The organism is Candidatus Binataceae bacterium (assembly GCA_035508495.1).
Classification (GTDB): domain Bacteria; phylum Desulfobacterota; class Binatia; order Binatales; family Binataceae; genus JASHPB01.
In genome coordinates this window covers 1-57,304 of sequence record DATJMX010000084.1, presented here as the reverse complement: position 1 = coordinate 57,304, position 57,304 = coordinate 1, and the positions used below count along the sequence as shown (strand labels likewise).

The following is a 57,304-nucleotide window of genomic DNA, read 5'->3' as shown; positions in this document are numbered from 1 at the left end:
CCGCCCTCGCGGCACTGCTCGGCGGCGATACGACCGGGCAATTCGCCTCCGCGATCGGCTTCGGTTCGGGTTCAAATGCGCCGACGGTTAGTGATACCGGGCTGACCGCGCCCGCATACTACAAAGCGATCGACAGCCATAGCGAAGACGGCAACGGCAGCGTGACCTTCGATTGGAGCCTCACGACGTCGGACACCGGAGCCGACGGAATCACTATCCAGGAGTTGGCCCTGTTCGCCAATCACGCGAGCGTCGGACTACCGGGAACGACGGCGCCGGCGCCAATCCTGGCGCGCAAGACGATCAGCCCGATAGTCTTCGGCACCGGGATGAGCCTCAGCGGTTCGTGGACGTTGACTTTCTAGCGAGGTGAAGGATGGCGACCCTTATCGATGCGGCAGAGTTCACCTCGAACGAAGTATATGAGATCCAGGCGACTGACATAGTCGAGGGTGCGGCCTCAGGCGCGAGCTTCGGCGGAATTGGTATTTCCAATCAGCCGCACCAGCAACTCGCAAATCGCACCGCGCTACTGAAGCAACGTCAGGATGTGAATATCGGCAATATCGCGGCGCTGCTCGCCTTCATGTCCGGTTTCACGGGTTCGATGGGAACAGAGGGATATCTCAAGGTTCCCTTCAGTGATATTAATCGCGGCGCGATTAGTGCCATCGTCCAATGGGGGGTCGTATCGCCGTCCGGCGGCCTCGGGCAGGACCAGCCCTATACCGTCACTTGGCCGACCGCGTTTCCCAACGCCTGCGTATGGGCTGGGGCAACGCTGACAAACTTTTTTCAAAATTCTCATACGGGAAAATTGATTATCGAAGTGGTCGGATTCTCCGCGACTTCGGGGACATTTTTCTCCGACCTGATTGGTGGTGCATTGACCAACCAGTCGCCCAACGATGCGTTCTATTGGATTTCGATCGGGTTCTGAGTTTTCGTCGTGGTACGAGCGTAGGTGTGCGCGATCGCAAGGGAGAGCAGATGAAAAAGTCTCGATGGCGTTGGTGTACGGTTGCGGCGATCGTAAAGATGGCTGCGCTGTTCGTGCTTGCGCCGGCATTCGCTCAAGGTCCGCCAAATCTGCCGCCGTCCGGCGCATACCTGCCGATTCCCAACTTCACTGGTGTAGGTGCGGGTGCGCAGTTTCGCGCGGCGATAAACGATCGATTCGCAGGTACGCAGCAGATCGCACCGGCGGTGGTATCGCCGGCGTTCGCCAATCTGCCGACGGAGCAGGACGGATTGCTCGTTTACTGCGCCGACTGCGAGCGCGCGACGCCGTGTGTGAGCGGCGGTTCCGGAGCCTGGGCGCTTGGTACGCGTGGGCAATGGTCGTGCTCGACACCACCGCTCGAGACCGCACTCAACGCCAACGGAAACAAAGTGAGTTCACTCGCTTCGGCGACCACTTCGGGCGATGCGATCGCGTTCGGCCAAACTGGCGCACAGCTGAATACACTGTTGGGCGCGCGAGGCGATGGCACCGATTCCATTTCAAACTTTAACGTCAACGGCGTATTCAATGTCCGGGCCTTCGGCGCCAAGGGCGACAATACTACTGACGACACCACCGCCATCCAGAATACCTACAATGCGGCCTGTACCGCAGCCACGAGCAACCCGACGCAGGCGCCGACAGTCTATTTGCCCGCGGGGCGCTACCTGACCAGTTTTCCGATCATCATGAATTGTAGTTCGCCGATTCATCTCCGCGGCGACGGCGAGCAAGCATCGGTCATCACGGCAGGCCAGGGTCTGTTTCCGATCCTCTACCTGGAGAGCCCGCAGAACGCGGGATCGATCGGAACATTTACCGCGACCTCACTCGCGACCGGAGCTGGCAACTCGTTGAATTTTCCCACCGGTGCAAACTGGTACTTACGGTTGAACGACGTAACTGAAGGCAACAGTCCGGGTTCGCCATTCGAAACGGCGGCGGCGATCAATGGTATGAACGCCTTCAGCGTGGAAATGTTCTTCAAGTACACGGGCACCTCCAATGGTGCTTATTATCTGATTTCAAGCCGAGGTAGCGATCTCGATCAGCCTGTGTTCGGGGCGATGGACCTGTTTCTTACGCAAAGCGGTTCAGGCAATACCCTGAGCGGATGCCTGACGACTTCGGGTTCAGGCCGCATCTGCATCAGCAACGCAGGCAGCGTGAGCGCCAACGCCGTGCACGAAGTTGAGTTCAATTACAACGGATCGGGAATCCGTCTGTTCCTCGATGGGACTCAGATTGGTAGCACGGTTGCAGCATCCGGAACGTTTGTGCAGCAGGCAGCGGAGGAGTTCGCACTTGGTGCGCTGTCCAACTTCCAGGGTAATATCAATCCGGGCGGGCTGGTATGGGCGGGACAGCTGGATTCGATCCGGATTTCAAACGTTGCGCGCCACACCTCGGCCTTCAGTGCGCCAACATCGAAGTTCAGTTCTGATACTAACACCGCGTTTCTGACGAACATCGATAACACGGTTGATACCCTCGTGCAGGTAGATTCGCTCTTTGGCACAGGGGCAAAGCCGTGGATGCCGATTCGCAACTGGGCGCTTGTAGGTAATTCGACGCAGAACCGCATAAGTGATTTGCGATTGCTCAACGGTACTTTCGGAGTGCTCGGCGTCGGTACCTTGTATCCCAACCTCGATCATCTGATTGTAGGCGGCACCGTCGCTTCGGTTGATTTCTATAACAACTGTTATGGCGGGCATTTCGAGCACCTCTTCCTCAATCCAGCGTCGGGCTCGCAGGCGGGGCTTCAATTGCAGGATAACTCAGGGCTGGTGCAGGCATCCTGGTTGACGATCTTTCCCGGAGCGTACGGAATGATGCTCCAGGACTCCGGCGGGACCTATTCACAGTTGTTCATTACACCTGGAGCGCAGACGATCAACGACGTAAACGCCGGTAGTTCGGTAGTATATCACGACTACGTATTCCAGGAGCCCGAAATAGACTTTGAAAACGGCGGCTCTCAGATACCGCTGCGCTTGTACGGCGACGGCACGTATGAAGTCGTCGGCGGCGATCTGCAACTCGGAAATCAGAACGCCGCGCAGCTATTTCCGGGAAACAATCCGCTCACTCTGACGCTGGTCGGAACTCACGTTGAAACCGGAACCTCGCCAGCGGCGTTGCTCGACTTCGTTGCGGGCGGGCAAGCGGTGGAATCGCCTGTGACCTGGATCAGCCCGGTCATCAATGGCAAGTCGCTTATACAATCGGGCGTAACGCTCGCGACGGACCCGACTCAAGTGCAGGCGATCGCCGATACGAGCAGTATCCAGCAGATGGCCGGCGCGCGCAACGACGGCGGCAACGCGATAAGCAATTACTCAGTAAATGGAGTCCAGAACGTTCGTGCCTACGGTGCTTCATGCTCGATCGCGACGGCCTCGGCAACTACTCAGGCCGGGAACACTTCCATAACGGTTAGCGCCGTGGGCGACTTTGCAGTCGGCCAGCACGTCAAACTCGATCACGCAGGCGTAGCCAGCGCGCTTACGGCGCCAACGATCGCGAGCGTGCAACTCTCGAGTTACGCTAACAATCCACACCCGACGGCTGACACGCAGATTGAGGGTAGTCCCGCGCTCAATTGCAACACCGATTCGTCTCATTCGCCGTTTCACAACGCTACCTGCACAACTAGCTATTGCTATAGTATCGTCAATGTCGCATCGAACGGTTCGTGGTCGGCGCCGAGTGCGGCGTCGTGTGTGAGCGGCGGTCCGGCGGTGGTGTCGTCGAATAATAACATCCAGGTTGGCTGGACTACCGATCCCAACGCTTTGGGCAGCTTGATCTTTCGATGCACGGGCACGTCATGCACTCCCTCGACGCTCTACGCCGTCTTACCCAACCTGCCAGTGGGGCAGGCTTCAGCGGGAACCTTCACATACGTCGATATGGGGAATTCGTTCGGACAGGACGAGGATTTCGGCAATTCGCGGCAGTCGGGTTCCGTCCCCGCGGATTTACTTACGACGATCACTGCGATTAGCGGAACGACAATCACACTCGCAAATGCGCCGTCACAAGCCGGAACGTTCACATTGCGGCATGACGACGCTCCGGCTTTCCAGGCAGCAATCAATGCGTCATGCATTGCGAATGGCCATACCGAGAATTGCGGTACGGTCTTCGTGCCAGCATGCGGAAATCCGTATCCGCTAGGCCAGACGGTGAGCTTCTACGGCCTTTTGGGCGCCGGCCTACGAGGCGCGGGCGATACGGGACAAGGCGCGTGGGCAACACAGATACAGTGGGACGGACCGACGGGAGGAATACTATTCAACCTCAACAAGTCAGGATGGGGCAGCATCGAAGATCTGGGTATACCCGGAGTTGCGGGCAACACCCCGGGCATCGTTTTCAACAACGATAACTACAATGGTACCGGCCCCGGTGCGACTCTGGCAACAACGGGCACCACGCCGACGCGATGGACGTTCAGGCATAACGAGTGCGGTTCGGCTGGAGTATGCTTCACGGTCGGCACGGGCGCGATTGTCGCCAACGTCGAGAACATGACGTACGACGGCGATTGGGTCGACGCGCCAGCAAGCAAAGGCGGATGGTCCGGATGGTACGGGGCCAATGCCGAGTCCTACAATGAGGTGATCGATGGCGGCCAGGCCGGAGAACGCGATTTCGGGATGAACTTCCCTCACGTCGGTTCCTTCGGGGTCCGCGACATCAATTTGACTAACAATATAATCGATTTGTTCTCACAATCGATCAGTGAGTACGGCACGCTCGATCGCGGTGTATCTGAAAGCGCTCAATACTTTGTTTACTCGACCGGAAGCGTTGGTCAACTCTCTGTAAAAGGATTCAGGCTGGGCGACGTTGCCGGTCCGAATGGCTACCTCATGTTTATTCCGCACGGTAACTTAGCTTTTGAAGATAGTTTCGTCGATACGAACTTTTCGAATTCAGAGAATATTGCAATAGATCCGAGCGGAAGCGACGGTGCGGCAGTATTCATCAATAACTTGTTTGGCAACGCGCTCAAAAACGACGGCGTTGGCGGAAACTATCCGCAAACGCCATTCAACTCGCCGCTAACCGACACCAACGGCGGCCAGCGAATTCCGCAGTATATCGAAATCGGTGATCACGTGAGCGACAGTTCGGCGAGCGTCTTCAACGCGGTGCCATTTGTGATCACCGGCCGCACGGGAGGCAGTCTCCCGGTGGTGCTTACTAACGGCAACATCGTCTCGATGGCCGATCCGACGGGCACGAATGCCGCGCCGACGCTGAGCAGCTGCGGATCGAGTCCGGCGATTGGATCAACCTCGACCAACACGGCGTTTACAATTACGGTCGGCAGCGGGACCGTTACGAGCTGCGGTGTTTCGTTTGCGAGTGCGCAACCGTTTGTGAATCCGCCGGTGTGCACGATCCAGGACGTGACGCAGGGAATCACGCTCAAACAATCGTCACTCACCAATGCCGGGGTTACGTTAGGGGTGCCCAGCGGGGTTTCGAGCGTCGGTGGCGACACTATCAACGCGACGTGTGTCGGCAAGTGATAGCGGTCTGGCAATATTCCCGATTTTGATAAAACAGCGCTCATCGTCATGATGGTCGCGGCATGAGACTGACTCCGACTCGAAGATTTGCCATCGCAATCGGCGGCATAATGCTGTTGGTCGCGATCGGCACTACCGGTTACATATTGATCGCCGACATGTCGTTCATCGATGCGCTCTACATGTCGGTAATCACGATATCGACGGTGGGATTCGAGGAAGTCAAGCCGCTCGGCCCCGGCGGGCGAATCTTCACGATGTTTCTGATCGTCACCGGCGTTGGCACGGCGCTATATTTGTTCACTGTCGCGGCTGAGCTTGTGGTTGAGGGGCAGCTCCGCGAGTTCCTGGGGACGACATCGATGCAGCGAAAGATACATCAGCTCCGCGATCACATTATCGTATGTGGCTACGGACGGTTCGGCCGCGCCGTGACAGATGAGTTGAAGCGCGACGATCTGGCGGTGGTGGTTATCGATCCGAATCCGGGGCTCGAACCCGAGCTAATCCGCGCCGGAGCGCTGTTCATCGTGGCGTCCGCTCTTGAGGATGCAATCCTCGAAGAGGCCGGCGTCCGAAACGCTCGCGCGATCGTCGTCGCGACCGGCTCCGATGCGGACAATGTGTACATCACGCTGTCCGCTCGCGAGAAGAACCCCATTATCAAGATCCACGCGCGTGGAGAGACCGAGGCGGGGATGCGGCGCCTCAAGCTCGCGGGCGCCGACTCGGTGATTTCCTCGTATCAGCACGGTGGGATGCGTGTGGCAGCCATGATCACGCGGCCTGCAGTGGTCGATTTTCTCGAGCTCACCTTGCCAGGACGCGGGGTCCAGATCGATCTGGAGGAAATCCAGGTTGTCGAGGGCAGTCCTGCGGTCGGCAAAACGATCGAGTCGGTGGAGCGGGGCACGGCGCGGCTGCGCGTCGTCGCGCTTCAGCGCGGCGACGAACCGATAACGATGGTACCTGGAGCGTCCGAGATCATTCGCGCCGGCGACCGGCTCGTGGTTATTGGTGATCGGACGAGCCTTGGCCGAGTAGCAGACATCCTCAATCGGTGAGGGGAAGGCATCATCGACGCGCGAGCGCGTCGATGATGCCTTCCATCGCGATGCCGCGCGAGCCTTTGACGAGCAGTACATCGCCGGGGCGTATCGCCGCCGCGACGAGCGCGGTGGCGGCCGCGATGTCCGGCGCGCAAGCGAGGTGGACGGCGCCTGCGGCGCCGCCCACCTCGCTTGCGCTTGCGGCGGCGCTCATTGCGGGCCCCACCGCGATCAGCGCCGCCGGTCGCGATGCGACCGCGGCACTGATCGCGTCTTTGTGTGCCTGCTCTGACAGCGCACCCAGCTCGAGCATGTCGCCCAGCGCGAGCACGAGCCGCGCGCCAAGGCCTTCGGCCACTTCGCCCGCGGCCGCCAGCGCCGCGATCAGAGCGCGCGGGCTTGAGTTGTAGCTGTCGTCGAGTACGACGAGATCGCCGATACGCCGCGTACTGAGGCGTCCTGGAACGGGCGCCGCCGCCGCCAGGGCCGTAGCTATTGCTGAAAGCTGCGTGCCACTGAGCGGTGCGGCGCTCAGCGCCGCACCGGCCGCGATAGCGGCAGCGCAGTTGAGCGCGGCGGCTTCGCCCAGCAGTTGTATGGTGGATTCGACAATCGCCGGCGTCTCGCCCTCAGCGAGTGCCCGAGCAAGCGCATACTTCACGCGCGACCGGCCCGGAGCTTCGATGACGCGATCGACAAGTCGCACGGCGGCTTTTGTGGATTTACCGAACGTGAGTTCGCGCATATGCCGCGGGATGCGGGCGAGGACGAGCGGTTCCGCGTCCGACGTGATCGCGATCGCTTTTGCCGTGGAGAAGAGCGCCGCCTCTTCGTCGGCCACGTCGTCGAGCGTGCCGAGGCCTTCGGTGTGCTCGAGGTCCACGTTCAGGACCATCGCCACGTCGGGTTCGACGATACGCGCCAGGTGCGCAATCTCGCCGGGCTGATTAGTGCCGCATTCGATTACCGCCGCGCGATGCTCTCGCGTGAGCGTGAAGATCGTCATTGGCACGCCGATGCGGTTGTTGAAGTTTGCCGTAGTCGCGAGCGTCGGTCCGAAGAGCGCACGCGCGACGATTGCGGTCAGTTCCTTGGTCGTGGTCTTGCCGACGGCGCCGCCGATCGCGATCGTCGGCAGGCGGCGAGCCGCCCGTTCGCGTGCGAGATGGAAACGCGCTAGCGCTCCGATCGCGAGCAGTGTGTCTGACACTTCGATCGCTGGGAAGCCGCCGAGTGCTCTGCCGTTCTCAACAATCGCCGCGGCCGCGCCGCGCTCATGCGCCTGTGACAGATAGTTATGACCGTCATTGGAAGGGCTGCGCAATGACACGAACAGCGCTCCCGGTTGCATCGTACGAGTATCGATACTGACGCTGCGAGTTGTGAGCGCCGCATCCCCGACGAGCCGTCCTCCCGTCGCGCGCGCGATCTCTTCCAGCGTAAAGCTCGCACTGTTCCGCGGAATCTCCGCTGCCATCGCATGTCATTGTGCCTAAAACTGCGCATCGCTCATACCGCTTCGCTTGACAGAAAGCGCGAGCCTTATCAGGCTTCACTTTCCAACGAGCGAACTGGAGGAGAGCTGATGGCTGATGGTAAGCCGCTAGTCGGGATCCTGATGGGCAGTAAAAGCGACTGGGAGTACATGTCGGCGGCGGCCGAGGTCCTGGAAGAACTTAAAGTTCCACATGAAGCTCGGGTGCTGTCCGCGCATCGCACACCGGACCAGACACTTGAATACTCGGCCACCGCGCACGAGCGCGGGCTCCGGGTAATAATCGCAGGTGCCGGAGGTGCGGCGCACCTTGCCGGGGTGCTCGCGGCCAAAACGATCCTGCCGGTTATCGGCGTGCCGATGCCGACGACTTCCCTGCAAGGTATGGACTCGCTGCTTTCTATCGTCCAGATGCCCAAGGGGATTCCCGTGGCGACGATGGCGATCGGCAAGCCCGGCGCCGGCAACGCCGGCCTCTACGCAGCGCAGATTCTCGCGCTTCACGATCTGACGCTGGCCGACCGCCTCAAACAGTGGCGTGCGGCGCGTGCGCAGGAATTGCTCAAGCAGACGCTGCCCTGAAATGCGCAAGGCCGAGATTGATACTCCGGCGCTGATTCTCGACCTCGACGTAGTCGAGGCGAATATCCGCGCGATGGCGGACTACTTCGCCGTGCGGCCGCAAAAGTTAAGGCCTCACTTTAAGACCCCGAAGACGCCCGAAGTGGCGCGGCGCCAGCTCGCCGCAGGGGCAATCGGGATCACCGCCTCGAAGATCGGCGAGGTCGAAGTGCTTGCCCGCGCGAGGCTCGGGCCGGTTCTACTCGCGAACCAGATTGCGGGAGCACAGAAGATCGATCGGCTGTTTGCCGCGGCGAGCAAGATCGACGTCATCGCGACGGTCGAAAGCGAGTTCAACATCAACGAGCTCGAAGCGGGTGCGGCACGAGCAGGGCGCGGACTTGAAGTAATAATTGAAGTTGATACGGGGATGCATCGCTGCGGCGCCGAGTCGCCGCAGGAGACCGTCGAGCTCGTGCGCCGGCTCAGGCGCGGTCCGCTCAAGTACCGTGGCATCATGGGCTACGAAGGCCACGCCGTGCTGCTGCCCGATCGCGAGAAGCGAATCGCGACGGCGACGGCGGCGCTCACGCGACTCAGCGACCACGTCGAGGCTCTGCGTCGAGCGGGCTTGCCGCCCGAAATCGTGAGCGCCGGCGGAACCGGCACCTACGACATCGCGGGCAACTGGCCTGACGTGACCGAGGTTCAGGCGGGCTCCTACGTCTTCATGGATGGCGCCTACCGAATTGTGCGGCCCGACCTGGGGCAACCCGCCCTGACGCTGCTGACGACGGTCATTTCCAGGCGCGGCGATCGAGCGATTACCGACGCGGGGCTGAAGGCTCTCACCAACGAGTTCGGACCCCCGACAGGAAAAGATTTGCCCGTGAAGGTGGCGCGGCTTTCGGAGGAGCATGGCCATCTGGCGGCCGGCGACCTCGAGATCGCGCCCGGCTCGAAAATCGATTTGGTGCCGAGTCATGGCGACACTACGATTAATCTCCACAGCGAGTACTATGTCGTGCGCGGCGACGAGGTCGTCGCGATTTGGCCGATCGAGGGTGCAAGAGCATTTCGATGAGCGTTGAGCGTCATCCGCGCAGGCTTGCGAAATACTGGGCCACAGCGGCAGCCACGGTATCCATGCTGGCGGCGATCGGCATCGCGTTCGCCGCCACGGTGAAGACGGCCGGCAAGTTGAAGCTGCCGCCTCATACCGACGTGATCGTGATTTGCAACGATCCCACCGTGCTCACCGTCCTCAACCAGGACTTCGCGGCTGAGCGCCGCACGCTTGGCAACGTGACTGACACGGTAACACTGACGGTGACGGTGAACCAGAAAGTCATGGCGCCGGGAGTTTCACTGTCGGAGGTATTTCCCGGCGATCCGGCGATGGTGCGGCTGCTCGAAGAGGCGGGCGGGAATGCGCCGCCGCTCGGCGACACCGGCGATCAGCAGCTCGATCCGTACGCGGAGGCGGCGCGGCGCCAGGCGCAAGGTACCGACGACGACCTCACATCGGCCTTCCGCAATGAGCAGGCTTTCAAGGAATCGATGCGCGGTAACGGTTCGTCGCCGTACGACTCGATTCCCAAGAACCAGATCTATGACACCGTGATTTTCGCGCGCGCCAACCTGGGATCATTGTCCGGAGAACTCAAAGTGCTCGCGCTGATTCATGGCGGCGACGATGCCGAGCAAGCCAAGAGGATCGTCGGCGAAGAGATTGCCAACAACCTCTTGCACTGAGTTAGTTTTCTTCCTGATTCCCGGTCTCGTTGCGTGGTTGTGGCGCGACGCTGGTCCCACGTGCTGAGGGCAGCACAGCGCTGGCGGCGGCCATCGGCGCGGTTTGCGCGGCTGGCGATGCGATCTGCGCGGGGCTCGAGACTGGAGCTTCGGCCGGCGCAACCGACGTCTCGATCGTCGCGCCCGGCATCGGTGCGGACGAAGCGGCCGACGAGGGATGAAGCGCCTGCTTGATCAGCTCGAAATGGCGCAACGCGAGTTCCGCGACCGCCCCGAGCGCCGCGATGACGAGCAGCCCGATGACGAGCGTGCGCCAGGAGCCACGTCTTTTCTGGACCATCGTGATGGGCTCGGACATCCGCGTGACATTGGTCTCGGAGCGCTGCACGTCACGCACAAAACGCGACGCAACTTCCTCGGCGTCGAGGTCAAGAAAGGTCGCGTAGCGCCTCAGGAATGGCAGCACATAAAGTTGATCGGAAATCGCTCCGTAGTTGTCGCTCTCGATCATCCGCACATAATGGATCGGCAGATGGGTCTCGCGCACGACGTCGTCCTGCGAAAACCCTTTGCGCTCGCGCGCTTCGGCGATCGACTGTCCGAGCGTCAAGTCGTTCGGCGATGCTTGATTCGGCGGGGAGGCGGGCTGGTTTTTCTTGTCTGCCACTGTCGGGTTCTATGCTCGCGCGCAAGTGTTCCAGATTTTCATGCCTGCGTCAGCAGGGCCTCAACGCACCCTGTACAGCTTGGGCGCGCGGAGCAGTTGAGTTTGCTGCATGTTCTTGCGCGCGGCTGCGACGTAGCCCGGATCGGGTTTGCCCTCGAGCGACGCGGCCTTGTCGCCGTAGTTAATCGCGTCCTGCCAGTTGCTCTGCTGGAACGAGAGCATGCCGAGGTAGTCGTAGGCCCGCGAATACATCGGGTCGTAGCTGATCGCGCGATGGAAATCGTCGGAGGCCGCGATCATCTCGCCGCCCTGGTAATACTGGACCCCGCGCTGCGTGAAGATTTGCGCAGCGAGATTCTGCAGCTTGAGATTGTTGGGATCGTGACTGAGCGCTGCGGTCACGTCAGCCGCAGCCGCGTCGAGCTGCCCCGTAGCCAGCTCCTGCTGGGCGTGGTCCTGATAAACCGGCGCGCAGCCGCCAAGCGCAAGCGCAAATATCGCGGCCAGAGCCGCACACAAAGCCTTCCGCATCACACCCCTGCCAGCGTGAAACCTATCGCCACAACGCATCGGTTCCAAGCCCGGCGTCGCTGCGGATGAACATTCTTATCCGCCATCCTGTGCACAATTCGGCGCGGCGCTGTCGGCGTGGCCGTTGAGGAGCGCGATTTTCTTGCCTTCGCATCCGAGCACCGTGGGCGGCGGGGCAAGCGACGCAGTGAGCGCGGCGAGATCCTTGCGATTGACGATCAGCACCATGCACGTCCCGGATCCCCAGGTATGCTTCAGGCTCGACTCCGAACCGATAAAGAAACGCCTGTCGAGCGTCTCCGGTTCGCCGGTCTCCGCGAGCTCGCCCCAATACTCGACGCGCGTTTCGATCGTCCCGGTATAGAAGGGCAGCGACTGAACGTAATGGCGATACGAACCGAGGACACACCCACCCTGCACGTAAGGCTTCACGATCGAAGCGAGATCGCGATAGGTCGTGAGTGGAGCCACGTCGCGGCGCGCGCGCTCGCCGAGGCCCAGCGTCGCGATCATCGCGAGCGCCATGGCGGCGGCGCCGTAGCCGACGCGGCCTTGGTCGTGCGCCGTTCCGTACATCATGATCGCGCCGACCACGATAAACAGCGCGACGATGACAGCGTCCTGTGCGAGGGCAGGATGGGCGCGATTCACGAAACCGTAGACCACTGCGGCGCCCGCGATCGCGCCGATCGCATTGACCGCCAGAAACCACAACAGCAGGCGCGAGCGCGACTCGGCGCTCATCGCTCGAAGGCGATAGAGTCCATTGCCGGCGGCAATCGCAAGCGGCGGGATCGCAGGCAGAATATACGAGCCCAGCTTCGAGCGCGGAATCGAGAAGAAAACAAAAATCAGTACGAACCAGATCGCGAGCAACCGAGCCTCGGAGCGGCGGCTTTCACCTACGGGCGTGCTCCCGGAATACAGCGCAAGGAACCCATCGGGCGCGAAGAAAATCCACGGCCACGCCCCACCGATAAGGATCGGAATAAAGAACCACAGGCCCCATCCGTGCTCGCTCGAACTGACGTAGCGCTGAAGATGCTCGTGCACGAAGAAGAAGTGCAGGAAGCCCGGGTTGCGCATCTCGGTGAGCACGAACCATGGCGCGACGATCGCGACGTACACGATCGCGCACGTGATCAGCGGCATCTTCCGGATTTCGCGGCCGCGCTTTTCGATGACGATCCAGACGAGAGCGATCAGACCACCCAGTAAAAGCGCGACCGGGCCTTTGGCCAGCGTTCCCAGCGCGAGCATCGCGGACGTGAAGAGCATCCACAGTCGCGCAGTGCGTGAATCAAAGGCGGGGGCGCGAGCGGCGGCATAGAAGGCGCCGATTGCGGCAGTAAGAAAGAACGCGAGCGCCGGGTCGAGTGTCGCGAAGCGCGCGAAGCCGAAGAACAGCGGGCTCAGCGCCAGCGTCATCGCAGCGAGAATCGCGGTGTCAGCCCCGAGCATCGCCTCGGCGAGCGCGGCCGTCACCACTACCTGCCCGACGCTGAACAGGGCGGCGGGCAGGCGCACCGCGAACTCATTGGCGCCGAAAATTTTGATCGATTCCGCCTCGGCCCAGTAGACCAGCGGAGGTTTCTCGAAATAGCGCTGCTGGTCGTCGCGCGGCGTTACGTAGTCGCCGGTCGCGACCATCTCGCGCGCGATCTCCGCGTAACGCCCCTCGTCAGGCTCCCAAAGCGCAGGCCGTCCAAGCCCGGGAAGATAAAGAATCGCTGCTCCGAGCGCGATCAGAATGAAGCGCAGCCAGCGGTTGCCCCGAGCCATGACGCAGCAGTCTCCCGGTAGCGACGAAAGAGATCAACGCCCGAACGATTCAAGCGCCGGCATTTCTGGTCCCCCTTCCCGTGCGGGAAGCGGTTTAGGTCGTTGTCCGGATCTCTTGAATTCGCCGAGCATTGCCGGCGAAAAACCTACCTAACACACCTTCCCTTCCGATGCGGGGAGGGCAGGTTGTCGCCGCGGAATTTGTTGCGGAGTTTTACGGGACCTTCGTTCGAGTTTTTTGTCTGCAAGACGGTCGGGTGGTCATCTTTAATTGCTCGGCCTTGTTTGTAACAATCACCTGACGGTTCGGTACCTTCGCTAGCCTTTGCGCCCGGGCCTCTACATCAGAAAATGACTCCATCCGGAAAAATCGCGCCGCTTCGCGGTATCTCCGCGCAATCGCGAGCGCCCGAGCGGCTCGTCTCGATTGTCATCCCCGTTTATAACGAATCGGCGAATCTCAACGCGCTGTGGACGCGGCTGCGGCCGGTGCTCGCCGGCCTGGACCGAAGCTGGGAGGCGGTTTTCGTTGACGACGGCTCGCGCGATGACTCGCTGAAGATCCTCTGCTCGATAGCCGCCGACGAAGACGGCCGTGTGCGCGTGGTCGAGCTCGCGCGCAACTTCGGGCAGCATTCGGCGATCCTCGCGGGCTTCCGCCAGTCGCGAGGCGAGGTTGTCGTCACGCTCGACGCCGACCTGCAGAATCCTCCCGAGGAAATTCCGCGGCTGCTCGCCGCGATCGACGAGGGCAACGATGTCGTCGGCGGATGGCGCGAGGAGCGGCAGGACGACGCGTTCCGGCGTTACGCATCGCGCCTTCACAATCGGTTGACGTCGCTGATCGTCGGCGTGCCGATGCACGACTACGGATGTATGCTGCGCGCCTACCGGCGCCACGTCGTCGACACAGTAGCGGACTGCGACGAGAAGGCGGCTTTCGTTCCAGCGCTCGCCAACACTTTCGCCAAGCGCGTTGCCGAGATCCCGGTCGCCCACGACGAACGCGCGAGCGGCGAATCCAAGTACAACCTGTTCAGCCTCGCGAAACTGAGCCTCAACCTGATCACCGGCTTTTCGCTGATCCCGATCCAGGCCGTGAGCCTTGCCGGAATCGCAATCTTCATCCTCGACGCGATCCTCGCCGTGCTGCTGATGGCGCATCGGCTGATCTACGGACCGCAGGAAGAAGGCGCGGTCTGGATGCTTTTCACGATCCTGTTCTTCTTCATCGGGTTTATCGTGCTGGCGCTGGGCCTGATCGGCGAGTACGTCGGGCGCATCTATATCGAAGTGCGGCGCCGCCCGACTTACATCGTGCGCGCGGTTCACAGCGCGGCCACGGAGAGCGGCGAACCGTATCGCCAATAGCGTGGAGTTGCAGAACTCGAGTATCGCGGCGCAGGTGAGCTCCGCGCCTTGCGTGCTGTTCGCCTATCACGAGATGGGCTACGCCTGCATCGAGGCGCTGCTCGCGATGGGCGCGCCGATCGCGGCCGTGTTCACGCACCTCGATGATCCGCACGAAGAAATCTGGTGGCGGAGCGTCGCCGATCTGGCGCTGCGGCATGGCGTGCCGGTCCACGTGCCCGATCGTGTCGATGACACCTGGCGCGAGCGCATTGCGGCGATGAATCCGGCGGTCATCTATTCCTTCTACTACCGCTACCTGATTCCGGAGAGCATCCTCGAACTCGCGCACCGCGGCGCTTATAACATGCACGGCTCGTTGCTGCCGAAGTATCGCGGGCGAGCGCCGGTGAACTGGATGCTCGTGAATGGCGAGCGCGAGGCGGGTGTCACCTTGCATCACATGGTCGCGCGCGCCGATGCGGGCGATATTGTTGGACAGCGCGGCATTGCGATCGATGATGATGACACGGCGCTCACGCTCTATCGGAAGCTCGTGCCGCTCGGCGTTAGATTGATCAACGAATTTCATCCGCAAATTGTTGTGGGCGGCGCGCCGCGAAGGCCGATGAATATCGCCGAAGGCAGCTACTTCGGACGGCGGCGGCCCGCGGACGGGCGCATCGACTGGAATTGGCCGGCGCGGCGAATCTTCAACCTCGTGCGCGCGGTCACGCATCCTTATCCGGGCGCGTTTACGACGGTGGACGGCCGTAAACTGATAGTGTGGCGCGCGGCGATCGCGGCGGAGTCCGGAACGCGCGGAGTTGCGGGCGCGATAATCGCCGAACGTGGCGACGGCTCGCTCGAAGTCGCGGCGGGCGAGGGCAGTATCACAATCGTGCGCGCGCAGTTCGAAGGCGCGGTTGAAGGTCCAGCACGCGCCGTGCTCGGCGACAAGGGCCGCATCGGCGGCCGAATTTGAATTGAACATTGGTCTCAGGAGGCATCATGCGAATTCTGATCACAGGCGGCGCGGGATTTCTTGGCTCGCATCTCGCCGACGCTTTTATCGCACGCGGCGACGAGGTCTTCGTGCTCGATACCGGCTCGATCGCCAAGGTGCGGCATCTCCTGAACAACCCGCGCTTTCATTACGTGCATGATTCGATTTTCAACATCGAGTTGATCGACGGCCTCGTCGCCAAGTCGGATCTCATCTACCACCTGGCCGCCGTCGTTGGCGTCGAGCACTATGTCGGCGATCCATACGAAACACTTAATGTTAACGTGAACGGCACGCAGAACATCCTGAAGGCCGCCTACAAGTACAGCAAGAAAGTGGTGTTCAGCTCGACGTCGGAAGTGTACGGACGTAATCCCAAGGTGCCCTGGCGCGAAGACGACGACCGCGTGCTCGGCGCCACCAGTATCGACCGCTGGTGCTACTCGACCTCGAAAGCGGTCGGCGAGCATTTCTTCTTCGCGTACCACAAGCTCGGACTGCCGATGACGATCATGCGCTATTTCAACGTCTACGGTCCGCGCCTCGACAAGGTCGACGTCGGCCGCCTGTTCACGATTTTCATGGGGCAGCTGCTGCGCGGCGCTGACCTGACTGTTATCGGCGATGGCCAGCAGACCCGCTGCTTCACCTACGTGACCGACGCGGTCGAGGCCACGATCCAGGCGGGAGTAAACCCGAAGGCCGATGGGCAGGCGATCAATATCGGCGTTGACATCGAGACAACAGTGCTCGAGTTCGCCAAGCTGATGCTCGAGCTGTACGGCGAGACCCGCTCGAAGATCAAATTCGTCACGCAGGAAGAGGTTTACGGCAACAGCTACGAGGACATCCCGCGCCGCGTGCCCGATAACGCCAAGATGCGCACGCTGCTCGGCGTTACACCGAAAGTGAGTCTGCGCGAGGGCGTGAAACTCTCGATGGACTGGTTCCGGCAGGAAATGGCCTAGCGTTCGACCTGGTTCAATGGAAGTCGCGCTCAAGATCGACGTCGATACCCACCAGGGCATGGAACAGGGCGTGCCGCGCCTCGTGCAGATGCTCGAGCGCGACGGCATCACGGCGAGTTTCTATGTCGCCATGGGGCCGGACAACTCGGGCCGCGCGGTCGCGCGCGTTTTCCGCAATCGCGGATTCCTCAAGAAGATGTTCCGCACCAATGCGGTCGCGATGTACGGCGTGCGCACGATTCTGTCGGGCACATTGCTGCCAGCGCGTCCGATCGCGCTGGCGTTTCCCGAAACGATGCGCGCGCTCAAGCGCAGCGGCTTCGAAGTTGGCGTTCACGGCTACGATCACGTGCGATGGCAGGACGAGATCGACCGTATCGGCGAACGCGGCGTGCGCGATGAATTGACAGATGCGCGCGAAGCTTATCGCGCAATCTTCGGCGAGGCGCCGCGCAGCTTCGCCGCACCGGGATGGCGCACGAGCTCGGCCGCTCTGCTCGCCCTCGAAGATCTCAAGCTCGACTATCACAGCGATACGCGCGGACGTTCGCCCTATCGATGCGTCGTCGAGGGCCGCGCGCTAGCGACACCCGAGATCCCCACGACGCTGCCGACGCTCGACGAGGTGATGGGCCGACCCGAACTGCACGACGCTCAAGCCGTCCACGATTTTTACCTCGGCCAGTTCAGGGAAGACTCGCTCAACGTTCATACGATCCACGCCGAGACCGAGGGGATGGGCCAGCTGGATGCCTTCACCGCGCTGGTGCGCGCACTCGGCGAACGCGGCGCGAAGTTCGTGCAGTTGCGCGATGTGGCCGAACGTCTTCGGACCTCGGAGCTGCCCGCGTGCGAGGTCATCCGCGATACGCTGCCGGGCCGCGCCGGCTGGATCTCCGCGCAAGGAGCCTGAGCTTCTTCGTTCGGACTACGGCGCGAGCGAAGCGCCTCCTACGACTCCCAGCTCGAACGTCGCGAAATCGCCCTCGAGTTCCCATTGCTGGCTCGCGCGCTCGCTGTTGCTCAGCAAGCTCTGGCAAGGCGCGGAGATTCGGCGCGCTAACGGTGAGTCATTGATACAGGCGCTATTGCGCACGAACGGCACCGTGCTCGCCCAAAGACTCTCGCCCGGCAGGAAGCCATATTCGAGGCTGTTGCGCGCGAGCTGCTTCAGGTCGGTGTACTTGAGCTGATACGTATCGGACGCGCGCTGATACTCGTGCGTCAGATCGATCCGCGACACGCCCGCATCATCGGTCGCGAGCGTGAGCGGCACGCCGTAGGAACGATAGGTCTCGAATGGATGTGCAGACCCGACGACGTTCAGGATGAAGTCGTTGCTGGTCAGGCAAATCTCGACGAGCCGCTGCTCGGCGGCCATCTCCGTCATGAGCTGCTGCCAGTTGGTTTCACTTTCGATATCGACGCCGTGCCCGATACGATCCGCTCCTGCGGTCTCGACCGCGGCGCGAATGTGGAACGTAAGATCCTGCGGCGGCACAAAAACCGCCGTGAGCTCGCCGGCGTGAAGAGAAATCCTGACGCCCGGCACCACCTGCGACAGGAATCCGATGATCTGCATCTGCGTCAGGTAATCGCTCAGTGCGACCGGGTTGTCTTCTGGCGCAACGAGGTTTACTGCGAGCATTCGATGATCGGCGGCAGCCAGCTCGAATCCGTAAACCGCCGTCGCGAAAACGTTGATCGGCGTCTGCGTGCGATTGATCTGGTAGACGTAGCGGATCGTTTCGTCATTGCATGCCGGATCGGCGCGACGCGTGCCGCATCCGAGCTCTGAGCGCATGTCCGATTCGGCATCGTTGAGATCGCTCGTGCCGCCGGCGACATAGCTCGGAAAGTTGGGGTTGTTGACGATGAAGTCGAAGAGCTGCTGCATCTTCGTCGGATCGAAGGTCATTCCATTCACCAGCGCCCGGGTCTGGGACCCGCCGTTGAGCGACAGCATCAGCTCGATATATTTGACGTTCTCGGCATGCCAGACCGATGCGACCTCGGCGAGCATCGCGCCGGTCTTGACGCCTGAAATCGCGCCGAACTTCCCGAAGGTATCGAAGAAGTGATCGTGCCCGCTCGTCGGACCGGTCGAGACAAAGTTGCGCATCGAGAGCGCATCGATCATCGCGTTGTAGAAACTCGGTTTGCGCGTGGCCTGTGCGATTGGCGCGAGTCCCGCCGATGAATTACACGCCGGCGGCGATTGCGACGGCGTGACAATCGTGTACTGCGTGTCATTGCCGCATTTCTGATTCGTGCAAACGCAGTAGTTCAACTGCGAAGCCCACTTGATGTAGCTCTCCGCCAGCACCGCGCCGCTCAGATGATTGTGAATGTCGCCGCCTTTCGGCATGCGATAGAGAAACGCGCGCTCCAGCGCCGGGAAGTTTCTGATCAAGTTGAAATAAAGGCCGGTGCGGGTTTCAGGATCGAGGTTCCCGGTCCCAAGCGAAGGAGCGGGCGCGGAAGCCTTGAACGCATTCGCCGATGGCGCGGCGAGAAGAGCGATCGAGACGGCGACGATCGGAATAATCCAACGGCGTTGGCTATTGCTCATAGATCCTCCCGAGCGCACTTAGTAAGCGGTTATGATGCCAATGGCAATACTATTGCCGAGATCCCGGCTCGAATTTGATGAGCTCAGCTTTGGCCTGACGACCCGGCCGCGATGTGGTAGAGATCGGCCACCTTCTTAAGAGAGGACAACCACGATGCCGTCGCAGGAAAAGTTTGCCGAACATCCCCGTGAACTCGGTCTCGATCCCGCAAAGGTCGATGCGCTCTTCCAGCGCGCCGAGCGTGAAGTGAACGAAGGGCTTCTGCCGTCGGTGCAGATCGCCATCGCGCGCAATGGAAAGATCGGCGCGATGCGCACGTTCGGCAAAGCGAACCAGGGCGGCGCGGACAAGCCCGCCACCAACGATACGCTCTACGTCGTCTTCTCCTGCACGAAAGCGATCATGTCGGCCGCGTCCTGGATTGTGATGGGTGAGGGCAAGCTCGATCCCAAGGAGCGTGTTGCTGATATCGTTCCGGAGTTCGGCACCAACGGGAAGGAAAGCATCACCGTCGAGCAGGTGCTGCTGCATATCGGCGGCTTTCCGAATGCGCCTTATCCGCAGGGCGAATGGAATGATCGCAGCAAGCGCCTTGAGCGCTTTGCGAAATGGCGCCTCGAATGGCCGGTCGGCAGCAAGTTCGAATACCATCCGACCTCGGGCTTCTGGGTTATCGCGGAGATCATCGAACGCCGCACGGGACAGGGCTTTCGCGAGTTCGTGCGCGATCGAATCGCGACGCCGCTCGGCCTTCCCGAGATGCGCGTCGGCCTGCCGCGCGAGCATCAGAATCGCGTTGCCGATCTGTGCTACGTCGGCGAAGCGCTCACCAACGAGGAGCGCAAGAAACTCGGCATCCCCGAGATGCCGGAAACTGAAGTCACGGAGGAAGCGATCCTCGGCTTCAACGATCCCGGCGTGCGCGAAGCCGGCGTGCCGGGCGGCGGCGGGATCATGACAGCCGGCGACCTCGCGCTGTTCTACCAGGGCCTGCTGCACAATCGCGCATCCAATGGCGCGCCGATCTGGAACGTGGAGACGCTCAAGGACGCGCTGCGCGTGCGCTCGGGCGACTACAAGGATCCGATTTTCGGATTCAAGGTAAATCGAGCGCTCGGCGTAGTTGTCGCCGGCGGCGATGGGATGGCGAGTTATCGTGGATTCGGAAAGACCAACTCGCCGTTAGCATTCGGCCACGGCGGCGCCGGCGGCCAGATCGGATGGGGCGATCCTGGCACCGGCATTTCGATCGGCTACTGCACCAACGGCTTCGATCGCAATGACCTGCGCCAGGGCCGCCGCGGCGTAGCAATCTCAAGCCACGCCGCCGCCTGCGCATAGGGCAACGAACGCAAATTGTCGACTCGTGACCACATCGCCGTTAAGGTAGTCACATGAAAGCATCGGTGCGGGAGTTGAAGGCCAATCTTTCAAGATACTTGGCCGCGGCGAAGGCTGGCTTTTGAAATAAACAAGCGGAAGTTCGAGTCGGACTGGGTTTCATTCAACCGGCTCCCGCTCGGCCTTGATACGATTCGTCGCGCCGGCGAATTCGCTGAGCAATTTGGCCTGGGTGCGTTTGATGCTTTGCATCTGGCGTCAGCAAATGGACTTCAATCGACCGTCAGGTCGCTGGTGGGGTTTGCGTCGTTCGACGTCGCGCTCAATCGTGCCGCCGCTCGGCTCGGAATGACTCTCATGCCTTCGGCCTGACCGCGGACCGGCAACATGTACGAAGCCGATACGATTGCGAAGTTGCTCGAGCGTGGCGATGCGCCTAGTCCGGCGCTGGCTGCGCCGGGGCGCAAGTCACTCAGCTACGATGGCTTGCGAGGGCTCCTGGAGCGGACGCGGCGTGATCTCAATGCGATTGGTGTCGGGCATGGCGATCGCGTTGCGATTGTTCTGCCCAATGGCCCCGAGATGGCGAGTGCGTTTCTCACCATCGCGAATGCGGCCACTGCGGCGCCGCTGAATCCCGGTTACAAGCAAAGCGAATTCGACTTCTATATTTCTGATCTCCACGCCAAGGCGCTGATCATCCTTGAAGGGATGGACAGTCCGTCGCGTGCTGTCGCGAGCGTCCGCGGCATCCCAATTATTGAACTCCTAGTTGATGCCGATAAGCCTGCGGGCGAGTTTTCGCTCAAGGCTGGCGCGTCATCTGATCATCAGCCGCTCGAGAATCGCGCGACCGAGCCTGAAGATATCGCGCTGGTACTTCATACTTCGGGCACGACCGCGCGGCCGAAGATCGTGCCGCTGTCGCATCGCAATGTCACCGCGTCTGCCGTGAACATCCGTGAAACCCTGCGCCTCACGCGCGACGATATCTGCCTCAACATCATGCCGCTCTTCCATATTCATGGCCTGATTGGTGCGGTGCTCTCGAGCATTGCTGCGGGCGCGTCGGTCGCATGCGCACCGGAGTTTGACGCGCTCAAGTTCTTCCGATGGTTCACCGAAATTCGTCCGACGTGGTACACCGCCGTTCCTACCATGCATCAGGCGATTCTTGCGCGCGCTGCGCGCAATGCCGACGCTGTCGCGGCGAGCGGGCTGCGCCTCATTCGCTCGTCGTCGTCGGCTCTACCGCCGCAGGTGCTGCAGGAACTGGAAAACGTGTTTCGCGCGCCAGTCATCGAATCGTACGGCATGACCGAAGCCGCCCATCAGATGGCGTCGAATCCGCTGCCGCCGCGCGAGCATTTCGCGGGCAGCGTCGGAGTCGCCGCAGGACCTGAGATCGCGATCATGAACGAAGGTGGCGGCTTGCTCGATGCGGACCAGATCGGCGAAATCGTGATTCGCGGCCGCAATGTGACTGGCGGTTACGAAAACAATCCCGAGGCGAACGCTAAGTCGTGGACTAACGGATGGTTCCGCACCGGCGACCAGGGCTTTCTCGATAATGCAGGGTACCTGCGACTCACGGGACGCATCAAAGAGCTAATCAATCGCGGCGGAGAGAAGATCGGCCCGGTCGAAGTTGAGACCGCTCTCCTCGATCATCCGCAGGTCCTGCAGGCCGCGGCGTTTGGCATGGCGCATCCGATGCTCGGCGAGGAAGTCGCGGCGGCGGTGGTTCTGCGCGACGGCGCAACCGCGAATGAGCAGGAACTTCGCGAGTTCGTCGCGTCGCGGCTGGCGCATTTCAAGGTGCCGCGCAGAATCGTCGTCCTCGAAACGATTCCGAAAGGACCTACCGGCAAGCTGCAACGAATCGGTCTCGCCAAGGTGCTTGGTCTCGAATCGTGAAGATCGCGATCTTCGGCGCGGGCGCGATCGGCGGAATGCTCGGCGCCAAGCTCGTGCAGTCGGGCGCCGACGTGACCTTCATCGCGCGCGGACCGCATCTCGAAGCGATGCGCCGCGATGGAATTACGCTTGTCAGCGCGGGCAGCCGCGTCAACATCAAGGCGCGATGCGCCTCCGATGCAACTGAGGCGGGCGCGCAAGACTACGTCATCGTCACACTGAAGGCGCATTCGCTGCCCGCTGCCGCGCCACAAATCGCGAAGCTGCTTGGAACTCATACCGCGCTCGTGATCGGAGTGAACGGCGTGCCGTACTGGTATTTCTACGGCCTCGATAGCCCGCATCGCGATCGCACGATTGAAAGCGTCGATCCTGGGGGAATCCTCTGGCAAATGTTGCCACCCTCGCGCGTGATCGGATGCGTCATCTATCCAGCGGCCGAAGTGATCGAGCACGGGGTGATTGAACACACTCACGGCAATCGCTTCACGTTGGGCGAGCCCGACGGATCGAAGAGCGAGCGTATCCAGGTGCTGGCCAAGCAACTAATCGCGGCCGGGCTCAAAGCTCCCATCCGGCCGCAGATTCGCGACGAGCTATGGGTGAAGCTTTGGGGCAATCTGTCGCTCAATCCGCTTTCGGCGCTGACGACGTCAACACTCGATCGCCTCGCGGGCGAGCCGGATCTTTACGCGGTCGCGCGTACGATGATGCGCGAAGCGCAAGAGGTCGCAGAGTCGCTTGGCGTGAAGTTCGGCGTCAGCCTTGAACAGAGAATCAATGGCGCGCTCGAAGTCGGGGCGCACAAAACCTCGATGCTCCAGGATCTGGAACGCGGCCGTCCAATGGAGATCGATGCGCTCCTCGGTGCAGTCGTGGAGCTCGGCGATCTAACTGGTCACGAAATGCCGATGTGCAAAGCGATCCTCGCCTTGGTGCGCGAGCGAGCTCGCCGCGCCGGCTGCTATCCAAGCTAGCGAAGCGAACTGCGCGATTCGGGCTAGGCTGCAAATGGATTGCTGGTGACGATTGTCGCTTCGCGATCGGCGCCGACGCCGACCATCGCGATTTGCACTCCGACCAGCTCTGCGATGCGATTTACGTAGTTGCGCATGGCATCCGGGATGTCGGCCAGCGTGCGCGCCTTCGCCGGGCTCTCGTGCCATCCGGGCATCTCTTGGTAAATCGGCTTAGCGGTCAGCAGCATCCGATGCGACGGTGGCATCTGGTCGTAGCGCTTGCCCTTGACGGTGTAGCCGACGCAAATCTTGATTGGATCCAACCCTGTCAGCACGTCGAGCTTGGTCAGCGCGATTCCCCATAGCCCGTTGACGCGAGCGGCGTAGCGCGTGAGCACTGCGTCGAACCATCCGATACGCCGCGGGCGGCCCGTGGCGCTGCCGAACTCGCCGCCTTCCTCGCGAAGCGCATCAGCGAGCTGTCCCGTGAACTCGCTGGGGAAAGGACCGGCGCCGACGCGTGTCGTGTAGCCCTTGCTGATGCCGAGAACGGCGAGCTGATTCGTCGGGCCGATCCCGACGCCGTCGAAGGACGCGCTCGCGATACAATTTGACGATGTCACGTACGGATAGGTGCCATGATCGATATCGAGCATCGTGCCGTGCGCGCCTTCGAAGAGCACCTTCTTGCCCGCCGCGATCGCCTCGCTGAGATATGCGCCGCTGTCGCACAGATACGGCAGCAGACGGCGGCGCGCCTTCGCCATCGCGTCGACGATCTCGTCGGCCTTGACCGTCTTGGCCTTGAGCACCGCCTTCAAGTAGAGATTTTTCTCGGCGACATTACGGCGGAGCTTTTCGACGAACGAGACCTGGTCGAGCAGATCCTCGAAGCGCAGCCCCGTGCGCGCCATCTTGTCTTCGTAGGTCGGGCCGATTCCGAAGCCGGTCGTGCCGATCGCGCGTTTGCCGGCGCGAGCCTCGCGCGCGCGATCGATCGCGATGTGGTAGGGCATCACCATGTGCGCGTCATAGCTGAGCCGAAAGAGGGCAGGGTCCTTCAGGAAACCGCTCTTCTTGAGGTTGTCGATCTCGACGAGCAGTGCGATCGGGTTGACGACCGTGCCGTTGCCTACGACGCAAGCCTTGTTCGGATGCAACGCACCCGCCGGCACGAGGCGCAGCACGAATTTCTGATTGTTGACGACCAGTGTATGCGCCGCGTTGTTGCCGCCTTGGAAGCGAACGACAACGTCGGCGTCGGCCGCGAGCATATCTACGATCTTGCCCTTGCCTTCGTCTCCCCACTGTGTGCCCACAACGGCAACGGTGTTCATATCAGTCCCCCGCCGGCCGCACTCCTGCGCCGGCCTACGCATCTGGTCCGTGGCCCGCGTATCCTAAAAGCGCCGCGCTACAATTTGAGCAGATCGGCCGCCGTAATCGCAGGATGAGTCTTGAGCCTGTCCAGCACCGCCGCCGGAACGGCGTCATCGACCTCGAAAACGCTGAGCGCCGTACCGCCCACGCGATCGCGCCCAAGTTCGAGGCCGCCGATGTTGATTCCGGCCTGGCCCAGGATCGTGCCGACAGCGCCCACCACGCCCGGCACGTCGCGGTTGTGCAGCACCAGGAAGTATCCTTCGGGCACCGCTTCAACCCGGTATCCGTCGATACGCGTGATCCTGAGACCGCGCGCTCCGAGCAGCGCGCCCGCCACTTCGTGCAACCCTGATGCGGTACGCACGCTCAATGACAAAGTGTTGACATAGTCAGTTGCTTCGCGCGTGCGGCGCTCGCTCACCATGATGCCGCGCTCGCGCGCGATAAAGGGTGCGTTGACGGCGTTGAGCTCCTCGGCCAGGAAACCGCTGAGCAGGCCCTTGAGCGCGGCGCCGGTTACAGCATCAGGCTTGATATTCGATGCTTCGCCGCCGAAACCGAGCGTTACTTCGAGCGGAGCGTCCTTGATCAGCTGCGCGGCGAGACGGCCGAGCTTCTCCGCGAGTGTCAGATGCGGTCCCAGGATCTCGAGCTCTTGCGGGGTGAGCGCGGGCATATTCACTGCGCTGCGAATCGTGCCCTCGATCAGGAAGTCCGCCACCTGCTGTGCGATGTCGATAGCGACCTGCACCTGGGCCTCGTCCGTCGCGGCGCCAAGATGCGGCGTTGCGATGACGGCATCGAGCTTGAGCAGCGGATGATCGGCGGGCGGCGGCTCATCGACGAACACGTCGAGCGCGGCGCCCGCGACCTTGCCCGATTTGATTGCCTCGGCTAGCGCGGCTTCGTCGACGATTCCACCGCGCGCGCAGTTGATGATTCGCACGCCCTTCTTCATCCGCGCGAAGGCTGCGGTGCCGATGATCCCGCGCGTGTCGTCCGTCAGCGGCGTATGCACCGTGATAAAGTCGGCGCGCTCGATCAGCTCATTCAGGCTGACCAGCTCGATTCCGAGCCTCGCCGCTGCTTCGGCGGTGAGAATCGGATCGTAGGCGATCACTTTCATTTTCAGGCCCGCCGCGCGATCGGCGACGATGCGCCCGATGTTGCCGAGGCCGACGACGCCGAGAGTCTTGTTGTGAACCTCGGCGCCGGTGAACTTGGTGCGCTCCCATTTGCCGGCTTTCACCGAGGCGTTCGCAGCGGGGATGTGCCGCGCCACCGCCATCATCATCGAGATCGCGTGCTCCGCGGTGGTCACGCTGTTGCCCGTCGGACTGTTCATCACGACGATGCCGCGGCGTGTGGCAGGCTCGAGGTCGACGTTGTCGACGCCGACGCCCGCGCGCCCAATCACCTTAAGCGAGGTCGCATGCTCGACGACTTCGCGCGTGACCTTGGTGCCGCTGCGAATCAGCAGCGCGTCATAGGGCGCGATGATGGCAGCGAGCTCAGCGGGCTTGAGACCCGTTTTGATGTCGAACTGAAGTTGCGGATAGCGCTTGAGGACTTCGAGTCCCTGCGGCGCGAGTGTGTCGCTTAGAAGAACGCGGAACGTTTCCGCCATTGCCGTATCAGATGCTCCTTGCGAGTCGCGCCTGCACGGCGGCCACACCCACACCATGGTTGATCTTTGCGCCAGCCTGCGCGAGCGCGATCTCAAACGCGCTCACCGCCACGAGCATGTCGAACGGGCTCAGATGCCCCATGTGTCCGATGCGCACGAGCTTGCCCTTCATTTGATCCTGGCCGCCCTGCACCCCGACGCCGAGCGTATCGCGCATGAACTTCACGACTTTGCCACCGTCGATCCCGTCAGGCACGAGAATTCCCGTGACGCCCGGCGCGGGATTGTCCGGCGCGATAAGGCGAAGTCCCAGAGCCTTGCCTGCCTCGCGCGTCGCTTCCGCCATCACCTGGTGACGCGCATAGACGCGCGGCAGAGTCTCGGCATGAATCAACTCGAGCGATTTGTTGAGTCCGAAGACGAGCGACACCGGCGCGGTCCACGCCGTCGTATGCTCGTCGCGCTGCGCCTTCAGCTCTTTCAGGAGATCGAAGTAGAAGCGCGGCGTCTTGTTGCTCTTCGCCGTATCGAGCGCGCGCTGCGACATCGCGACGGCGCCCAGACCCGGCGGGAGCATCAAAGCTTTCTGGCTGCCGGTGACGAACGCATCGACGCCCCATTCGTCCATCTTCTGCTCGAAGACGCCGACCGAAGTGATGCCATCGACGATCAGCATCACGCCGCGCCGCTTGGTGACCTCGCCGATCGCGGCGATCGGATGAATCGCGCAAGTCGAAGTCTCGCTCGCCTGAACGAGTACCGCGCGCGCATTGGGATTGGCCTTGAGCGCGTCTTCGATTTGCTCCGGACGCACGGCGCGGCCCCATTCGACCTTGACCTCGTGCCCTGCAATGCCGAAGGTCGAGAGCAACTTGCCCCAGCGCTCGCCGAACTTGCCGCCGTTGACGAAGATCGCCTGCTCGCCCGGCTGCAGCAGATTGATCACGGCCGCTTCCATCGCGCCCGTGCCGGTAGATGCGGTCAGGATGGCTTCGCCCTGCTTCGTGCCGAACAGCGGCTTGAGACGCTCGCGCGCCTGGTCGAGCACGGCGCTGAATTCGGGAGTACGATGATGGATGATCGGCCGCGACATCTCGAGTAGCACTTCGGGCGGCACGGGTGCGGGACCGGGAGTGAACAAATACTTCTTTGATGGCGACATGACTTTCTTGAAGGACGCGGCGCTGATGGCAATCGGCGGCCAAAAAAAAGGCTGGGCTCCGCATCGCGGAACGCCAGACCCCGATTATTTCTCCGGTGTTACCGGTCCTCGTCCTCCCGAATTGAGTTATCGGAGGCTCGATGGGGAGTCAAGGTTGAGCGGCGCAAACGCCCACGATAGCGCGCTGAACGTCGCGGTTTGAAATCGCAAGGCAGCAATTGTTAAAGGTGATGGCCTGCGATGCCGATTGAATGTGAAATCCGCGACGGCCGCCTGGTCTGGATCAAGAATCCGGTAAGCGGTGTCATTTCTTATGTCGTCGACGTGCGCGGCAAGAGCTTTGCCTTCACCCTCGGCCGCGATCGCGTCGAACCGGTGAGCGAACCGTTCAGCGACGAGCAGATTCGCCACGCGACCGCGTCGTGCCCATTCTGCCCTGGCAACGAGGACCTTGCGACGCGCGAGGTGCTGCGCGTGACTCCCGATGAGGCGCCGTCATGGACGGGAGCGCGGAATCATCCCGAGGCGAAATGGGTGATGCGCGTATTTAACAATTTGTTTCCGCGCATCCCGGCTGAGCTCACAGGTAATCGCAACGAGTCGTATATCGTGGTCGAGGATCCGCGCCACTTTCAGGAATCACCGCGCTCGCATGGCGATCTGACCTTTACCGGAATTCTCGGCGAGGGGCACTTCGTCACCATGATCGAGACAGACACGCGCGTGATGCGGCTGGCGCTCGAGAATCCCGCGATCTGCTCGGTCGTTGTGCGCAAGAACCAGGGCCGCGAATCAGGCGCCTCGCAGCCCCATCCCCATCAGCAGATCATCGGCTCGCCCGAACCGTTCCCGGCCGCGGCAGCCGAAGCGCGCGTCGAGCGCGAGAATCCGCATATCTGGCACGAGATCGTTGCCCTGATGGAACGGCTCGGCCTCGTGATTGAAAAGCGCGACGGGATCGTGAGCTATGCAAGTCCGATCGGCGCGTTCCCGCGCAGCTACGATGTCGTGATGCCGGCCTTCCGCGGCTTGCTCACCGAGCTCGACGCGGCCCAGCTCCACGCCTTCGCGAGCGCCATCTATCGCGTGCTCATGATCCTCGGCCCGCTGCCGCTCGACTACGAAATCCACCAGGGCGAAGGCCTGCCGCTGCACGCACACATCAACGCACGTTTGTATCCATATTCAAACGTGGCAGGCACGCTGAACCTCCCCAACACGCTCCTCGAAAGCGCCGCCGCAATAAGAAAAGCTCTGGCCCGCCACTGAAGTAACGATCGCAAGGCAAGGGGGGACCGCGATGCGCTCAACAATCGCAACCTTGATCGTAGGTGTGATTCTGGCGCTGCCGACGCTATCTCGCGCCGACGATTCTCCCAACGCGAAACTCTCGGGCCATTACGAATGCCACAGCACGACATTCAAATGGCCATCTGCGCCGAGCGAGCCGCTGATCCAAACCGCCACCGGCACGACCGATCTGGTCAGTGACGGGAGCGGCCATTTCACTTCGGGCTCCGGCATTATCAACGTTCTCGACGACACTGCGCGTCCGCCCACGGGGGTGACCTGTCACTTCACGCTACGTGAGGGGCGATATGCGCTCGCCGCCGATTCGACGGGCTCAGCCGACCTGATCTGGACGCTAGCCCCAGGAAGCGCGATGCATTGCTCGAACTACGTTCCCGGCGACACGCGGCCGACTGGCTACATCGACGAGACTCGCGATGCGAATCGCCCCGGTCCGTCGCATACCAATTTCGTGGTCAAGGAAGATCACGCGTACTTCTCGATTGTGGCTCCCGACAGCAGTGCGCTCGGCGAATGCGACAAGGCGTCTGACTGAGCGGGGAGTTCCTTTTCCGTCATCCCGAGCACCGTCGAGCGATCTTGGAGGCCCCCAAAGGGGCCGGTGCCAAACGTTGCGCGTAGCGCTTTCCTTATTTCCCGATGATGGGCGATAGGCGCCCGCCTTCCGGTACTGATCTCGGGACCTCCGAGATCTTAAGTTCCTTCAGAATAAGTCCGAACGGAGCTTTTGCCTGCGCGGCTCGATCCGCGTATCAGCGTGGTATGGCGATACCTCGGCGCATCTTTGGCAAGACTGGACTCAGCGTCAGCGTGCTTGGCTTTGGCGGGTCGGAAGTTGGCTACCAGGAAGTCGCGCAGAAAACTGTCGATGCGATCCTTGGCCGTGCGCTCGATGCTGGCGTCAATCTGATCGACACCGCCGAATGCTATGCCGATAGCGAGCGGCTCATCGGGCGCGCGCTCAGCAAGCGGCGCCACGACATCGTGCTGATGACCAAGTGCGGGCACGCGATGATCGAGTCTGCCGGCGATCGTGCGGGTGGTTTCGCGCGCGATGAGTGGGACCCCGCGATGCTCTCCGCCAGTATCGATCGCAGCCTCCAGCGTCTCGGCACCGACTATGTCGATGTGATCCAGTTTCACAGTCCCGAGCGCAGCGTGCTCGACAACGACGAGGCGATCGCGGTGCTGCAGAAGGCGCGTGAGGCCGGCAAGGCGCGTTTCATCGGATGCTCGCTCGACGGGCACGACGCTGCTCATGCCGTCGCGATGGGGGTGTTCGACACGCTGCAAATTTCCGTGAGCGTTGCCGATCAACAGGCGATCGATCTCGTGCTGCCGAAGGCGATCGAGCGCGGCGTCGGCGTGATCGCAAAACGTCCCATCGCCAACGCGGTCTGGAAGAATCGGCGCGCGCCTTCGGACTGGTACACGCGCCCGTACTGGGATCGCCTGCAAAAGCTCGACTACGATTTTCTGCGCGGCGACTCGAGCGAAGCGGTCGCGACTGCGCTCTCGTTTACGCTTGCGACACCGGGAGTGCATAGCGCGATCGTCGGCACGACGCGGCCTGAGAACGTCGATCGCAACGCGGCGCTCGTCGCTGGCAAGGGAATCGAACAATCGAGCTACGATTCGATTCGCGAGCGCTGGCGCAAAGTCGCGCGCAAGGACTGGATCGGACAACGCTGACGGTCTGATTCGCGCCGCCGCTGCGCTACTATCGGCCCATGGAAATCGCCTGGATCGGAACTGGAATCATGGGCGCGCCGATGGCGCGGCGGCTCCTCGCCGCGGGCCATCGCGTGCGCGTCTTCAATCGCACTCCAGAAAAAGCGCGCGCGCTGGCGGCCAATGGCGCGACGGTGGCGGCATCACCTGAGCAGGCGGCGAGCGGCGCCGAAATTATCTTCATCATGGTGCCCGACACGCCCGACGTTGAGGCGACGATCGCGAAGATCGAGCCGTCGCTCGCCCGCGGACAACTCGTGATCGACATGAGCACGATCTCGCCCGCGGCCGAGCGCGCGATCGCGAAACGGCTGAGGCCCGCGGGAATCGGCTATCTCGATGCGCCGGTGTCGGGCGGCGACAAGGGCGCGATCGAAGGCACGCTCGCGATTATGGTGGGTGGCGATGAGGCCGCATTCGAGCGCGCGCGCCCGCTCTTTGAGCATCTCGGCAAGCGCATCACGTATATGGGGCCGTCGGGCGCGGGGCAGGTGACGAAGCTCGCCAATCAGATCGCGGTCACGGTCACGCTCGAAGCTGCCGCCGAGGCAATTCGCTTCGCGACTGCCGGCGGCCTCGATCCATCGCGCGTGCTCGAAGCAATCGGTGCGGGCGCAGCGGGCTCGTGGCAGCTCACGAACCTCGGCCCGAAGATAATCGCGCACGACTACGCGCCGGGATTTTTCATCAAGCTGGTGCGCAAGGATTTGCGGCTGGTCACCGAAGCGGCGCGCGCTGCCGAGGTCGCGCTGCCCGGGCTGGCGTTGATGTCCTCGATGTTCAACTCCGCGGCCGCGCTCGGCCATGACCTCGACGGCACGCAGGCGGTGGCCGTCGCACTCGACAGATTGTCGGCCCTGAAGTAGTAGGGAAATTGACCCGCCGGCCTGGAGGCATCAATTCAAATGGCAGACCATTTGCTCGTCGAACTGAAGGACCGCGTCCTCTACCTCACGCTCAACCGGCCCGACAAGCTGAACGCGATGAGTGCCGACATGATGGGGGCGCTGCGCGATCAGCTCACGCGCGCATCGGCGAATCCCGAAGTCGGATGCGTCGTGGTGACCGGTGCCGGGCGCGGCTTCTGTGCGGGCGGCGATATTTCCGCGATGCGCGATCGCAACGAGGGCGGCGCAGGTTCTCCGCAATCGATCGAGGATCGGGTCGCCGGGTTGCGGCGCGGCGAGGACGTCGCGCTGATGCTGCATGAGATGCCGAAGGTGACGATCGCGGCTGTCAATGGACCCGCGGCAGGCGCGGGTCTCAGCGTGGCGATGGCCGCCGATATTCGCCTCGTGTCCGAGGCGGCTCGCCTCGGCACTGCATTCGCGCGAGTCGGATATTCGGGCGATTACGGCGGCACGTGGTCGCTCACGCGGCTGGTGGGCTCCGCGAAAGCTCGCGAGCTGTATTTCACCGCCGACATGATCGACGCGCACGAGGCACTCAAGATCGGCCTCGCGACGAAAGTATTTCCGGCGGCGTCATTCAAGGAAGACGTACACGCCTTCGCGAAGAAGATCGCCAACGGTCCGACGGTCGCTTACTCGTATATGAAGGCCAACCTCAATGCCGCAGTCACTCATGAGTTTAGCGAGCTGCTCGATCGCGAAGCATGGGGCCAGACCATGACGGGCCGCACCGAGGACCATCGCGAAGCGGTAAAGGCGTTCCTGGAGAAGCGGGAGCCATCCTTCAAAGGCAGGTGAGAAAAAGATCACCACGAAGGCACAAAGGTCACAAAGTAAGAAAAGTTCCTCTTGGTGCCCTTTGTGTCTTAGTGGTGAATCCGATTTCGGGAGGGTTGAGCAATGGATTTCAATACGATCATCTACGGCGCCAGCGACGGTATCGCCAGGATCACGATCAACCGCCCCGAGCGGATGAACGGTTACACCGAGACGATGGTCAAGGAGATCGTCGCGGCGATCGATCTCGCGCGTCAGGATGACGACGTGCGCGTGCTGATCATCACCGGCAGCGGGCGCGCGTTCTGTGCCGGCGGCGATATCAGCGGCTCTCCCGACAGCCGTTCGCGTTTTCATGGGCATCCGATGGGGCACATGCTCGAGATGCGCGAGGGCTTCCATCAGATCGTGCTTTCGCTGCATCGTTTCGACAAACCTGTAATCGCCGCGATCAACGGTGCCGCGGTCGCGGGTGGACTGACGCTCGCGCTGAGCTGCGACTTCCGGATCGCATCGGACGAAGCTCGCCTCGGAGACACCGCGCTCAAGTTTGCGCTCCTGTGCGACGAAGGCGGTGCGTTCCTGTTCCCTAGATTCATGGGACTCGATCGCGCACTCAAGATGACGATGCTGTCAGAAGTTTACGACGCGAAGACCGCGCTCGAACTGGGCCTCGTGACCGAAGTGGTGCCACACAAGGAACTTGATGCGCGCGTCAACGAATTCGCGCGCCGGCTCGCCGACGGACCGCCGCTCGCAATCAGGCTCGCCAAGCGCATGATGTACAAGCAGCGCGAAATGACGCTGGAGAACGCGCTCGAGGACGCCGCCCTCAACGTGATGATCACGAATCCGTCGGAAGATGTGCGCGAAGGCACGCGCGCCTTCCGCGAAAAGCGCAAGCCGGCGTTCAAAGGCAGATAAGAGAGAATAACCACGAAGGCACAAGGTCACTAAGAAGAATCTTTGTGTCTTCGTGTCTTTGTGGTGAGAATATTCCTCCTGATTAGAAATCCTCCATTGGAGACTTCGCCGCATGCCGATGAAGAAGAAGGACATCGATAAACTGCTTTCCCGGCCAATCGTTGCAGTCGTTGCGGTGACCGCGCCCGACGGCTCACCGCATGCCGTGCCGACCTGGTACGAATACGACAAGGGCGAAATCATTTTTCAGAGCGGCCCCGAGGCCTTCAAATACAAGTGTCTCGTGCGGGACCCGCGCGTCACGTTCGTGGTCGATACCAAGGAAGCGCCGTACAAGTCGGTCGTGCTTAAGGGCCGCGTCACGATGGAAGAAAAGATCGATGACAAGCGCACGGAGAGGATGGCGATCGAATACCTCGGCAAAAAAATGGGCAAACGCTACGCCAAATCGATGAGCGGCGAGAAGGTGGTCGTCATCCGCTTCAAGCCCGAGCGCACCATCTCCTGGGACTACGCAGAAGAGGCGCCGTAGGAGCCCAGATGCTCAGAACTCGGATCACCGAACTCTTCGGAATCCAGTACCCGATAGTTGCCGCGGGCATGGGCGGTGTAGCAGGAGCCGAGCTTGCCGCGGCTGTCTCCGAGGCAGGAGGGCTCGGAACGATTGGGATGGCTGGACTTGGTCCTGCCGAGATCCATGAGGCGATCGCTGCTGCGCGCGCAAGGACGACAAAGCCGCTAGCGGTGAATCTCCTCATTCCGTTTTTGCAGCCCGACGTTCTTGAACAGCTTCGAGTGGAGCCGATACAGGCGGTTACACTTTTCTGGGGCGATCCTTCGGAGCACATTCCGCTCTGTAAGCAGCTTGGCTTCACGGTGGTCTGGCAATGCGGTTCGGCTGAAGAAGCGGCGGCGGCGAAGAAGGCTGGGGCGGATGCCGTCATTGTGCAGGGTTTCGAGGCGGGCGGCCACGTTCGCGGGACGGTGACGACTTTGGCGCTCGTTCCGGAGGCTCGAGACGCGGTCGGCGATTCGCCAATGCTGGCGGCAGGAGGTTTCGCCGACGGTCGCGGCCTTGCCGCAGCGTTGGCTTTGGGAGCGGACGCCGCAGTGTTCGGCACGCGGTTTCTCGCGTCGGACGAATGTAGCGCTCATCGCGACTACAAAAAAATGGTGGTGAAGTCGCACGCCGTTGAGACCGTTCACACCAAGCTATTCGATGTCGGATGGCCCGATGCAGCGCATCGCGTGATTCGTACCAAGGTCGTTGAGGAATGGGAGAAGGCAGGCCGCCCCGAAACGGGAAAGCGTCCCGGCGAAGGTGAAAAACTGGCGCGACTGCGACGCGGCGAGATAGAAGTGGAGCTTCCTCGCTATTCCGCCTTCACGGCTTCAACATCGGTCACGGGAGATATGAGCGGGCTCGCGTTCTATGCCGGCCAGTCAGTCAGCATGGTCCGCGAAATTCGCCCTGCGGGCGAGATCGTGCGCGAAATCGCGGCGCAAGCCGAAGCGACGATCGCAGGCCTGATCAGGACTCAGGTTCCTCGATAACCGGATTTTCCAGCGCCCCCAATTTGCTGATCTCGACGCGGACGGTATCGCCCGCCTTCAGCCATTCCTGTGGCTTGCGCGAGGCGCCGACGCCCGCCGGCGTGCCGGTGAAGATCACGTCGCCGGGCTCGAGCGTGAATGCCGCCGTCAGATACTCGATTATCTGACCGATATTGAAAATCAGGTGCCGAGTGTTTGAGTGCTGCTTTTCGACGCCGTTGACCAGCGTCCTGATGTCGAGATTGGCGGGATCTCCCACCTCGTCGAGGGTTACGAGCCACGGGCCGAGCGGGCCGTGCGTGTCGAAGCCCTTGCCCATCATCCAGGTACCGGAATGAAACTGCCAGTCACGCACCGAGACGTCGTTGCCGCAGGCGAGGCCCGCGACATAGCGCAGCGCCTCAGCGGCTTTCACATGCCGCGCGCGAGTGCCGATGATCGCGCATAGCTCGGCCTCCCAGTCGACCGATGAGCTGACACGTGGCCGATGTATCGGCATCCCGGGACCGGTGATGCAGCTCGGAACTTTCGTAAACACCACGGGCCGTTCAGGAATCTTCATTCCGGCTTCTTCAGCGTGGTCGCGATAGTTGAGCCCGATGGCGAGGACTTTGCCGGGTTTCATCACCGGAGCTTCGAGGCGGAATCCTGGCTCGTTCGTTTGAAAGACGATTCCGTGTGCGATCGCTGACGCGCGATTCCCTCGCGCATGCTGGTCTCCTGCCGCTAAGGCCCGTCGCGCCGCATCGAGGCCCGCATCGCCGAGCGCGAGCAGCGCCATCATATCGTGCGGAACCGCTTCGCCGTTGAGAGCCGATGCGCGAGCGAGATCGATAACCTCGTTGTCGGCGCGCATCGCGCCGAGCCGGGTTGTGCCTCTGAAAGAGTAAGTGACGAGCCGCATATTGAATTCCTCTCGCAACCGCTATTAGCGCGATTTCCGGATTCGCGCCATATCAAAAGGACTCAAATCGATCCGATCACGCACCATCCCGAACGCGTCGGTCCAGAGCCGCACTTTCCATAACGAACGTTCATGTTCAGCACCTCCAGCAGCATTATCCATTGCGGGTTGACGAACTGCTCGTGGAGCTTGATGCCGTCGGTCTGATGCTGTGAATGGCGCGCTTGCCATTGACTAATCTCCCTGCTCGATATTGATGAGCAGCGTTCGTTCATTTACGGATCCACGAACAGTCTCGACGCTTCTGTGCCGGGCTTCGTGGCCGAGGCGATAGAGTGGCGGTGTGGGAGCAGGAGAGTATTGTGTTGAGGCGAATGCGATACAGAGGTTTGATCGATTGGCGTCGAATATATGGGATGTGCCGAATCAGCATGTTAGCGTTTTTTACAATCGTGGCCTCCGCTGGATGCTCCAACAAGCAGAACGAGCTCTCGGTGCAATTGCAGGCGGCGCCGGATTCGCTCGCGAACGTTCCCCAGGTAGGCCCGATCCTCGTCAACTCCTGCTTCGATTGTCACGCCCATCAGGCCAGCGGCTCGTGGACGGCGAAGCTGGCACCTTCGCATCTGTTCGGCGAAGCCAAAGCCCGGGAGGCATTCGACCTCTCGGACTGGGCCACGCTTGGCCCGGAGGGGCGTCGTGCGATGGCGCACTCGATTGTGAGTGCGGTCAAGAGCGGCAGCATGCCGCCCGGCGACTATGTTACGTTTCATCCTTCAGCCAGTTTGAGCGAGGAGCAAAAACGGCAAATCGCCGAATGGGCTTCGCATCAGGACGCGGCGCCAGCGCATTGAGCGCAGCGGGCAACTTACCTGAATGGAACTTAAAGAGGAGCGGCAGCTGTCAACTTCGAGATTAAGACTGCAACAAATATACATTGCTTTAAAATAAAAATGCAGCGGTGCGGCAAACTGAGAAGCATTCTCAAAATCGCCCATCTGGATCGGCGATCATAAATTGTATATTTATATGGAGTCCGCTCTGCCCTCGACCATCCCGGAGTTGCCGCGGAAATTGCGCAGAACTGGCCCACGGCCCGGCTTTTGTTATATGCCGGAGCCGATCGTGCGGTGGTTTGTTTCGACAAATGAATAGTAAATTGAGGTAGATGGAGCGCTGAATGAGAATAGCCAGTGTCGCGAGTGCGTTTCCGCCAAATGTATATACTCAACAGGAAATTACTAATGCTCTAAAGGAACGCTGGGGCGACAAACTGGCCAAGCCCGAGGTGCTCGATCGTCTGCATGCGAACTGCGGCGTACGCAAACGACACCTTTCCTTCACCTTCGATCGTTATCTGCAATTCAAGACCTGGGGCGAATCGAATCGGGCGTGGCTCGAAGTCGCCCAAGACCTGGGAGAACAGGCGATTGATGGCGCGCTCAAGCGGGCCGATCTGACTCGCGCTGATCTGAACGCGATTTTCTTTGTGTCGATCACCGGGGTCGCGAGTCCTTCACTAGATGCGAAACTGGTGAATCGGATGGGACTGCGCTCCGATATCAAGCGCACGCCGATTTTTGGCCTCGGATGCGTGGGAGGTGCCATTGGCCTGACTCGCGCCGCCGACTACGTGCGCGCATATCCGAATGAAAACGCGGTGCTCCTTTCGGTCGAGCTTTGCTCGCTGACGATCCAACTTGGCGACGTCGCGATGCCTAACATCATCGCGACCGGGCTCTTCGGTGACGGCGCCGTGGCCACAATCGTCGGCCCGCAGGCAGGCACCGGTCCCGAAATTCTCGCGAGCAAATCGGTCTTCTATCCGGAGACTGAAGACATCATGGGATGGGACGTCTCGGAGAAGGGATTTGGAATCATTCTGTCGGCCCGCCTTCCGGATCTGATTCGTGCGCGACTTCGTTCCGATGTCGATTCGTTCCTCGCCAGCCACAAGCTGTCTCGCTCGGACCTGGGATCATTCGTCCTTCATCCGGGCGGTCCCAAGATTCTGCAGGCTGTCGAAGAGGCGCTGGAACTCAAGAACTGCGAGCTCGCCCCGTCGTGGGACTGCCTCGCGCGCTATGGAAACCTCTCGTCCGGCTCCGTCCTGATCGTGCTCGAAGAAGTGATGCAGCGCAGACGGCCCGTGCCAGGAACGCTTGGTCTCGTGATGGCGATGGGTCCCGGGTTCTGCTCGGAAATGGTTCTCATCAGGTGGTGAGTCCGAGTTTCGATGGTTGCGGCCGGTGCGTTGATCGTGGGCGGGCCTGCCGGACTCACCCCCGCAATTACGGCTCCTGCGCGGGGCATCGACGCGCTCGTACTCGATTATAATCATCCGCCAATCGACAAGCCTGGCGGCGAAGGCCTGATGCCTGAGGGTGTGCGCTTGCGCGGCGCGCGATCAGACGGCGGTCGGCGTCAGGCCGTGATACTCGTGCGTGCCGGCGAGGCTTGTGCCCTCGCAGGCGAGCGCTCGAAGCCGACCACGTCGATGCGGAAACCGTCGCCGCGATTCATCAGTTCTTCGTAGACTGATCGTCGAAGTATCGATGGCTCGCTCCGCCCGACGAAGATTCGCGAGACACCCGAGTTAGCGGCGAGCTTGAGCAGTTCGTCAGCCGGGTCGCGCGATTCGAGCCACACGATTTTTGCGCCAAGTGCGCCGGCGAGAATCAGATCGTCGATCAGCGCGCGCGGATTCGTAACTCCGCCCAAGATCCGCGGCGTAACGATATAGACAGCGATCAACTCGCCGCCCGTTTCGAGCGCGGCCTCCTTGGCCTTGCGGAGCAGACGCTCGTTGCCATTCTTGCCCGGCGCGAGATACGCCATGACGGCGGCGCCTTTTCGCGGAGTGGGATTTTCGGCGGGAATCTGGTTCTGCTCACGCTCACGGCGCACGAGCCGGAGAGTTGGCCGAAGCGTCGCGGAACCATTGAGCGGGTGTGACTTTTGGAAGATAGCGGCCATAACCATCAGAGAGCATCAGATGTGCCGCGCCGAAATGGACCGTCGATTCTCAGGATTTTCGAGGCGCACGCCATGATCGTGCGAATCGCATTGTTCGCGCCCACTTCAAAATGAAATGCCGATCCCGATAGGATCGGCGCATGCGCCGAAAGATTGGACTCGACTCTGATGGCAGATGAACCGCGGCCGGACCTGACCGAGCCTCCGCCTGAAGAAATCGGCGCCGATTCTTCCGAGCCCCAGCCGACGGAGACCGCGTCGAGCCTCGGCGCGTTCCGCGCCCTGCATCATCGCAATTACCGTCTCTACTTCGGCGGCCAGATGACTTCGCTCGCGGGCACCTGGATGCAGAGCGCAGCGCAGGCGTGGCTGGTGCTCAAGCTGACGAACTCCTCGATGATGCTCGGCGTGGTCTCGTTCGCGCAGTTCACGCCGATTTTACTGGTGGGTTTATTCGCGGGCGTTTTCGTCGATCGGGCCGATCGCCGCCGCCTGATCATCGTGACACAAAATCTGCTGATGCTGAGCGCGTTCACGCTCGCCGCGCTGACGTGGTCGGGCAGGGTGCGCGTCTATCACGTGATCGCGCTGGCGGCGTTCAACGGCACGATTGGCGCCTTCGACATGCCGGGACGGCAATCGTTCGTCGTCGAGATGGTTGGCTACGAGGATCTCGCCAACGCGATCGCGCTCAACTCGATGATGTTCAACGGCGCGCGAATGATCGGTCCCGCGATCGCCGGGCTCCTGATCGCATGGCTCGGTATCGGCACCTGCTTCTTTCTCAATGGCCTCAGCTTCCTCGCCGTGATCTGGAGTCTGACCCAGATGGATGTTCCGGCGCGCATCATCACTGAGAGCGGAGCGCGGGTGATGCATCAGCTTCGCGAGGGGCTGAGTTACGTCTGGCAGCATCGGCCGATTTTCTACCAGATGGCGCTGGCGGCGATGGCGAACGGATTCGGCTATCAATACCTCGTGCTGGTGCCGCTGTTTGCGCGCAATGTTCTCCACGGCGACGCGCGCACCTACGGTTTCCTGGTCGCGATTCAGGGCCTCGGCTCGGTGCTCGGCGCGGCGACGCTGGCCTCGCGCGTGACGACACGCGGCATCAGGAATAATCTGATTGTCGGGCTGCTGATCTCGGGTGTGGGTATCGTCGTGTTCGGCCTGTCGCATCGGATGTTCCTGTCGCTCGCGGCGCAGCTCGTGATTGGCGCGGGGCTGACGAATTTTCGCGCGAGCAATAACACCCTCGTGCAGCTTTTCGTTTCCAACGACCTGCGCGGCCGCGTGATGAGCACCTATCAGCTCGCCGCGGTGGGGATGACGCCGCTCGGCGCGCTCGAGGTCGGCTTTGTCGGCAATCACGTCGGACCGCAGCAAGCGGTCGTGATTTGCGGCGTGATCATCCTCGGATGCGCGGCGGTCTTGATCACAGGTCTCAAGGCAATCGGCGCGTCTGATTCGAATGCGTTGCCGGCTTAGTTAAAACTTCGCCCGCTGCATGGACCAAGAACCCGGTAATCCAGGTTAGAAAGATTTACGCGAACGATTCGGGCTGCCTCGACAAAAGCGTGATTTAACGAACACAAACTGACATGTGTCCGGTGAGCGCGGATGGCATCGTGCTTGCTCTCTTGAACGCGATTTCGATCGGCAATGACTACCAGACCCGCGGAACCTCTGCTCAGTCATGTCAGCTACCAGCCGGCGTTCGACGGCCTGCGCGCACTCTGCATCACCGCGGTTATCGCATTTCACGTCGGCTCCTGGGATCGGGCCTGGCTCAACAACCTGACCAATCGCGGATGGGTGGGCGTCGATGTATTCTTCGTCCTGAGCGGGTTTCTGATCACGTGGATCGTGATCGCGGAGCTCGAACGGCGCGGCACGTTCGATCTGCGGCGCTTTTACTTTCGCCGTGCGCTTCGCCTGCAACCGGCGTATTTCTCGGGGCTGATCGGGTTCACACTGCTGCTATATTTCCTGAATCGAAACCATTTTTTCGCGATTGTCGGCACTCTGCCGTATTTCCTTACTTACACGCTGAACTTCGCGATTGCATTCGGCTGGTGCGCGTTTCCGCCCTATGGCGTTGCGTGGTCGCTGTGTATCGAAGAGCAGTTCTATCTCTGCTGGCCGTGGACGCTTCGGAAGTTCGGCCTACGGCGATGCCTTCGAATCGCGCTGGTGCTTGTAACGATCGTGCTCGTCCATCGATGGCTGGTGTTCGCGAGAATGAACCCGGGTCATCTCATGGAGCCGTCCCAGCGATCCCTGGATCGCGTTTACTATGGGTTCGACACCCGTATCGACACGATCCTGATGGGTTGCGCGGCTGCACTGGCGCTCTCGGAGCCGATGGCCCAGTCGTTCTTCCAGCGGCTGCGAGATTGGAGCTGGTTTACCGCGTCAGCATCGATGATCGCGATCGTCGCGATGGCGTGGGCGACGGCCGGCTCGACTATCGATGGACCCGGATGGCACGCGGCTACGCTCGGATTCACCCTAATCGCTGTCGCAACCGCTCTGTTCGTGATTGCGCTTTTTCTACAGGCGCGATCGTGGCCGGCGCGCATCCTTTCCACGCGGCCGCTGGTTGAGGTCGGCAAGATTTCCTACGGTATCTACCTGTTCCACGATCCGGTGTGGCGGATGGTCGCGCGCCTGATGCATTTGCGGTTCGAGGCGGTCGGCACGATTCCACAGGAAGTCATCGCGATCGTTGCGGTCTGGACGATCAGCGTCGGCGTCGCCTGGCTGCACTACCGATTAGTCGAAACTCGCTTCCTCGCTCTGCGCGAGCCCCGCAAAGAAAGCGTGCGGCCTGCGGAGAGCACGCTCGCAATGGTGAATTCCGCGCCGGCGCCGATGGACGTCGCTCCTGCTCCGTCGAAGGTAGCCTAGCGCGATCGCCAGATTCTCACCCGCCGCGGCGTTCCAGATAGCCCGCGATCACTTCGGGCAGCGTGCGTGTATCCACCGGCTTGGTCAGGTATCCATCGGCGCCGGCGGCGCGCGCCTTTTCCTCGTCGCCCTTCATCGCATACGCGGTCAGCGCGAGGATCACGATCTTGCGGCGTTCGGGGTCGCTCTTGAGGCGGCGTGTCAGCTCGAGTCCGTCCATGCCCGGGAGCTGCACGTCCATCAGGATCAGATCGGGCAGCGCCGTTTCAAGCATTGCGATCGCTTCTTCGGCGTCGCCCGCGGTTTTTACTGAATAGCCTTCGCCGACGAGCAGGACACGGATCAGCTTCAGGTTTAACTGGTTGTCATCGACGATAAGAATCTCGCCCTTCGCCATCACGACTACCCCTGGCGATCGATCGCGGTCCGCGAAAGCGCTTTCGGGCGATGCGTCCGGGCCAGGCGCGCGCTGAACACGCTGCCGCGGCCGGGTTCGCTGCGCGCCCCGATCTCTCCGCCCTGCGCCTCGACGATGCGCTTGGTCAGCGCGAGTCCGAGACCGGTGCCCTGGTATTTTTTCGCCGTGCTCGCATCGAGTTGCTGAAACTCGACAAACAACCGTGTCAAATCCTCGTGGCTGATTCCGATGCCGGTGTCTTCGACTTCCAGCGTGAAATCGGTTTCGCCGGCGGGCATGATCCGAATCGTGACCTTGCCGCCGTCGGGCGTGAACTTGAGCGCGTTGGAAAGGAAGTTGTAAAGGACCTGCTTCAGCCGGCCCGGATCGATCGTCACGGGTCCGATCGCGCGATCGACCTCGGTCGAAATCGCGATTCGTTTCTTGCCCGCCAGCGAGCGCAGGATGTCTCGCACTTCGGCGGCAACGGCTGCCAGTTCGACGCGCTCGGGCAGAAACTCCATCTTACCGGCTTCGACCTTGCTGAGATCGAGAACGTCGTTGATAAGCGCGAGCAGGTGCCGGCCGCTGGTGAGAATGTCGGCCAGATACTCGCGCTGATCGTCGGAGAGCGCGCCGGCCTTGCCGTCGAAGATGAGCTCGGAGAAACCGATGATTGCGTTGAGCGGCGTGCGCAGCTCGTGCGACATGTTGGCCAGGAACTCGCTCTTGAGGCGGTTGGCCTCCTGCACCTGGCGGTTGCGCTCCTCGAGCTCGTCGTTCTTGCGCCGCAGCTCGTCCTCGAGCCGTTTGCGCGCGCTGATATCGCGCGCGGCGACGAACACTCCCCGGATGCGATCGTCGGCGCCGCGCAGGATCGTCGCGTTGCAGGAGACGACGGCGGCGGCGTCGCCGCCTCCGCGAATCGCGAGCTCGCAATCGGCCAGCGTGCCTTCGCCGAGCACGCGGCGAAGCGCCTCGTCGGCGCGAACCGGATCTTTGGTCTGATCGGCGAAGCGCGTGCCGATGAGCTCCTCGCGCGAGCGCCCCGTGAGAGTGCACATCCGCTGGTTAGCGCCCGTTACGATGCCGTTGGAGTCGGTCGTCACGATCGCATCGACGTTGGATTCGAACAGGTTGGCGCTGTATGCCTGCTGCTCGCGAATCGCGCGCTCGGCCTGCTTTTCCGCCGACAGATCGCGCGCGACGATCGTGAAGCCCGCGAGCCTGCCGGCAGCATCCCGCCAGGAAGCCATCCTCAGGTTGCCCGAGAAGCGTTTACCATCGCGACTAAGCAGGCGAGCTTCGCCGCTCCACTCGCCGCGCTCGCGGGCGTGAGCGACAATCTGATCCCATCGTGGCGACACGGCGATAGTCGCGAAGATCGTGTCCGCCTGGCAGCCGATCGCATCTGACGAATCGTAACCGAAGATGCGCTCCGCGCCGCTGCTCCACGCGATCAGAGATCCGTCGCGGCCGACGGCCGCAATCGCGGATTCGGACGCGACGAGAATCGAATTGAGCAACTCGGCGTGCTCGCCGCGATCGGCGCGGTGCAATTTTTCGTTTTGCCGGCTCATCACTGAGCGGATCGGAATCCGACTGAGCGTCAAGCAACTGCTATGCCCCTGCGATGATTGGTCAAACGAGCGAATGCCCGTCAATGACGATGCGATGCGCCACGAATTTGGCAAACAGATCGATTCTGCACGACCCGCTAAAACGCTTAGGGAATGATCAGGATTTTTCCCATCGAGCGGCGCGATTCGAGAAGGCTGAGCGCCTCGCGCGCCTGGGCGAGTCCGAATTGCGCGCCAATCGGCACCGTCAGCTTGCCGTCGCGCGCGAGTTGGAAAACCGCCTCGAGGCCGCGCCGATGAATCTCGCGCATCCCGTAAACCATCGGCACGACGAAGCCGCTGACTTTCAGTGATTTGGCGAACAGCCGCATCGGATCGATTCGATCCGGCGCGCCGCTGGCGCTGCCGTAGAGAATCAGATGGCCGAATGGCGCGAGGCATCCGATTCCCTTTTCGAAGGTTGGTTTGCCGACCGCGTCGAGAATCAGATCGACGCCGCGGCCGCCCGTGATTCGCATCGCCTCGGCGGCGAAGTCCTCGCTCGCGTAATTGATCGCGTCGTCAGCGCCATACTGGCGCACGAACGGAATCTTGTCGTTGCTCGATACGGTTCCGATCACGCGAGCGCCGGCAGCATGCGCGATCTGCACCGCCGCAATTCCAACGCCGCCCGCCGCGGAGTGAATCAGCACGGTCTGATTCGCCGTCGTGTGATGACAGGTTTGGAGCAGATGCCATGCGGTGAGCACCGCGATCGGAAACGCGGCCGCCTGCTCGAAACTCGCGCCATCGGGAATCGGAATCACGCGCGAGGCCCGAATCCGCGTGAACTCCGCGTACGCGCCCATCCCGATATAAGCGACACGCATTCCGGGCTTGAGGTCGGTGACATCCGGCGCGACCGCTTCGATTTCGCCCGCGGCTTCCATCCCGGGTACGTCGGGGAAGACGGGTTTGACGAGGTATTGGCCGCGCAGAAAAAACACGTCGCCGTAGTTGAGCGCGATGACGCGATTGCGCACGATGACCGTTCCCGGCTTCAGCTCCGGAATCGGAATTTCGCGCAGATGCATCACTTCCGGGCCGCCGAGCTCGTCGAATTGGATCGCCTTCATCGCATTCACCGCTTGAATATTTTCCGATTGTGCAATCGATGCGCTATATATACACGCAACCGTACAGTTCTATAGTCGCGAATAACTCTCACGCAGGAGGCGCCGGTGATCGAACGCGACATCGTAATTCCCATGTCAGACGGAAGCTCGGATGCGGTGCTTTTCCGTCCCGATGGCAACAATCCGCTGCCCGGTGTGCTTCATCTGACGGACATCGGCGGGATTCGCCCGTCGCATCGCGAGATGGCGCGGCGGCTCGCCGATAAGGGCTTCGTAGTGCTGATGCCGAACGTGTTTTTCAGAGCGGGCAAGCCGCCGATGCTCGACTTCGCGCCCAAGATGGGCGAGGAGCGCACGATGAAGCGGTTCGGCGAGCTGTCGGCCGCGCTGCAGCCCGCCAAGATGGACACCGACGGGGCGGCATACGCGGATTTTCTCGCCGCGCAGGATTCGGTCGCGAAGGGCAAAATGGGCGCAGTCGGCTACTGCTTCACCGGGGCGATGGCAATGCGCACTGCCGCCGCGCGGCCCGACAAGATCGCGGCGGTCGCGACCTTTCACGGCGGCGGATTGTATAGCGCGGCGCCCACCAGTCCGCATCAGGTGTTGCCGAAGATCAAGGCCGAGCTTTTCATCGGCCACGCCGACAAGGATCAGAGTATGCCCGCCGAGGCGATTCAGAATTTAGAGGCGGCGCTGAAGGCATGGGGCGGCAAGTATGAGAGCGAGGTCTTCGCCGCGTTCCATGGCTGGACGGTTCCCGACAGCCCGGTTTACAAGAAGGACGAAGCCGATCGCGCTTTCGATAAGATGGCCGCGCTGTTCGCGAGGACGCTCCGCTAAAGACTCTCTCAAGAGGTGAAACGACGATGGCAGTTCAGGTCACCTGGGATTCTAAAGTTTGCAGTCATTCAGCAAATTGCGTGAAGACTCTGCCGCAGGTCTTCAAGGTCGAGCACGGCAAGTTCGTGATCGATCCGAGCGCGGCTGACGACGAGAAGGTGCGCGCGACGGTCGCTGCGTGCCCATCGGGCGCGCTCAAGATTCGCGAGTAACGCGTCAAAATCAAACGGCCGGGATCGATCGATCCCGGCCGTTAATTCTTCGCAAGTCGAATCGCCTACAGCGACGCCTGCTGTGCCCATCCCTGCTGCTGATAGTACTTCATGATCTGATCGACGATTTGCTCCGCGGTCTTGTCGCCGAGAAAATTTGTGGAAGAGGTGTAGGTCTTGGCGCCGCCCATGGCGACATTCGCGCCGAGCGTGGCGACTGCCGCCGCGCCGCCTGCGGCGGCACCCGCTGGTCCGGTGATGCCAGCTCCGGGCATTTTGCCGCTCTCAGCGTGCGTATTGAACGCCATTAACTGGCTGAGCCCGCCCTCGCCGTTGGGCTGGTAAAGATAAACGTCTGTATCAAGCTTTGAGGCTCCGGCGCCGAGACCAATAACCAGTCTGCGCAGCCGATTGCCTTCGTCGATGTTGGTGAACTCGCCCTCGACAACCATGATATTGCCGCTGCCGGGCGCGATTCCCCGTTTCTGGCAGATCGCCTGGTAGCCCTTCTGTGAGAGCTTGGTAACGATTTGCAGGCAAACATTCTCTGCCGACTCATGCGCGATCTGCTCCTGCTGCGCGCCCACGTTCGCGTCCGACATGCTGCGGTAAGCGCGCTGGAGGATGCCCGAATTCAGTTGCACGTCGGAGGTGTCAACGGCGAATGGATAGACCACGATCTGCGAGGGCGGGGCGTTATTGGCGGGCATCGCAGTTTGTACTTCCTGTCCGACTTTCGCGCCCGCGCATCCCGCGGTTGTCAGGACCAGCAACAGGCTTGCTCGTTTCAGAATTGTCGATTTCAATAGAGAACCTCCGCGATTGATTCGCGCCACCGACTGACCTTAGTACTCAACGGCTCAGTTACCTTCAATGTGATCCAAGGTGCAGGCATGGCCCGATGAGTCCGAAACCCATCTCGCGCGTTTATCATCTAGCCGACGAGCGGAATCTCGCATCGATCAAAAAGCTGGGACTCATGAGCACCAGCGGGCTGCTGGACTGCACAGGGGTGAGCGGACCCGAGCGCGAAAGAATCGAGAAAGAGCAGCGCCGAGCCGGAGCCGTTCTGCCCGGCGGTATCGTGATTCGCGATCAGACCCCGATGCCGCCGGCGGCACTCGCGCGATGCCTCGTTGACGGAACCTCGCCCGCAGACTGGTATGCGCTCCTCAACAGCTACGTGTTCTTCTGGATCGATCCCGAACGTCTCGCGCGCCAGGCTCGTGCCTGCGCGCCGGCGCCGCAGCATATTCTCGAGATCGACGCGGCGCGGATGCTCGCGCGCCATGCGCCCAGGGCATTCGTCACGGCCTTCAATACCGGCAATGCGATGAGACTTGCCGCGCGCCGCGGCCGCGCCAGCTTCGTGCCGTATGAGAAGTGGCTGAGCAGCGGATGGGCTCACGAATCGACCGAGCTTGGCTTGCCGATGCGCGCGCTATCGCATCGCCCCGTCGAGTTGGCGATCGCAGGCGCCGCGGCTGAGATCATGGACTACGTCATCAGGATTCGCAGATTCGATCCGTCGGTTTAGGCCGGGGTATCCACAGCGGATTCCAGCTCGGTGCGCGACGCTCCCGTCTGGACCTTTCGTGCCGCGGCGCGCGACCGTATATTGATCGGTCAAGGCACTCCCCGTGATTTTGATCCTCGATTTCGGCAGCCAGTACACGCAGCTGATCGCTCGCCGCGTGCGCGAGATGCAGGTCTATTGCGAGCTGCATCCGTTCAACTTCGATCCCGCGAAAATCCGCGCGCTGAAGCCCAGCGGCATCATCCTGTCGGGCGGCCCGATGAGCCTCTACCAGGAGAATGCGCCCGATATCAGCGACGAAGTGTTGAACCTCGGATGCCCCGTGCTCGGCATCTGCTACGGCCTCTATGTAATCGCGCAGCACATGGGGGCGAAGAGCGTGAGCTCGCGAGCGCGCGAGTACGGCGCAGCGACGCTTGTGATCGACGAGAGGGATCGGCTGTTCCAGGGCCTCGACGGTATCGAGCATCGCGTATGGATGAGCCATGGCGATCGCGTCGAGGCGATTCCCGCTTCGCTCCATGCGATCGCGCACAGCGACAATTCGCCTTACGCGGCGTTTCGCTCGAGCGACGGCCGCCTGCGCGGAATCCAGTTTCATCCGGAGGTAGCGCACACCCCGTGCGGAGTGCAGGTGCTGCGCAATTTTGTGCTCGGTATCTGCAAGGAAGCCGGCGACTGGACCATGGCGAGCTTCGTCGAGACCAAGGTCGCCGAGATTCGCCAGCAGGTCGGTTCAACGGACAAAGTGATCCTGGGCCTGTCGGGCGGCGTCGATTCGTCGGTCGCCGCGGCGCTGATTCATCGCGCGATCGGCGAGCGCTTGAAATGCGTCTTCGTCGATAATGGCTTGCTGCGTGCCGGCGAGCGCGAGCGGATGGAAAATGTGTTCGCGCGCCAGCTTGGGATCGCGCTCGACGTTGTCGATGCGTCCGAGCTTTTTATTTCGCGGCTTGCGGGCGTGCTCGATCCTGAGAAGAAACGGCGCATTATCGGGCATACGTTTATCGAGGTGTTCGAGAAGGAAGCGCAGAAGCTCGGCGGTGCGCGCTTCCTCGGTCAGGGCACGCTTTATCCCGACGTGATCGAGTCGGTCTCGTTCAAGGGCCCCTCGGAAGTTATCAAGAGTCATCACAATGTGGGCGGATTGCCCGAGGCGATGAAGCTCGAATTGGTCGAGCCGCTGCGCGAGCTGTTCAAGGACGAAGTGCGCGCGGTCGGCCGCGAGCTGGGACTCGGCAAGGAAGTCGTGGATCGCGAGCCGTTCCCGGGACCCGGCCTCGCCGTGCGAATCGTCGGCGAAGTGACGCGCGAGCGTCTCGAGCTGCTGCGCCGCGCCGACGCGGTCGTGATGGAAGAGACGGAGTCCTCGGGCGTCGCGGCGCGAGTCTGGCAGGCGTTCGCAGTGCTCCTTCCGCTCAAGACCGTCGGCGTGATGGGCGACGGGCGCAGCTATGAGAGCGTCATCGCGATTCGCGCCGTCGAATCGCAGGACGGCATGACAGCGGACTGGGCGCGGCTCGATCCGGCATTCCTCGCGCGGCTGTCGAGCCGCATCACCAATGAGACCAAGGGCGTAAATCGCGTCGTTTACGACATCACGTCGAAACCACCCGCCACGATTGAATGGGAGTAATTCAATGACGGTTCGAACTCGGTACGCACCGAGCCCGACCGGCTCGTTGCATATTGGCAACGTGCGCTCGGGATTGTTCGCCTACCTGTACGCGCGCCATCACAAGGGCGCGTTCATCCTGCGTATCGACGACACCGATCAGGAACGCTCGACCAAGGAGTCCCTCGAGGAGATTCTCGCGAGCCTCAAATGGCTCGGCATGGAATGGGACGAGGGTCCGCCCGATCCAAAGTATTTCGAGTCGAACCGCTTCGAACGGTATCGCGAGGCGGCGCTTCAGCTTCTGCGCGAGGGCAACGCGTATCCATGTTACTGCAGCGCCGAGGAACTCGACGCCAAGCGCAAGCTAGCGGAGAAGGAGCGCCGCAAGCCGGGATACGACGGAACCTGCCGCGACAAGTCGTTCGCCGCGGACTTGCAACTGCCTGACAAGCGCGCGGGGCGCAACTACACGATTCGATTCCGCTCGCCGCGCATCGGCCAGACCGTTGTTGACGACTTGGTCAAAGGACGCGCGGTATTCGAAAACGCCGAGCTCGATGATCTGATCATTTTCCGCTCGGACGGCGTGCCGACCTACAATTTCGCAACAGTGCTCGACGACGCGGACTTCGAGATTACGCACGTGGTGCGCGGCGACGACCATCTGCCCAACACTCCACGTCAGATCCAGATCTATCTGGCGCTCGGGTTGAAGCCGCCAGCCTTTGCGCATCTGCCGATGGTGTTGGGGCAGGACGGATCGAAGCTCTCGAAGCGTCATGGCCATACTTCGGTGTTCGCCTATCGCGATGCGGGATATTTTCCTGAAACCCTCATCAACTATCTCGCGCGGCTCGGATGGTCGCATGGCGATCAGGAGATCTTCTCCAAGGACGAGCTGATTCATTTCTTCGGCTTCGAGGCGTGCGGAAAATCAGCCGGCGTCTTCAACGCCGAAAAGCTGCTCTGGCTGAACTTCCACTACCTCAAGCAGAAGACAGCGGCGGAACTGGCGCAGCTCGTCAAACCGTTCATCGCCAAGCGGGGATGGCCGATTCCGGGCGACGATGCGTGGCTGGAGCGCGCGGTCGCGACCCTGCACGAGCGCGCCAAGACGCTCGACGAGCTGGCGGAGTTCGCGTCCTTCTATCTGCGCGACGACGTCGCGACTGATCCGAAGGCCGCGGCGAAGTTCCTCAAGCCGGAAATCGCGGATGCGCTGAAAACCCTCGCCGTGGAGATCAACGCGATCGACGGCGAGTTTGTCGAACCTGCGATCCAATCCGCGTTCGAGCGCGTGCTGGCGAAGTTCAGCCTCAAGCTGGGACAGCTTGCGCAGCCGGTGCGCGTCGCGCTGACGGGCGGCACCGTGAGCCCGGGCATCTACGAGGTCGTCGCGGTGCTCGGTAAAAATCGCACGGTTGCGCGTCTGGAATTTGCGGTCGGCAGCATCGCAAAATCTTGAGTTCTGGTGATCTTTTTGCTATCTTTCTGATTACTTCTTTGCCGGCAGGACAAGTATCTGACCCGCCATCTCCGGCTGATGCACCGCGCAATAAAAATCGAACAGTCCCTCCTTGTGGAAGGTGAACACGTACGATTCCTTCGTCAGCGGCGCGAGCTTCGCGTGCATCAAGACTTTTCCGTCGGGCGCGGTGAGCATAAAGTCGTGCTCGTCGTCGGGCTGTAGGTTCCAGAAGGTGAGCATCGTCGGCGTGTCGCGATTGACGGCGATGAAGCTCGGCGCGAACGCATAGACCTCGCCGAATTTCGCGACGGTTTCCTTGGGGCCCGTTTCCTTGACCGCGACGGCCTCGGTCAGCACGGTGACCTCGGCCTCGGGCGTGCCGCCTTTCGTCACCGACACGATTTTCGATGCGGCCGCGTCGGGCAGATAAAAGTTCTTCGCCTCCGACGCGACGTTGCTCGATGCGGCGTTGATTGTCCCGGCTGAGCCGAGAAGCGCAAGCGCGACGGCGCCTGAGATTCTCGACCGACGATGGTTTCCGGAGTAATTTATTCGCATGAGCGTTCTAGTACCTTATGTCGTTGAGCAGACTGGCCGCGGTGAGCGTTCCTACGATATTTACTCGCGGCTGCTGAAGGACCGAATCGTTTTCATGGGTGGCCCGGTCACCGATGACGTCGCGAACCTGATCACGGCGCAGCTTCTTTTTCTCGAATCTGAGGATCCCGAGCGCGAGATCAACATGTACATCAATTCGCCCGGCGGCTCTGTCACGGCGGGCCTTGCGATCTACGATACCATGCAATTCGTCAGGCCTCCCGTATCGACGTTGTGCGTGGGACAGGCCGCCAGCATGGGCGCTCTGCTGCTCGCGGCGGGCGCCAAGGGCCGGCGCTACGCGCTGCCTCATTCGCGTATTTTGATTCACCAGGTATCGGGCGGTTTCGAGGGCCAGGCTACCGATATCGAGATTCACGCCCGCGAGGCGCTGCGGCTCAAGGAAATTCTCAACGAGATTCTCGCCCATCACACTGGTCAGAACGTGAAGAAGATCGAGCGCGACACCGATCGCGATAACTTCATGTCAGCCGCGCAGGCGGTCGAGTACGGTCTCCTCGACGAAGTGATAGCGGGTCGCCCGAAGCTACCGACGACCTGAATTCACCGATCAATCGAATCGAACAGATCCGCGCATGCTCATGAGCCTGCGCGGAGTATCCGGCTAGCCAACTCATCCCCCCGACGACCGGCGCCCCGGGTCAGCGCGAGCGATCTCATCATCTCGGTGATACGACGGGGTTTTCCGCGGGGCTTTCCCACATGTTGTGCATGAGATCGCGATCGGACGAGGAGTTGAACTGGATAACCTGCCCCGAAACCGTCAATGTCCCCGTCTCGCCATTGGTCGGGTATTGGATGTTGTAGTTGAGCTTGATCACGGCGTCCGCCTGGGTTGGATACTTCGCCAGTGCTATCGACTTCAGATGATGGTTGACGGAAATTTGATCGATTTCCTCGGCGGCGAATGGTTCGCTGCACTTGATTTCGCCCAGTACCTTGTAAGGTTTGCTCGGCGGCATATCGTCAATGGTGATGTAGACGTGGGCGGTGTCCATCGTCTGAACCATCTGCCGATGCTTCTCTTCCTGGGCGCGCCGATCGGACATCAGCCAGGAGCATCCGCTGAAGATCATCGCGAGGAAGCCGATCGTCAGTGCGTAAGCGAACATCGCGCGCACCATCATCACTATTCATCTCGGCGACGCGACTATCTCGTCCGCCATGTCGTGCAGCATCTTTCGGTTGGTTGAGGTGTCGAACTGCACAACCTCGCCGGTTGCCGTCACGGTCCCGGTCGTGCCTGAGGAGGATTGGATGTCGTCGTTAACCTTGATTACAGCGTCGGCCTGATCGGGATACATTGCCACTGCGAGCGCCCTGAGATGGCGGTTGATCTCGGCCTGGTCGAGTTCGCTGTCGAACGGTTCGCTGTACTTGATATCGCCCAGCACCTTGTAGGGTTTGTCGCGCGGAAGGTCGTCGAGCGTGACATAGACGTGCGCGATGTCCGTCCGCTGGATCACCTCCCGGCGCCTCTCGTCGCGGGTCTGCTGGACGGAGGCCACCAGGGAACATCCGCGCAGACTCATCGCGACAACGTCGATCGCCAGTGCTGAAGCGAACCCCACGAATCTTTTCATTCGCATGGCCTCGATCGGCGCCCCTTTGGTCAGGCGCTACGTTTGTGATGCTGTCTGTCTACTGTATGCGGACAGTAGACTTTTACGGATTGAATTGCAAATGGGACCTTTGGGAGGATTCAAGTCGTGGCCTTTGAACGCAACAACTTTTACGTACTTACCGGCGGCTCCGGCGGCGGCAAATCTTCGATTATCGACGCCCTTCGCGCGCGCGGGCATTTATGCGTCGATGAAGTCGGTCGCAGTATTGTCAAGGAGCAGCTTCGTATCGGCGGCGACGGGACGCCGTGGCAGAATCCGCAGAAGTTCTGCGAGCTGGCACTTTCGCGCGCGATTTTCGTTTACGAGCAGACGGCCGAGCGCGAGCGGCCCGTGTTCTTCGATCGCGGTATCGTCGAGGGCGTCGGGGCGTCGCGCCAGCTCGGCCTCGCAACGGAGCACTATCGCAACGCGGCTCGAATTTATCGCTACGCGCCGAAAGCTTTCGTGACCCCGCCGTGGAAAGAGATCTTTACCAACGATCCCGAGCGTCCCTATTCCTTCGAGTTTGCGATCGAGGACTATCGCTCCAACGTCGCCGCCTATCGCGAGTGCGGCTACGAGCTGATCGAATTGCCCAAAGCTCCGATTTCAGACCGCGTCGATTTCATCCTGCGCGAACTGTCAATCGGCTCGGCCGAAACCTGAGACCATCTGGAGCGTCGCCGGTACGCCCCGCTTGGATCTGCTCACGATCCGCCCTCGCCTGAAGGGCGGAGCGTGGGCATTTGTGAAACCGGAACTCCGATCCTGAATCAGATCTCTGTCCCTTCACTATTACGGTATTGCCCGCACGGTCTTTACATTTGCGCACGCATATTGAACCTGGCCGGTGAGTGCCGAGCCGCAAAAGCCCGGCAAACACGTCCACGAGAACACTGCGTAGCCACGCGGTGGTCCGGCGAAAGAAAGGACGAAACCGAGGGAGTCCGTCTTGTACTTGGTAAAGCTGACACCAGTGGTGTGCCCGACCGCTCCGAATGCGGAGAGGTCTTTCCACAAGGTGTCATGTCCGAATATCACCTGGAACGGATAAGGATAGCTGGTTGGACAGTAGAACAAGCCCAAGGCCTGATTTGGCGGTGTGAAGCTGACAATCTGCGTCGTCACCCAAACACATTGAGCGCCCGATTGCCCATTACCCGAGGCCGGGCAATTGAATGGAGTGCCCACGCTCATCCCTGGCGTGCTCTCAGGAAAGAACTCCTGTCCGGGGGCACTTTGGGAAGAGACCCCTGGTTCCTGGGGATTGCGACTCAGTTCTTGCGCCGCGATGGTGATGGTTTGCTTGCTCGCCGCGCAATTGTTGGCGCCCGCACAAGCCAGCAAATAATAGAATCCCGGGGTGACATCTGACGGCACAGTTCCTGTCGCGCTGACGGGGCCCGGAGCAAAGAGCAGCGGCAAAAGTGACGCGCTCGCGCTGCCGATCAGTATGTCGCTCGCCTCCGGATATGGATTCTGAGCGAGATAAAACGACACGGTCGAACTGCCGAAACCGATATTCGCCTTTGCGGTCGCCTGTAGGGACATCTGACCGTTTGGCTCCGCGCCCGGCGGTACCGGTATGGCTACGCTCAATACCTTCAGCGCACTGAACGTAGCGGCGGATGCCAGTTGCGGCGCCGACACCGCAATCAATCCGGTCAGCATTACCAACATAAACCGCGAGAGACCTCGATCACCAACGGACATGGTACCCCTCCACCAGATGTTGATGCGCGGCATCATCGCTGGCGTTCGAGTCGAGACAGAACTCAGACCGTCCAGTCGGTTTGCCCGACGCAAGTTTATTTAAGGGAAAACGGGCTCGGCAAGGAGTGTAGGCCGTAGCCCCGCGAATCACAAGATCCTGTTTAGTCTGGATGTGAGCAAGCCGCTGGTCCCTTGACTCTGGAGTATGGTCGAGGGTGTATCGATTATGCAGATGACGATCGGACGCGTGGCAGAAGCCGCCGGCATCAGTATCGATACGCTGCGGTTTTACGAGCGCGAGGGACTCCTCGCACGGCCCGGCCGCAACATGTCGGGTTACAGGCAGTACCCGCTCGAGGTTCTCGATCGACTGCGCTTCATCCAGGACGCGAAGGCGCTCGGCTTCACCCTGCGCGAAATCAAGGAGCTGCTTTCGATGGGCGTGAAATCGACCCTCGAATGCGGTCCGGTGACGCGTAAGGCCGAGGCCAAACTGGTCGCGATGGATGAAGAGCTCGCGCGCCTTAAGCGCATGCGCCGCACGCTCGCGAGGCTGATCGAAGCATGCGGCGGAGTATGCACCTGCGCGAAATGCAGCTCGAATCGTGGCCACAGCGCGCATTCTGCACACAATCACACGGCGTCATCGAAGAGGAAAATCGTATGGACGTCGTAATCTACACCAACGCCGGATGCTCGGCCTGCCTTCAGGCCAAGCAGTTTCTCACCCAAAACAAGGTTGCGTTCGTCGAGAAGAATATCGCGAACGACGACACGGCGCGCGACGAGCTGATCGCGATGGGCTTTCGCGCCGTGCCGGTGATCAAGGCGGGCGGCGAGACGATGCTCGGCTTCAGCGCGCCGCGCCTGCGCCGGATGCTCGGGCTGTGACGGGTGCCCGGCTTGACGACCAGTCACGCGCAATTCTCGACAAGATAGCGCAGGATCCTTTTCTGGATCCGGCGATGCCGCTCGAGCGGTTGCGCGCCAACTTCGCCGCGTTTCATCGCTCTGTCGAACTGCCGCGCGTTGAGCTGGACAAGGTCGAGAATCGTGCGATCGCAGGGCCGCGCGGCGATATCGCGATCAGGATTTATCGCGCGAAGAGTGCCGTGACCGCACCGCGACCGCTGCTCGTCTACTACCACGGCGGCGGTATGATTTTCGGCAATCTCGACACGCACGACGCCATCTGCCGCCGCCTCGCGGAGCAATCGGCTGCGATCGTCGTCGCAGTTGACTACGCGTTAGCACCCGAGAATCGGTTTCCGGCGGCTGTCGACGATGCATACGCCGCGCTGCTGTGGGCCTACGACAATGGCGCGAGTGTCGGCGGCGACCCGGCGCGGCTGGCGGTTGGCGGCGACTCGGCCGGCGGCAATCTCGCCGCGGTCGTCGCGCAACTCGCGCGCGATCGCAATGGGCCGCCGCTCAGGTTCCAGCTCCTGATTTATCCGGCCGTAGGAATGAAAGGCGAATCGCAATCGATGGAGGAGTTCGCACAAGGATACTTCTTCGAACGCGCCGCACTCGACTGGTTCTTCGATCAGTATCTTGTCGATCGGAGCCAGATCGGCGATCCGCGCGTGTCGCCGATTCTCTCATGCGACTTTTCGCGGCTGCCGCCCGCGTTCATGGTAACTGCGGGCTTCGACATTCTGCGCGACGACGGCGAAGCGTATATCCAATTGCTTCGCGATGCTGGCGTTGCGGCTGAGCATCATCGCTACGAGACAACAATTCACGGTTTCATCAGCATGGCGGGCGCGATCGATGCCGGCCAAACCGCGATCGACGAATGCGCCGAGAAACTCCGGACGGCTCTGGAAGCCACCGCGGGCACGTCCAAGCCATATGAAGTGTTCTTTGAAAACGAGTTCGTCCGGCTGGTCAACGTCAATATCGCTCGCGGCGAGATCGTGCCCGAGTTTGTACCTGGCTCGAATCGAATGGTCGGGATCGACTTCACCGACAGTGGACGTGCGTACTACCTCGATGGATCACTGCCGGAGCAAGCTTGCGAGCGAAACGACAAGGCGATTCGCGAGATTCGCGTCGAGCTGAAATCCGCGCCGCGCGTGGAGCCGCATGCGCTCGACGCGATCCGTCTCGAGCCGGCGCGATTTCGCGTTGAGTTCGAGAACGAGCACGTGCGAATCGTGCGACTGAGATTCGGCGCGCATGAGAAGGGGATCATGGTGCATCATCCGCCGCGCGTCCTCGCGACCATCACCGACGTCGCGGTGAAGCTCAAATTCGCCGACGGCAGGAGCGATGAGCGCGGCGCACCGGCGACAGTCGCCGCGTGGCTGGACGCCGAGACGTTGCAGACTGAGAACGCCGCCGATGCTCCGCTCGAGGTAGTGCTCGTGGAACCGAAGTAAGTGAGCAGATCGCAGGTGCTTGGTCTTACCAGAATGAAGCCGACTAACCGCGGCTGATGCTTCGCGCTTCTGAATCGCCGATTAGACATCGGTTGCAACGGCGATCGCCATGCGTGCGCAAGTAGCAGCCGCAAATCTCACCGCGCGCCGTTGAGCAACGGCGCGCGAGGCGGGCTAGTCGAAGATCGTATCGATCTTGCCGCCGCTCGCATCAATTACGAACGACTTAAGTCTACATAACCACGGTGCTTTCGTGCCGGCGCCGTAGGAAAAGCGAGCGATCAACGTCGCACGCGCTCGCGACGAGCAGCTCATCGGAATTCAACGCTTGTTTGAGCAGTTGTGATTCGCACCGAACGATACAGGTAGGCGCATGTTCCAGATTTAAAAATCTATATTGGTCTCCTGACCTCGCTGCTTGCATCCGGCAAAGAGCGGCTTCGAAATCCCGACGGGCTTCATTATCGGTGAACTCGAGAATCGCATCCTGAGCGCTGTTATCCAGTGCACAGGACAACTTGCTCACCAGTCGCGGATCTAC

Annotated in this window: 56 protein-coding genes (1 of these 56 cut by a window edge); 36 read left to right on the top strand and 20 right to left on the bottom strand. The window is 61.4% G+C overall.

Annotated features, from left to right (window positions below; all coding sequences use genetic code 11):
• The 4 genes from VMA09_23875 to VMA09_23860 all read left to right on the top strand — a co-directional run.
• On the top strand, positions 1-365 hold the 3' portion of the coding sequence (locus VMA09_23875) for a hypothetical protein (protein HUA36664.1). 100 nt of this gene lie to the left of the window's left edge; the window shows 365 of its 465 coding nt (coding positions 101-465); its start codon lies beyond the left edge, outside the window; its stop codon occupies positions 363-365.
• 11 nt (positions 366-376) lie between these two features.
• Positions 377-940: a hypothetical protein gene (locus VMA09_23870; GenBank protein HUA36663.1), complete on the top strand. Its 564-nt coding sequence runs from the start codon at positions 377-379 to the stop codon at positions 938-940.
• Positions 941-990: 50 nt separating this feature from the next.
• A complete protein-coding gene (locus VMA09_23865) occupies positions 991-5,550 on the top strand; it encodes a glycosyl hydrolase family 28-related protein (protein HUA36662.1) in 4,560 nt (1,519 codons plus the stop codon).
• Positions 5,551-5,612: 62 nt separating this feature from the next.
• A complete protein-coding gene (locus VMA09_23860) occupies positions 5,613-6,614 on the top strand; it encodes a potassium channel protein (GenBank protein HUA36661.1) in 1,002 nt (333 codons plus the stop codon).
• Positions 6,615-6,624: 10 nt separating this feature from the next.
• Here VMA09_23860 and VMA09_23855 read toward each other — a convergent pair whose 3' ends face one another.
• The gene (locus tag VMA09_23855; GenBank protein HUA36660.1) at positions 6,625-8,076 is read right to left on the bottom strand and encodes a Mur ligase family protein; all 1,452 of its coding nucleotides are present in this window, start codon (positions 8,074-8,076) and stop codon (positions 6,625-6,627) included.
• 108 nt (positions 8,077-8,184) lie between these two features.
• Between VMA09_23855 and purE the strand changes: the two genes are divergently transcribed.
• Genes purE through VMA09_23840 form a run of 3 tightly spaced genes read left to right on the top strand, consistent with a single transcriptional unit; the run spans position 8,185 to position 10,410 of the window.
• Positions 8,185-8,676 carry a 5-(carboxyamino)imidazole ribonucleotide mutase gene (purE, locus tag VMA09_23850; protein ID HUA36659.1) on the top strand — a complete coding sequence of 164 codons (492 nt, stop codon included), beginning with the start codon at positions 8,185-8,187 and terminating at the stop codon, positions 8,674-8,676.
• A gap of 1 nt (position 8,677) precedes the next feature.
• A complete protein-coding gene (locus tag VMA09_23845) occupies positions 8,678-9,739 on the top strand; it encodes a DSD1 family PLP-dependent enzyme (protein HUA36658.1) in 1,062 nt (353 codons plus the stop codon).
• Positions 9,736-10,410 carry a hypothetical protein gene (locus VMA09_23840; protein HUA36657.1) on the top strand — a complete coding sequence of 225 codons (675 nt, stop codon included), beginning with the start codon at positions 9,736-9,738 and terminating at the stop codon, positions 10,408-10,410. Before VMA09_23845 ends, VMA09_23840 begins: the two co-directional genes overlap by 4 nt.
• 1 nt (position 10,411) lies before the next feature.
• On the opposite strand, the gene VMA09_23835 is transcribed toward VMA09_23840, so the two are convergent.
• The 3 genes from VMA09_23835 to VMA09_23825 all read right to left on the bottom strand — a co-directional run bounded on the left by VMA09_23835 (position 10,412) and on the right by VMA09_23825 (position 13,390).
• Complete coding sequence (locus VMA09_23835) at positions 10,412-11,077, bottom strand: helix-turn-helix domain-containing protein (GenBank protein HUA36656.1); 666 nt, start codon at positions 11,075-11,077, stop codon at positions 10,412-10,414.
• Between the two features lie 60 nt (positions 11,078-11,137).
• Complete coding sequence (locus VMA09_23830) at positions 11,138-11,608, bottom strand: hypothetical protein (GenBank protein ID HUA36655.1); 471 nt, start codon at positions 11,606-11,608, stop codon at positions 11,138-11,140.
• 75 nt (positions 11,609-11,683) lie between these two features.
• Positions 11,684-13,390, bottom strand: a complete 1,707-nt coding sequence (locus VMA09_23825; GenBank protein ID HUA36654.1) for a glycosyltransferase family 39 protein — start codon at positions 13,388-13,390, stop codon at positions 11,684-11,686.
• Positions 13,391-13,741: 351 nt separating this feature from the next.
• On the opposite strand from VMA09_23825, the gene VMA09_23820 reads away from it, so the two are divergent.
• From VMA09_23820 to VMA09_23805, 4 genes are read left to right on the top strand one after another with little or no spacing between them, the layout of a single operon-like run.
• The gene (locus VMA09_23820) at positions 13,742-14,761 is read left to right on the top strand and encodes a glycosyltransferase (protein ID HUA36653.1); all 1,020 of its coding nucleotides are present in this window, start codon (positions 13,742-13,744) and stop codon (positions 14,759-14,761) included.
• Positions 14,762-14,795: 34 nt separating this feature from the next.
• On the top strand, positions 14,796-15,725 hold the full coding sequence (locus VMA09_23815; GenBank protein HUA36652.1) for a formyltransferase: 930 nt from the start codon (positions 14,796-14,798) through the stop codon (positions 15,723-15,725).
• A gap of 26 nt (positions 15,726-15,751) precedes the next feature.
• Complete coding sequence (locus tag VMA09_23810) at positions 15,752-16,714, top strand: GDP-mannose 4,6-dehydratase (protein HUA36651.1); 963 nt, start codon at positions 15,752-15,754, stop codon at positions 16,712-16,714.
• A gap of 16 nt (positions 16,715-16,730) precedes the next feature.
• Positions 16,731-17,627, top strand: a complete 897-nt coding sequence (locus VMA09_23805) for a polysaccharide deacetylase family protein (GenBank protein HUA36650.1) — start codon at positions 16,731-16,733, stop codon at positions 17,625-17,627.
• A gap of 15 nt (positions 17,628-17,642) precedes the next feature.
• Here VMA09_23805 and VMA09_23800 read toward each other — a convergent pair whose 3' ends face one another.
• Complete coding sequence (locus tag VMA09_23800; GenBank protein ID HUA36649.1) at positions 17,643-19,286, bottom strand: hypothetical protein; 1,644 nt, start codon at positions 19,284-19,286, stop codon at positions 17,643-17,645.
• 154 nt (positions 19,287-19,440) lie between these two features.
• Between VMA09_23800 and VMA09_23795 the strand changes: the two genes are divergently transcribed.
• The 3 genes from VMA09_23795 (at position 19,441) to VMA09_23785 (ending at position 23,522) form a co-directional block, all read left to right on the top strand.
• Positions 19,441-20,628: a serine hydrolase domain-containing protein gene (locus VMA09_23795; protein HUA36648.1), complete on the top strand. Its 1,188-nt coding sequence runs from the start codon at positions 19,441-19,443 to the stop codon at positions 20,626-20,628.
• A 387-nt stretch (positions 20,629-21,015) separates the two neighbouring features.
• Positions 21,016-22,545: an acyl--CoA ligase gene (locus tag VMA09_23790; protein ID HUA36647.1), complete on the top strand. Its 1,530-nt coding sequence runs from the start codon at positions 21,016-21,018 to the stop codon at positions 22,543-22,545.
• The gene (locus VMA09_23785) at positions 22,542-23,522 is read left to right on the top strand and encodes a 2-dehydropantoate 2-reductase (GenBank protein ID HUA36646.1); all 981 of its coding nucleotides are present in this window, start codon (positions 22,542-22,544) and stop codon (positions 23,520-23,522) included. The genes VMA09_23790 and VMA09_23785 overlap by 4 nt, the downstream gene beginning before the upstream one ends.
• Before the next feature lie 23 nt (positions 23,523-23,545).
• Here the strand turns inward: VMA09_23785 and VMA09_23780 are convergent, their stop codons facing one another.
• From VMA09_23780 to VMA09_23770, 3 genes are all read right to left on the bottom strand, one after another.
• Positions 23,546-24,841, bottom strand: a complete 1,296-nt coding sequence (locus tag VMA09_23780; GenBank protein HUA36645.1) for an adenylosuccinate synthase — start codon at positions 24,839-24,841, stop codon at positions 23,546-23,548.
• Between the two features lie 77 nt (positions 24,842-24,918).
• Positions 24,919-26,514 (bottom strand): phosphoglycerate dehydrogenase, encoded by a 1,596-nt coding sequence (gene serA / locus VMA09_23775; GenBank protein ID HUA36644.1) that lies wholly within the window; start codon positions 26,512-26,514, stop codon positions 24,919-24,921.
• Between the two features lie 7 nt (positions 26,515-26,521).
• Positions 26,522-27,676: an alanine--glyoxylate aminotransferase family protein gene (locus tag VMA09_23770; protein HUA36643.1), complete on the bottom strand. Its 1,155-nt coding sequence runs from the start codon at positions 27,674-27,676 to the stop codon at positions 26,522-26,524.
• Between the two features lie 240 nt (positions 27,677-27,916).
• Here VMA09_23770 and VMA09_23765 point away from each other — a divergent pair, with 240 nt between their 5' ends.
• From VMA09_23765 to VMA09_23730, 8 genes are all read left to right on the top strand, one after another.
• Positions 27,917-28,945, top strand: coding sequence for a hypothetical protein (locus tag VMA09_23765; GenBank protein ID HUA36642.1), 1,029 nt, complete (start codon positions 27,917-27,919; stop codon positions 28,943-28,945).
• Between the two features lie 31 nt (positions 28,946-28,976).
• A complete protein-coding gene (locus tag VMA09_23760) occupies positions 28,977-29,522 on the top strand; it encodes a hypothetical protein (GenBank protein ID HUA36641.1) in 546 nt (181 codons plus the stop codon).
• A 227-nt stretch (positions 29,523-29,749) separates the two neighbouring features.
• Positions 29,750-30,679, top strand: a complete 930-nt coding sequence (locus VMA09_23755) for an aldo/keto reductase (protein HUA36640.1) — start codon at positions 29,750-29,752, stop codon at positions 30,677-30,679.
• A 38-nt stretch (positions 30,680-30,717) separates the two neighbouring features.
• Entirely contained in the window at positions 30,718-31,584 is an 867-nt protein-coding gene (locus tag VMA09_23750; GenBank protein ID HUA36639.1) for an NAD(P)-dependent oxidoreductase, read from the top strand.
• A 39-nt stretch (positions 31,585-31,623) separates the two neighbouring features.
• Entirely contained in the window at positions 31,624-32,427 is an 804-nt protein-coding gene (locus tag VMA09_23745) for an enoyl-CoA hydratase (protein ID HUA36638.1), read from the top strand.
• 102 nt (positions 32,428-32,529) lie between these two features.
• On the top strand, positions 32,530-33,330 hold the full coding sequence (locus VMA09_23740) for an enoyl-CoA hydratase-related protein (GenBank protein HUA36637.1): 801 nt from the start codon (positions 32,530-32,532) through the stop codon (positions 33,328-33,330).
• A gap of 112 nt (positions 33,331-33,442) precedes the next feature.
• Positions 33,443-33,862, top strand: a complete 420-nt coding sequence (locus VMA09_23735) for a TIGR03618 family F420-dependent PPOX class oxidoreductase (protein HUA36636.1) — start codon at positions 33,443-33,445, stop codon at positions 33,860-33,862.
• An 8-nt stretch (positions 33,863-33,870) separates the two neighbouring features.
• Positions 33,871-34,884, top strand: coding sequence for a nitronate monooxygenase (locus tag VMA09_23730; GenBank protein HUA36635.1), 1,014 nt, complete (start codon positions 33,871-33,873; stop codon positions 34,882-34,884).
• Here VMA09_23730 and VMA09_23725 read toward each other — a convergent pair.
• Together VMA09_23725 and VMA09_23720 are read right to left on the bottom strand one after the other, a co-directional pair.
• Positions 34,862-35,788, bottom strand: coding sequence for a fumarylacetoacetate hydrolase family protein (locus VMA09_23725; GenBank protein HUA36634.1), 927 nt, complete (start codon positions 35,786-35,788; stop codon positions 34,862-34,864). The two genes, VMA09_23730 and VMA09_23725, sit on opposite strands and share 23 nt — an antisense overlap.
• Before the next feature lie 62 nt (positions 35,789-35,850).
• Entirely contained in the window at positions 35,851-36,063 is a 213-nt protein-coding gene (locus VMA09_23720) for a hypothetical protein (GenBank protein HUA36633.1), read from the bottom strand.
• Between the two features lie 177 nt (positions 36,064-36,240).
• Here VMA09_23720 and VMA09_23715 point away from each other — a divergent pair, with 177 nt between their 5' ends.
• Complete coding sequence (locus VMA09_23715; protein HUA36632.1) at positions 36,241-36,642, top strand: heme-binding domain-containing protein; 402 nt, start codon at positions 36,241-36,243, stop codon at positions 36,640-36,642.
• Positions 36,643-36,968: 326 nt separating this feature from the next.
• A complete protein-coding gene (locus VMA09_23710) occupies positions 36,969-38,012 on the top strand; it encodes a 3-oxoacyl-[acyl-carrier-protein] synthase III C-terminal domain-containing protein (GenBank protein ID HUA36631.1) in 1,044 nt (347 codons plus the stop codon).
• 200 nt (positions 38,013-38,212) lie between these two features.
• On the opposite strand, the gene VMA09_23705 is transcribed toward VMA09_23710, so the two are convergent.
• The gene (locus tag VMA09_23705) at positions 38,213-38,764 is read right to left on the bottom strand and encodes a hypothetical protein (protein ID HUA36630.1); all 552 of its coding nucleotides are present in this window, start codon (positions 38,762-38,764) and stop codon (positions 38,213-38,215) included.
• Positions 38,765-38,932: 168 nt separating this feature from the next.
• On the opposite strand from VMA09_23705, the gene VMA09_23700 reads away from it, so the two are divergent.
• Positions 38,933-40,252, top strand: a complete 1,320-nt coding sequence (locus VMA09_23700; protein ID HUA36629.1) for an MFS transporter — start codon at positions 38,933-38,935, stop codon at positions 40,250-40,252.
• 174 nt (positions 40,253-40,426) lie between these two features.
• The gene (locus VMA09_23695; GenBank protein HUA36628.1) at positions 40,427-41,674 is read left to right on the top strand and encodes an acyltransferase; all 1,248 of its coding nucleotides are present in this window, start codon (positions 40,427-40,429) and stop codon (positions 41,672-41,674) included.
• Positions 41,675-41,690: 16 nt separating this feature from the next.
• On the opposite strand, the gene VMA09_23690 is transcribed toward VMA09_23695, so the two are convergent.
• The 3 genes from VMA09_23690 to VMA09_23680 form a co-directional block, all read right to left on the bottom strand.
• Positions 41,691-42,071, bottom strand: coding sequence for a response regulator (locus tag VMA09_23690; protein ID HUA36627.1), 381 nt, complete (start codon positions 42,069-42,071; stop codon positions 41,691-41,693).
• 5 nt (positions 42,072-42,076) lie between these two features.
• Complete coding sequence (locus tag VMA09_23685) at positions 42,077-43,651, bottom strand: PAS domain S-box protein (protein HUA36626.1); 1,575 nt, start codon at positions 43,649-43,651, stop codon at positions 42,077-42,079.
• Positions 43,652-43,797: 146 nt separating this feature from the next.
• Complete coding sequence (locus VMA09_23680; protein ID HUA36625.1) at positions 43,798-44,766, bottom strand: quinone oxidoreductase; 969 nt, start codon at positions 44,764-44,766, stop codon at positions 43,798-43,800.
• A 105-nt stretch (positions 44,767-44,871) separates the two neighbouring features.
• On the opposite strand from VMA09_23680, the gene VMA09_23675 reads away from it, so the two are divergent.
• Positions 44,872-45,609, top strand: coding sequence for a dienelactone hydrolase family protein (locus VMA09_23675; protein HUA36624.1), 738 nt, complete (start codon positions 44,872-44,874; stop codon positions 45,607-45,609).
• A 26-nt stretch (positions 45,610-45,635) separates the two neighbouring features.
• A complete protein-coding gene (locus tag VMA09_23670; protein ID HUA36623.1) occupies positions 45,636-45,821 on the top strand; it encodes a (4Fe-4S)-binding protein in 186 nt (61 codons plus the stop codon).
• 65 nt (positions 45,822-45,886) lie between these two features.
• Here the strand turns inward: VMA09_23670 and VMA09_23665 are convergent, their stop codons facing one another.
• Positions 45,887-46,627 (bottom strand): DUF4410 domain-containing protein, encoded by a 741-nt coding sequence (locus VMA09_23665; protein ID HUA36622.1) that lies wholly within the window; start codon positions 46,625-46,627, stop codon positions 45,887-45,889.
• Positions 46,628-46,722: 95 nt separating this feature from the next.
• On the opposite strand from VMA09_23665, the gene VMA09_23660 reads away from it, so the two are divergent.
• From VMA09_23660 to gltX, 3 genes are all read left to right on the top strand, one after another.
• Positions 46,723-47,358, top strand: coding sequence for a hypothetical protein (locus VMA09_23660; GenBank protein HUA36621.1), 636 nt, complete (start codon positions 46,723-46,725; stop codon positions 47,356-47,358).
• A gap of 103 nt (positions 47,359-47,461) precedes the next feature.
• Positions 47,462-48,994, top strand: a complete 1,533-nt coding sequence (gene guaA, locus VMA09_23655) for a glutamine-hydrolyzing GMP synthase (protein ID HUA36620.1) — start codon at positions 47,462-47,464, stop codon at positions 48,992-48,994.
• A 4-nt stretch (positions 48,995-48,998) separates the two neighbouring features.
• Complete coding sequence (gene gltX, locus VMA09_23650) at positions 48,999-50,441, top strand: glutamate--tRNA ligase (GenBank protein ID HUA36619.1); 1,443 nt, start codon at positions 48,999-49,001, stop codon at positions 50,439-50,441.
• A gap of 30 nt (positions 50,442-50,471) precedes the next feature.
• Here gltX and VMA09_23645 read toward each other — a convergent pair whose 3' ends face one another.
• The gene (locus VMA09_23645; GenBank protein HUA36618.1) at positions 50,472-51,002 is read right to left on the bottom strand and encodes a hypothetical protein; all 531 of its coding nucleotides are present in this window, start codon (positions 51,000-51,002) and stop codon (positions 50,472-50,474) included.
• Between VMA09_23645 and clpP the strand changes: the two genes are divergently transcribed.
• A complete protein-coding gene (gene clpP / locus VMA09_23640; GenBank protein HUA36617.1) occupies positions 51,001-51,603 on the top strand; it encodes an ATP-dependent Clp endopeptidase proteolytic subunit ClpP in 603 nt (200 codons plus the stop codon). The genes VMA09_23645 and clpP overlap by 2 nt on opposite strands.
• A 118-nt stretch (positions 51,604-51,721) precedes the next feature.
• Here the strand turns inward: clpP and VMA09_23635 are convergent, their stop codons facing one another.
• Together VMA09_23635 and VMA09_23630 are read right to left on the bottom strand one after the other, a co-directional pair.
• Positions 51,722-52,174, bottom strand: coding sequence for a hypothetical protein (locus VMA09_23635; protein ID HUA36616.1), 453 nt, complete (start codon positions 52,172-52,174; stop codon positions 51,722-51,724).
• Between the two features lie 21 nt (positions 52,175-52,195).
• Entirely contained in the window at positions 52,196-52,645 is a 450-nt protein-coding gene (locus VMA09_23630) for a hypothetical protein (protein HUA36615.1), read from the bottom strand.
• Positions 52,646-52,738: 93 nt separating this feature from the next.
• Between VMA09_23630 and VMA09_23625 the strand changes: the two genes are divergently transcribed.
• Positions 52,739-53,332 carry an AAA family ATPase gene (locus VMA09_23625; protein HUA36614.1) on the top strand — a complete coding sequence of 198 codons (594 nt, stop codon included), beginning with the start codon at positions 52,739-52,741 and terminating at the stop codon, positions 53,330-53,332.
• Positions 53,333-53,461: 129 nt separating this feature from the next.
• Here the strand turns inward: VMA09_23625 and VMA09_23620 are convergent, their stop codons facing one another.
• Entirely contained in the window at positions 53,462-54,379 is a 918-nt protein-coding gene (locus VMA09_23620) for a hypothetical protein (GenBank protein ID HUA36613.1), read from the bottom strand.
• Positions 54,380-54,611: 232 nt separating this feature from the next.
• On the opposite strand from VMA09_23620, the gene VMA09_23615 reads away from it, so the two are divergent.
• Genes VMA09_23615 through VMA09_23605 form a run of 3 tightly spaced genes read left to right on the top strand, consistent with a single transcriptional unit; the run spans position 54,612 to position 56,763 of the window.
• Positions 54,612-55,055 (top strand): heavy metal-responsive transcriptional regulator, encoded by a 444-nt coding sequence (locus VMA09_23615; GenBank protein HUA36612.1) that lies wholly within the window; start codon positions 54,612-54,614, stop codon positions 55,053-55,055.
• A complete protein-coding gene (locus VMA09_23610; protein HUA36611.1) occupies positions 55,043-55,270 on the top strand; it encodes a glutaredoxin family protein in 228 nt (75 codons plus the stop codon). Before VMA09_23615 ends, VMA09_23610 begins: the two co-directional genes overlap by 13 nt.
• Entirely contained in the window at positions 55,267-56,763 is a 1,497-nt protein-coding gene (locus VMA09_23605) for an alpha/beta hydrolase (GenBank protein ID HUA36610.1), read from the top strand. The genes VMA09_23610 and VMA09_23605 overlap by 4 nt, the downstream gene beginning before the upstream one ends.
• Before the next feature lie 232 nt (positions 56,764-56,995).
• On the opposite strand, the gene VMA09_23600 is transcribed toward VMA09_23605, so the two are convergent.
• The coding region (locus VMA09_23600; GenBank protein ID HUA36609.1) for a hypothetical protein at positions 56,996-57,304 on the bottom strand (309 nt) is incomplete at its 5' end.

Bases quoted from the DNA above. Each gene is read 5' to 3' on its own strand.
- VMA09_23870 (HUA36663.1), top strand. From the start codon at position 377: ATGGCGACCCTTATCGATGCGGCAGAGTTCACCTCGAACGAAGTATAT.
- VMA09_23865 (HUA36662.1), top strand. From the start codon at position 991: ATGAAAAAGTCTCGATGGCGTTGGTGTACGGTTGCGGCGATCGTAAAG.
- VMA09_23860 (HUA36661.1), top strand. From the start codon at position 5,613: ATGAGACTGACTCCGACTCGAAGATTTGCCATCGCAATCGGCGGCATA.
- VMA09_23855 (HUA36660.1), bottom strand. From the start codon at position 8,076: ATGGCAGCGGAGATTCCGCGGAACAGTGCGAGCTTTACGCTGGAAGAG.
- purE (HUA36659.1), top strand. From the start codon at position 8,185: ATGGCTGATGGTAAGCCGCTAGTCGGGATCCTGATGGGCAGTAAAAGC.
- VMA09_23845 (HUA36658.1), top strand. From the start codon at position 8,678: ATGCGCAAGGCCGAGATTGATACTCCGGCGCTGATTCTCGACCTCGAC.
- VMA09_23840 (HUA36657.1), top strand. From the start codon at position 9,736: ATGAGCGTTGAGCGTCATCCGCGCAGGCTTGCGAAATACTGGGCCACA.
- VMA09_23830 (HUA36655.1), bottom strand. From the start codon at position 11,608: ATGCGGAAGGCTTTGTGTGCGGCTCTGGCCGCGATATTTGCGCTTGCG.
- VMA09_23825 (HUA36654.1), bottom strand. From the start codon at position 13,390: ATGGCTCGGGGCAACCGCTGGCTGCGCTTCATTCTGATCGCGCTCGGA.
- VMA09_23820 (HUA36653.1), top strand. From the start codon at position 13,742: ATGACTCCATCCGGAAAAATCGCGCCGCTTCGCGGTATCTCCGCGCAA.
- VMA09_23810 (HUA36651.1), top strand. From the start codon at position 15,752: ATGCGAATTCTGATCACAGGCGGCGCGGGATTTCTTGGCTCGCATCTC.
- VMA09_23805 (HUA36650.1), top strand. From the start codon at position 16,731: ATGGAAGTCGCGCTCAAGATCGACGTCGATACCCACCAGGGCATGGAA.
- VMA09_23800 (HUA36649.1), bottom strand. From the start codon at position 19,286: ATGAGCAATAGCCAACGCCGTTGGATTATTCCGATCGTCGCCGTCTCG.
- VMA09_23795 (HUA36648.1), top strand. From the start codon at position 19,441: ATGCCGTCGCAGGAAAAGTTTGCCGAACATCCCCGTGAACTCGGTCTC.
- VMA09_23790 (HUA36647.1), top strand. From the start codon at position 21,016: ATGTACGAAGCCGATACGATTGCGAAGTTGCTCGAGCGTGGCGATGCG.
- VMA09_23780 (HUA36645.1), bottom strand. From the start codon at position 24,841: ATGAACACCGTTGCCGTTGTGGGCACACAGTGGGGAGACGAAGGCAAG.
- serA (HUA36644.1), bottom strand. From the start codon at position 26,514: ATGGCGGAAACGTTCCGCGTTCTTCTAAGCGACACACTCGCGCCGCAG.
- VMA09_23770 (HUA36643.1), bottom strand. From the start codon at position 27,676: ATGTCGCCATCAAAGAAGTATTTGTTCACTCCCGGTCCCGCACCCGTG.
- VMA09_23765 (HUA36642.1), top strand. From the start codon at position 27,917: ATGCCGATTGAATGTGAAATCCGCGACGGCCGCCTGGTCTGGATCAAG.
- VMA09_23760 (HUA36641.1), top strand. From the start codon at position 28,977: ATGCGCTCAACAATCGCAACCTTGATCGTAGGTGTGATTCTGGCGCTG.
- VMA09_23755 (HUA36640.1), top strand. From the start codon at position 29,750: ATGGCGATACCTCGGCGCATCTTTGGCAAGACTGGACTCAGCGTCAGC.
- VMA09_23750 (HUA36639.1), top strand. From the start codon at position 30,718: ATGGAAATCGCCTGGATCGGAACTGGAATCATGGGCGCGCCGATGGCG.
- VMA09_23745 (HUA36638.1), top strand. From the start codon at position 31,624: ATGGCAGACCATTTGCTCGTCGAACTGAAGGACCGCGTCCTCTACCTC.
- VMA09_23740 (HUA36637.1), top strand. From the start codon at position 32,530: ATGGATTTCAATACGATCATCTACGGCGCCAGCGACGGTATCGCCAGG.
- VMA09_23735 (HUA36636.1), top strand. From the start codon at position 33,443: ATGCCGATGAAGAAGAAGGACATCGATAAACTGCTTTCCCGGCCAATC.
- VMA09_23730 (HUA36635.1), top strand. From the start codon at position 33,871: ATGCTCAGAACTCGGATCACCGAACTCTTCGGAATCCAGTACCCGATA.
- VMA09_23725 (HUA36634.1), bottom strand. From the start codon at position 35,788: ATGCGGCTCGTCACTTACTCTTTCAGAGGCACAACCCGGCTCGGCGCG.
- VMA09_23720 (HUA36633.1), bottom strand. From the start codon at position 36,063: ATGAACGAACGCTGCTCATCAATATCGAGCAGGGAGATTAGTCAATGG.
- VMA09_23710 (HUA36631.1), top strand. From the start codon at position 36,969: ATGAGAATAGCCAGTGTCGCGAGTGCGTTTCCGCCAAATGTATATACT.
- VMA09_23705 (HUA36630.1), bottom strand. From the start codon at position 38,764: ATGGCCGCTATCTTCCAAAAGTCACACCCGCTCAATGGTTCCGCGACG.
- VMA09_23700 (HUA36629.1), top strand. From the start codon at position 38,933: ATGGCAGATGAACCGCGGCCGGACCTGACCGAGCCTCCGCCTGAAGAA.
- VMA09_23695 (HUA36628.1), top strand. From the start codon at position 40,427: ATGACTACCAGACCCGCGGAACCTCTGCTCAGTCATGTCAGCTACCAG.
- VMA09_23690 (HUA36627.1), bottom strand. From the start codon at position 42,071: ATGGCGAAGGGCGAGATTCTTATCGTCGATGACAACCAGTTAAACCTG.
- VMA09_23685 (HUA36626.1), bottom strand. From the start codon at position 43,651: ATGAGCCGGCAAAACGAAAAATTGCACCGCGCCGATCGCGGCGAGCAC.
- VMA09_23680 (HUA36625.1), bottom strand. From the start codon at position 44,766: ATGAAGGCGATCCAATTCGACGAGCTCGGCGGCCCGGAAGTGATGCAT.
- VMA09_23670 (HUA36623.1), top strand. From the start codon at position 45,636: ATGGCAGTTCAGGTCACCTGGGATTCTAAAGTTTGCAGTCATTCAGCA.
- VMA09_23660 (HUA36621.1), top strand. From the start codon at position 46,723: ATGAGTCCGAAACCCATCTCGCGCGTTTATCATCTAGCCGACGAGCGG.
- gltX (HUA36619.1), top strand. From the start codon at position 48,999: ATGACGGTTCGAACTCGGTACGCACCGAGCCCGACCGGCTCGTTGCAT.
- clpP (HUA36617.1), top strand. From the start codon at position 51,001: ATGAGCGTTCTAGTACCTTATGTCGTTGAGCAGACTGGCCGCGGTGAG.
- VMA09_23645 (HUA36618.1), bottom strand. From the start codon at position 51,002: ATGCGAATAAATTACTCCGGAAACCATCGTCGGTCGAGAATCTCAGGC.
- VMA09_23635 (HUA36616.1), bottom strand. From the start codon at position 52,174: ATGTTCGCTTACGCACTGACGATCGGCTTCCTCGCGATGATCTTCAGC.
- VMA09_23630 (HUA36615.1), bottom strand. From the start codon at position 52,645: ATGAAAAGATTCGTGGGGTTCGCTTCAGCACTGGCGATCGACGTTGTC.
- VMA09_23620 (HUA36613.1), bottom strand. From the start codon at position 54,379: ATGTCCGTTGGTGATCGAGGTCTCTCGCGGTTTATGTTGGTAATGCTG.
- VMA09_23615 (HUA36612.1), top strand. From the start codon at position 54,612: ATGACGATCGGACGCGTGGCAGAAGCCGCCGGCATCAGTATCGATACG.
- VMA09_23610 (HUA36611.1), top strand. From the start codon at position 55,043: ATGGACGTCGTAATCTACACCAACGCCGGATGCTCGGCCTGCCTTCAG.